Consider the following 54,690-nt stretch of genomic DNA (forward strand, 5'->3'; position numbering starts at 1 on the left):
GGGTCATGCGCGTGTAGAGGTCCTTCTGCTGGCGCGGGCCGTAAAAGGCATAGGCGCGCAGGCCACGCTGCGCGAGCGCGGCGATCATCGCGTCGAGCCAGGTCGTGTCCTCGCCGGTCACGGTGGCGGCATTGACCGCGATCGCCACGGTGCCGTTCGCGCCGGGCAACTGTTCGACCGCCTCGATGCTTGTTTCGATGCGCGGCCATCCCGGGTGATAGAAGCCCGCGAGCGGCGTCGCCACGGGTTCGGGCAGGCCCTCGGACACGCCGACCCTGGCGAGCGCCTGCATCGACGCCGAGAGGTTCGCGCTACCCGCGAAGCGCCAGTAGGCGCGCAGCCGCTGCGCCCAGGCCGCGTCGACGCCACGCTCGGCCGCGAGCGGCGGCGCGGCCGTGAGCTGGCCCCGGGCGACCAGCGCGAACTCGCCGACCAGCACATAGGGCGCCGCGCTGCGCGCGATCGCGTCGCCGAAGCGCGCCGCCGCGGCCTGCGCCACGCTCAGGTGCGGCGCGTCGATCACCAGCAGCCGCGCGCCCTCGAGCGCGGCCGACAGGGCCTCGGGCGAGTCCCGCGTGGCCGACAGCACCTGCAACGGCAGTCCGGCCTGCTGCGCCGCGGCCTGCAGCCGCGCCACGCGCGCGGGCGACACCAGCGAGGTCGCAAGCACCACCACCGGGCCGCTTGCTTGCTGCTGCGCCCAGGCCGGCAGCGCCGCCAGCCACGCCAGCAGCCACAGCGCGACCCAGCGCCGCAACAGGCTCACTTGTCGCCCTGCACCGGCACCGCGTCGGCCGGCACGTAGACCATGGTCCCGTCCTTGAGGCGCCAGGCCGTGCCCGCGCGCTCGCCGTCGCCCTCGCCGGTCGCGCCGCTGGCCTTGAAGCGCGTGATCTTGCGGCCCTCGCGCGTCACGATCTCCATGTTCGGCTGGCCCTCGTTGCGGATCACCGTGACCTTGTCCTGCGCGAAGGGGTTCATCGGGTTGTTGATGACCGCGATCATCAGCATGCCGATCACGACCATGAAGACGTCGATCAGGTTGATGGTCGAGAGCACCGGATCGTCGTCGTCGCCGTCCAGGCTGCTCAGGATGGAGAACTGCCGCTTGCTCATGAGAGCCGGTCCCGCGCGTCGAGCAGCATCACCAGCTCGCGCATCAGCCAGCGCCGGCGCACGGTGTAGACCACGAAGGCGATCGACGCCGAGGCCAGCGCGACGATCACGCTCGCGAAGGCCGGCGCGAGGCTCTGTGCCACGCCCTGCGATTCGCCCGAGGCCACGGCCACCAGCGCGGGGCCCATCGGGATCATGGTGGCGATCAGGCCCAGCATCGGTGCCACGCGGCTGCACAGCCGCACGCCCTCGAGCTCCTTGAGCACGGCCAGCTCCATCTGCTCCTGGCTGGCCTGCGCATGCCGCGCCAGCACCAGCGCGCGCGACGGGTCGCGCCGACGCTGCAGGTATTCGACGCCGAAGGCACCGAGGCACCACACGGCATAGACGAAGGACAGCAGCACGCCCAGCGTCACCGGCCAGAGGAACAGGCGCGCGAGCTCGAACAGCACGGTATCGAAGGCCAGCATCAGGCGGACTCCAGGTCAGGCGAAGAAGAAGGATCGGTATCGAACAGGTCCGAGCGCCGGCCCCAGGCCTCGTCGAACACCAGCGACGACAACGGCGCGCGCCGCGCCCAGCGTTCGCGCTGCAGCATCGGCTCCTCGTAGAAGCCGTGCACCGGACCGAGGCACAGCAGCGCGATGGTCTCGGCGCCGGCCGGCAGGCCCAGCAGCGCCGCCACCTCGGCCGGATCGAACAGCGAGACCCAGCCCATGCCCAGCCCCTCGGCGCGCGCGGCCAGCCAGAGGTTCTGGATCGCGCAGGCGGCCGAGGCCAGGTCCATCTGCGGCAGGGTGCGGCGGCCGAACACATGGTGCTCGCGGCCGTCGGCCAGCGTCACCGCGAGCAGCTCGGCCGCGTCGAGCAGGCCCTCGACCTTGAGCCGCATGAAGGCGTCCTCGCGTTCGCCGAGCGCGCGCGCCGTCAGCACGCGTTCGCGCTCGACCGCCGCATGCACACGCGTGCGCAGGGCCGGGTCGCGGATGCGGATGAAGCGCCAGGGCTGCATGAAGCCGACGCTGGGCGCATGGTGGGCCGCCTCGAGCAGCCGGCGCAGCAGCTCGGGCGCGACCTCGCCGCCCGCGAAATGCCGCATGTCGCGCCGCTCGTGGATGGCGCGGTAGACCGCCCTCGCCTCCTCGGCCGCGAACGCCTGGCTCATCCGGCTCAATCCTCGATGCCGCGCTGCGCCGGGATGCCGGCCTTGAACGCATGCTTGACCAGCGTCATCTCGGTCACGGTATCGGCGAGTTCGATGAGCTCGGGCGGGCAGCGGCGGCCCGTGAGCGCCACGTGCACATGTTTCGGCCGCGCGCGCAACGTCTCGAGCACGCCCTCGAGCGGCAGCCAGCCGTAGATCAGCGGATAGGTGATCTCGTCGAGCACCACGAGAAAGTATTCGCCCGAGAGGATCGCGGCCTTCGCCTTCTCCCAGCCGTCGCGCGCGAGCTGCCCCGAGCGCTCGAGGTCCTGGCTCTTCCAGCTGAAGCCGTCGCCCAGGCCCTCGATCGGGATGCCGATCTGCTCGAACATGCGGTGCTCGCCGAAACGCGCGCTAGGCACCTTCATGAACTGGTAGATCTTCACGGCCTTGCCGCGGCCATGCGCGCGCAGCGCCAGCCCGAAGGCGGCGGTGCTCTTGCCCTTGCCGTCGCCGGTGTTGACGATGACGATGCCGCGGCGCTCGCCTTCGGGCTTCTCGTAGGGCTTCTCGCTGGGAGGTGTTTCTATCTGCATGGGTGGGTCTCTTTCAAGGCTGTCGAAAGCGCATTCAGCGCGGCAGCGCAATCCACTGCTCGGCCACGCGGTGCACGCGGATCCGGTGATCGAACACCTGCTCGAGCGCCGCATGCGTCGCGGGATCGCTGCTGCCGCCGTGATGCACCACGCGGCCGCGGTCCATCACCACGAGTTCGTCGGCCGCCAGCGCCATGGGCAGTTCGTGCAGCACGCTGACCACGGTGCGGCCCGCGGCGACCAGCGCGCGCACGGTCTGCATCCAGTCGGCCTGGTGCGGTGGGTCGAGGTTGGCGAGCGGCTCGTCCATCAGCAGCAGCTCGGCCTCGACCGCGAGCGCGCGCGCCAGCAGCACACGCTGGCGCTCGCCGCCCGAGAGCTGGCCCAGCGAGCGCTCGCGCCAGTCCCAGGCCTGGGTGGCGCGCAGCGCGCGCTCCACGGCAGCGCGGTCGGCCGCGTCGGGCGCGGCCAGCCAGCGCTGGTGCGGCAGGCGGCCGAGCATCGCGACGTCGTAGACCAGCAGGTCGTCGGCCGCGCCCTCGCCCGCCACGCCCTGGCCCAGCCACGAGAGTCGCCGCGCACGCTGGCGCGCCGGCAGCTTCGCGGCGGGCTCGCCGAACAGGCGCAGCTCGCCGCGGTGCGCGAGCAGGCCCGCCAGCACCTTGAGCAGGGTCGACTTGCCGGCGCCGTTGGGGCCGACGATGCTGGTCCAGCGCGCGGCGCCGATCGCGAGGTCGATGCCGTGCAGCACCTCGGTGCCGCCGAGCGCCGCGCTCACGCCGCGCACCTCGAGCGCCTGTGCGACCGCGGCCGTCATGAGGCCGTGCCCCTCGCGGTGCGCCGGTGCATCAGCCACAGCAGGTAGCTGCCGCCGAGCACCGCCGTGAGCACGCCCACGGGCAGCTCCTGCGGCGCGATCAGCCAGCGCGCCAGCAAGTCGGCCGCCATCAGCAGCAGCCCGCCCATCGCGGCCGACAGCACGATCAGCCGCGCATGCGTGGTCTTGACCACCGAGCGCACCAGGTGCGGCGCGGCCAGGCCGACGAAGGCGATCAGGCCGGTCTGCGCCACCGCGGCGCCGGTGGCCAGCGCCAGCACCACCACCAGCGCGGCGCGCATCGCGCCCAGCGGCAGGCCCAGGCTGCGCGCGGTGGCCTCGCCCAGCGCCAGGCCGTCGAGCACCGGCGCCAGCGCCCAGGCCAGCAGCAGGCACAGCGCGCAGGCCAGCGCCATCACCGCGCAAGCGCTCCAGCCGACCAGGCCGGTGTTGCCGAGCGTGAAGCCCTGGATCGCCTGCAGGATGTCGGCCGAGGCGATGGTGATCAGGTCCTTCATCGCGCCCAGCACCACGCCCACGATCACGCCCGCGAGCAGCAGCCGCAGCGTCTGCTGCACGCCGCGCGCGAGCAGCAAGGTGAGCATCACGGCCGCCATCGAACCGAGGAAGGCCGCGCCCGTGAGGCCCAGCCGCACCACCCACTGCGCACTGGCGGCCGAGCCGCCGAAGAACAGCAGCGCCAGCGCCACGCCCAGCGAGGCGCCCGAGGCGCTGCCGAGCAGGAAGGGATCGGCCAGCGGATTGCGGAACAGCCCCTGCGCCACCGCGCCGGCCAGCCCGAGCAGCGCGCCCGCGAGCCAGGCGCCGAGGGTGCGCGGCAGCCGGATGTCCCAGACGATCTGCAGCGCGACCGGATCGTGGCGCGCCGACAGGAAGCTCTCGAAGCCGGTGCTGCCGATGCCGAGGCCGAGCAGCAGCAAGGCGGCGCCGAGCACCAGCAGCGCGAGGCCGAACAGCACCACGCGGCGCAGGTGGCCCGCGGGCATCAGCGCGCGCCTCCCTTGTCTGCCTTGTCGCCCAGGCATTGCGCCATCAGCCGCGCCGCCTCGTCCATGCGCGGGCCGGGGCGCACCAGCACGTCAGACTGCTCGGCCGTGAAGCGGCAGATGCGCCCCTCGCGCACGGCGCGCATGGTGCTCCAGCCCGGGCGCTGCTCGAGGCCCTGCGCGCTGCGCACGCTGACCATGATCAGGTCGGGATTGGCGCGCACCACGTATTCGGGGTTGAGCTTGGGAAAGGGGCCGAGCGCCGCCGGCACGATGTTCCTGGCACCCAGCCGCGTCAGCGTCTCGCCGATGAAGGAGGATTCGCCGGCCGCGTACGGGCCGCTGTTGACCTCGAAGTACACGCGCACGCCGCGCGCGGCGGCCGGCAGCGACTGCGCCGCGGCCGACACCGCGGCATCGATGGCGCGCCAGACGGCCGGCGCCTCGTGGGTGCCGAGCACCTGGTCGAGCTTGCCGAGCACGCGGCGCACGTCGGCATGGTTCTTCGGCTCGAGCACCAGCACCTTGAGGCCCAGCGCCTCGAGCCGCTCGGTCACGCGCGAGGACTTGGCGAGCAGCACCACGTCGGGCTTGAGCGCCACCACGGCCTCGACGTTGGGGTCGATGCCGCCACCGAGTTGCGGCAGGCCGCGCACCGGCGCCGGCGAATTCGAATAGCGGTCGACGCCCACCAGCCGCGCGCAGGCGCCGAGCGCGCAGACCGATTCGGTCAGCGAGGGCAGCAGCGTCACGATGCGCTGCGGCGGCTGCGGCAGCTCGACGCTCACGCCGCGTTCGTCGACCACCTCGAGCGCGCTCGCGGGCGGCGACCACAGGCCCGTGGCGAGTGCCAGTGCCGCCAGCGCGGCGGCGAGAAAGCCCTTCATCGGCCCGGCTCCTTCAGGGTCAGCGGCAGGCCCGCAGCCATCAAGGTGACGCGGTGGCAGACACCGGCCACGTCCTGGTTGAGCCGGCCCAGCGCATCGACGAAGGCGCGCGTCTCGCGGCCCAGCGGGATCACGCCCAGGCCGATCTCGTTGCCCACCAGCACGACGGGACCGCGCGCATCGCGCAGCGCGCCCAGCAGCAGGTTGATGTGCGCGGCGGGCGTGCGCGAGACCGGCCGCGCGCCCTCGCCGCGCAGCGGCATCAGCAGGTTGGTGAGCCACATCGTGAGGCAGTCGACCAGCACCAGCGACTCGGGCGCGCTCTGGGTCACGATGGCGCGCGCCAGCTCGACCGGTTCCTCGATGGTGCGCAGGCTCGGCACGCGCTCGGCGCGGTCGGCCTGGTGGCGCACGATGCGCTCGCGCATCTCGTCGTCGTAGGCCTGCGCGGTGGCGATCAGCACCGCGCGACGGTGCTTCGGCGCGGCCGCGAGCCAGTCGGCCGCGCGCTGCTCGGCGCGGCGCGACTTGCCGCTCTTCTGGCCGCCGAGGATGAATTCGTGTTCAGGCGTCAACGCGATGCTCCTGGGCAGCCGGTGCCCCGGTTTCGAGCGGCGCGGCATCGAACAGCCGCGCGGTGGCTTCGGGACTGGAGGCGAACCAGGCGTGGAAATAGCTCGCGCGCACGGGGCCGTGCACATAGAGCGCCTCGCCGCCGGCCGTGCCTTGCGGGCGGCGCGAATGGGCGGCCGGCACGAGCGGCGTCTCGCAGCGCGAGTAGTGGAAGGTATGGCCGCGCAGCGTGTGCGCGCCCAGCGCGAGCGCCTGCGGGCCGAGGCCGGCGAGCCGCTTCTGCAGCGTGACGCGGCCGGGCAGCAGGCTCCACAGCGCATGCACCTCGACGTCGCCTCCGTCTCCGGGCACCGCGATCTCGTCGAACAGCGCCATCATCCCGCCGCATTCGGCCCAGATCGGCCGGCCCGCGGCCGCATGGGCGGCGAGCGCGGCGCGCAGGTCCGAACGCCGCGCGAGCGTGGCGGCATGCAGCTCGGGATAGCCGCCAGGCAGCCACAGCGCATCGCAGTCGGGCAACGCCTCGCCGGCCAGCGGCGAGAAGAAGGCCAGCCTGGCGCCGAGCGCATTCAGCGTGTCGAGGTTGGCCGGGTAGATGAACGAGAAGGCCGCATCGCGCGCGATGGCGATGGTGCGGCCCGCGAGCAGCGGCGCGATCGGTGCGACCTCAACGGTGGAAGGTGGCTCGAAGCGCACCTGCGGCAGTTGCAGCGACCCCAGCGGCGTGCCGGCCAGCGTATCGGCCACGCGGTCGAGCCGCTCGGCCGCGTCGCCGAGTTCGTGCGCCGCCACCAGGCCCAGGTGGCGCTCGGGCAGCGAGAAGCCCGCGTCGCGCGGCAAGGCGCCGAGCCAGTCCGAGGGCTCGCGCAAGGCGCCGCGCAGCATGTCGGCATGGCGCTCGCCGGCCACGCGGTTGGCCAGCACGCCGGCCCAGGGCAGCCCGGGCCTGAAGCTCTGCAGCCCATGCGCCAGCGCACCGAAGGTGCCGGCCATCGCATGGGCGTCGATCACGGCCAGCACCGGCAGGCCGAAGCGCTGCGCCAGGTCGGCCGCGCTCGGCGTGCCGTCGAACAGGCCCATCACGCCCTCGACGATCAGCAGGTCCGACTCGGCCGCGGCCGCATGCAGCCGCGCGCGGCAGTCGGCCTCGCCGGTCATCCACAGGTCGAGCGAATGCACGGGCGCGCCGGTGGCGAGCCGCAGCCAGTGCGGGTCGAGGAAGTCGGGCCCGCACTTGAAGGCGCGCACGCGCCGGCCCTGGCGCGCATGCAGCCGCGCGAGCGCGGCGGCCACGGTGGTCTTGCCCTGCCCCGAGGCGGGCGCGGCCACGAGCACGGCGGCGCAGCTCGCCGCGCGATCAGGCAGGTGTTGGCTTACTGGGGCGTCCACTTCAATCCGACGTACGCGTTGCGGCCGTTGGTAGCGTAGCCGCGCGCGAGCGTGTAGTCCTTGTCGCCTGCATTGTCGATGCGCGCGACCAGGTCGACGTCGCGCACGATCTTCGTGCTGGCCACGAGGTTCAGCAGGGTGTAGCCGCCGAGCTTCAGGGTATTGGCCGCGTCGTCGTAGCGCTGGCTCGAGGTCTGCACCTCGGCGCCCAGCGTCCAGCCGCCGAGGCGCCAGTCGGCACCCAGCGTGGCATAGCGCTTGGCGCGTCGCGCGAGCAGCTTGTCGGTCGCGAGGTCGCGCGGGTCCTGGAAGTCGAGCGAGGCGCGCAGCGTCACGTCGCCGATGCGGTGGCCGGCCGAGAGCGTCACGCCCTCGTAGCGCGCCCGCGCGGTGCTGCCGTAGCAGCCGAAGGACGAGGCGCAGCCCTTGGCGGTCGAGTCGAACACGATCAGGTTGCGCACCTGGTTGCGGTAGACCACGATGCCCGCGTTGGTCGGGCCGTCGGTGTACTTGAGGCCGAGCTCGACGTTGCGGCTCGACTCGGGCTGCAGGTCGGGCTTGCCGTATTCGCTGAAGCGCTGGTAGAGCGTGGGGGCGCGGAAGGCGGTGCCGGCCGACGCGGTCACGCGCAGCTTCGGCGTGATCGCAAAGCCGTAGGCTGCGCTGCCGGTGGTCTTGCCGCCGAAATCGCTGTCCTTGTCGTGGCGCACGTTGAGCTGCAGCGAATGCGGGCCCTGCACGAAGCCATAGCCGAGCGCCACGGCATCCTGCGAGCGCTTGCCCACCAGCCCCTTGTCGGTAGCGCTGGTGGGCGCGTTTTCGAGCCGGTCCTCGCGGCGCTCGAGCGCGGCCGTCACCAGGTGCGCCCCGAAGCGCAGCTCGTTCTGGAACAGGTAGCCGCGCAGCCGGGTCTCGGTGCGGTAGTACGAAGGCATGGTGCTGTAGACCGACTGCGAATCGGTCACCTGCAGCCGCGTGCTGTAGACCTCGTTCCATTGCGCCGACCAGGTGAGGCCTCCCGTCAGCAACCGGTTGCGGCCCAAGTCGTCGAGGTAGTAGGCCGGCGGCTTCTTGGCGGTGACCCTGTTGTCGTAGCGCGCCTGCATGTCGTTCGCCAGCGCGGTGGCCTCGATGCGTTGGCCGGGCGCGATCTGCCAGCCCAGGCGCACATTGCCCGAAGTGGTGTTGTAGCCGTCGCGGTCGGGGCTGGTGAAGCCGTCCTTGAGCGGGGCACGCTTCTCGAGCGGCTGCACGTTGAAGCCCCGGCTTTCCTCGTGCGCCACGCCGAACGAATAGTCGAAGGCATTGGCCTTGCCGCTGATCGCGGCCTCGGTGCGGAACAGGCCATGGCTGCCGACGCCAATGCCGATCGAGGGCGACACGCCTTCTTCGCCGCGCTTGGTGAACAGCTGGATCACGCCGCCGATGGCGTCGGAGCCGTAGACCGCGGCGGCCGGGCCGCGCAGCACCTCGATGCGGTCGATCTGCGAGAGCGGAATGGTCTGCCAGTTCGCACCGCCCGTGGTTTGCGAATCGATGCGCACACCGTCGAGATAGACCGCGGTGAAGCGCGTTTCGGCGCCACGGATGAACAGGCTGGTGTTGTTGCCCACGCTGCCGTTGCTCACGATCTGGATACCGGCCTGGCGCGCGAGCACGTCGGCCACGCTTGCGGCCCCGCTGCGCTCGATGGTCTCGCGGTCGATCACCGAGACATCGGCCACCAGGTCCGACAGCGGCTGCGCGGTGCGATTGGCCGTGACCACCGTTTCGCCGAGCGCGCCGGGCTGAGTCTGCGCCGAGGCGGCCAGCGGCAGTTGGGCCAGCAGCAGGCCGCCGAAGGCCGGCACCAGGGCCAGCGGCAGGCCGGCCAGGCGCGCGCGCAAGGAGGACGCAGAAACGCGAGCGCGCGAACGGCGCGAGAAGGAAACGCAGGAAATCATGGAATGAGCGAACGAACGTCTATGCCCCTTGCCGGCCTCCCCGCCGGCGCCCGGGGCGCCATTGGCTCGTGCATGCATCGACGAAGCGAAGGGCATGCGCGAACCGCCTTGTTGGCCGGTATCCGGGCTGGCAGACCGGCCCTCGCCGCCTTCCCAGGCGCCTGTTTCAGGGCGCCCAGTGGCTCGTGTGGAGAGGGTGGCGCCTTGCGGCGCCGTCTGCTTGACCGTTGCGGGGGCAGCGCAGGCGGCTTAGGTGCCGGCGCGCGGCCGGTCCCTTCACTCCTGCTTCCCGTTGAACCGCGGCGCGTGAACCACGCCGCAGGCACCAACGGGCGAGATTCTAGGCGTTGCGCCGCGCGCTTTAAGTCGAAAGTTGCGTGCGCCCGACGCTCGCCGCGTCCCGCGCACTAACATCGACGGGCTATGGGACGTCATCACCACCACCCCGCATGACCCTGCGCTCCTCGCTGCTGCTGCGCCTGCGCTCCGCCCTGCAACGCCTGTTCGGCGTCTCGGGCTGGCAGTCGATGCTGCTGTGGTCCATCGTCGCGGGCCTGCTCGGCACGCTCGCGACCGAAGGCTTTCGCGCCGCGCTGCGCGGCTTCGAGCACCTGGTGCTCGGCCCCGGCGACAGCCTGGTCGCGATGGCGCGCGCGCTGCCGTGGTGGGCGCGCATCGCCTTCCCCGCCGCGGGCGGCCTCGTGGCTGGCGGCCTGCTCGTGCTCGCGAAGCGCGTCGCGGTGCGCAGCGCCACCTCCGACTACATGGAGGCGATCGTGCTCGGCGACGGCCGCATCCCGGTCACGCAGACGCTGGTGCGCAGCGCCTCCTCGCTCGTGAGCATCGGCACCGGCGGCTCGATCGGCCGCGAGGGCTCGATGGTGCAACTCGCCGCGCTGGCCGCCTCGCTGCTGGGCCGGGTGTTCCGCTTTCCGGTCGAGCGGCTGCGGCTGCTGGTGGCCTGCGGCGCGGCGGCCGGCCTCACGGCCGCGTACAACGCCCCGATCGCGGGCGCCTTCTTCGTTGCCGAGATCGTGCTCGGCTCGATCGTGATGGAGAGCGTGGGCCCGATCCTGATCGCGGCCGTGGTCGCCAACATCGTGATGCGCGCCCTGCCCGGCTACCAGCCGCCCTACCAGATGCCGGTGTTCCCCGAGCTGCATGGCGCCGAGATCCCGCTGTTCGCGCTGCTCGGCGTGCTGCTGGGCTTCGCGGCCGCGGGCTTCCTGCGCGCGCTGCAGGGCAGCCGGGCGCTGTTCGCGCGGCTGCCGTTCGCGCTGCCGTGGCGGCTCGCGCTCGGCGGGCTCGCGATGGGGCTGGTGTCGGTGCCTTGGCCCGAGGTCTGGGGCAATGGCTACAGCGTGGTCAACGCGGTGCTGCACACACCCTGGACCTGGACCCTGATCGCCATGGTGCTGGCGGCCAAGCTGGTCGCCACGCTGGCCACGGCCGGCTCGGGCGCGGTGGGCGGCGTGTTCACGCCCGCGTTGTTCTTCGGCTGCATGGTGGGCGCGCTGTTCGGCCATGCCGCGCAGGCGCTGTGGCCGCATGCGGTGTCGGCGCCCTCGGCCTACGCGGTGGTGGGCATGGGCGCCTTTCTCGCGGGTGCCACGCAGGCGCCGCTGATGGCGATCCTCATGATCTTCGAGATGACGCTCAACTACCAGGTGATGCTGCCGCTGATGCTGGCCGGCGTGATCGCCTATTTCGTCGCGCGCTCGGCCAATGCGGGCTCGATGTACGAGATCACGCTGCGCCGGCGCGAGCAGCAGGACGAGCAGCTGCGGCTGCGCGCGCTGCACATCCGCGACCTGGTGCAGCCGGCGCAGACGGTGGTGGGCCCCGAGGCCGATCGCGAGGCGATGAGCCGGCTGTTCCTCCAGCACCCGGTGAAGTACCTCTACGTGGTCGATGCGAACCAGCGCTACCTCGGCGTGGTACCGCTCTCGGCGCTCGGCACGGCCGCGGCCGAGGTGCGCGCGGCGGACCTGCTGTCGCAGGCCATCGCGCCGATCACCGCCGACACCAGCCTCGGCGAGGCGCTGCAGCGCTTCCTCGAGCACCTGGGCGAGCGACTGCCGGTGATCGAGAGCGCGGCGAACCCGGTGCTGCTGGGCGTGGCCGCCAAGAGCGCGTTGCTCGCCACCTACGTGCGGCTCAGCGAAGTTTGATGGCGCGGCGCGCAGGCCGCAGAATGCCGTGCCAGGCGCGGCGGGTGCCCCGGAGGACCGCCGCTTTCACGGGAAACTACAATCGCGCACCATGCCCGCCTCCAGCCCCATCGACCAGATCGCCGAGCGCGTGGAACGCCTGCTCTTGCGTCACGAAGAGGTGCAGCGCACGAATGCGCTGCTGCAGGAACAGGTCGATGCGCTGACGCGCGAGCGCGATGCGCTCAAGTCGCGGCTCGCGGCGGCGCGCACGCGGCTCGATGCGCTGCTCGAGCAGCTGCCGGCCGTACCTCCCTCCGAAGATTCCCCCGCATGAAGCAGATCGAAGTTCAGATCATGGGCCAGAGCTATCTGCTCGGCTGTCCCGATGGCGGCGAAGCGCAGTTGCGCGACGCGGTCGAACGCGTGGATGCGGCCATGTGCAAGATCCGCGACGCGGGCAAGGTCAAGGCGCGCGATCGCATCGCGGTGCTGGCCTCGCTGAACCTGGCCTTCGATCTCGCGGCGCAGGAAGCCACGGCGAAGGCCGCGCCGCCCGCCGAACCGACCACGGCCCCGGCCGCGGCACCCGCCGACGACGGCGCGGTCGATCCGAAGGCCACGCAACTGATCCACAAGCTCGACCAGGCACTGGCCGGCGACGGTCATCTGCTCTGAGCTGATCCGAGCATCAGCGCGCTTTCTTTCTCTCATTCGCAGAGATCGGCGCGCACTGCAAGAACTTCGATGCAAACCTGCCCGCGCCGCAGGGATTCCACCAAAAAAACCGGGAGCCGCCCCAGCGTGAAGGCGTAAAATCGTTCCTGTCTGCGGTGCGCGTTGGGCTTTATATGTCCTTGTTCCAATGCTCTACGGAGCCGGGCTTGGTATATCGCTCGACGGGTGTGATCATCTCGCGTCAGATGAACCCGAAGTCTTGCTGCCCTCGCCCACCTGAACCCCGGTTCAGGATGCGAGTCTGGCGCCCATTCGCAGACACCTATTCCTCTTCGTTGCGCTGAGTGCGCATCGAACATCGGCGATCCCCGGCATGGCGGGATCGCCCCCAAGAACCCACGCTGTATCCACATCGATACATCCGATCCTGGCTGCTGCGCGACCGTGCGCGCCGGGCCGCAGCTACGTTTCAGATAGCATTGCGGCCCACCCCCCTCCCTTTTTCCCTCGAACCGAGGCCCGTTGCCATCGTTGCACGGCGCCCTTGCCTTACCCGAAAGTCCGTGGCGTGAACGTGACCAGCCTGCTCGACCCCCTCCTGATCGCCGAACTGGTCGCCCTCGGCCTCGGCACCGGTTTTCTCGCGGGCCTGCTCGGCATCGGCGGCGGCATGGTGATGGTGCCGTTCATCACGATCATCATGGGCCACCGCGGCGTGCCGGCCGACCTCGCGGTGAAGATGGCGATCGCGACCTCGATGGCCACCATCATCTTCACCTCGGTGTCGAGCGTGCGCGCGCACCACAAGCGCGGCGCGGTGCGCTGGGACATCGTCAAGCGCCTCGCGCCCGGCATCGTGATCGGCAGCCTCGTGGGCAGCCTCGGCATCTTCGCGCTGCTCAAGGGCACGGCGCTGGCGATCGTGTTCGCACTGTTCGTGGGCTTCTCGGCCACGCAGATGTTCCTCGACCGCAAGCCCAAGCCCACGCGCCAGATGCCGGGCACCGCGGGCCAGCTCGGCGCGGGCGGCGCCATCGGCCTGGTCTCGGGCCTGGTCGGCGCGGGCGGCGGCTTCATCAGCGTGCCCTTCATGACCTGGTGCAACATCTCGATCCACAACGCGGTCGCCACCAGCGCCGCGCTGGGCTTCCCGATCGCGGTAGCCAACGTGGCCGGCTACGTGATCAGCGGCCAGACGGTGCAGGGCCTGCCGGCCGGCTCCTTCGGCTACATCTGGCTGCCCGCGCTCGCGGTGATCGCCGTGTGCAGCGTGCTGACCGCGCCGCTGGGCGCCAAGGCCGCGCACAACCTGCCGGTGAAGAAGCTCAAGCGCGTGTTCGCGAGCATCCTCTACCTGCTCGCGGCCTACATGCTCTGGAAGGGCCTGCGCGGCTGAGCGCGCGCGGCCCCCTTCCGACCTCTTCCGCCTCCCTTTTTCTCGATGCCACGATGCGCCCGGCCGGCGCGTCGTGCGCCCGCGCGCGCCGCAGTTTTTCTCAACCAGCGCCAGCAAATCTCGATGGTTCGCACCGGCCGAAAGCCGGACCATTCCGTTCACGCCAACCACACGAGGAACGGACATGAGCAAGAGACTTTCGGTCGCCATCATCGGCGCCGGCATGGGCGGCCTGGCCACGGCCGCGGCGCTTCGCCGCGTCGGCATCGACGTCATGGTCTACGAACAGGCCGAGAAATTCACCCGCCTGGGCGCGGGCATCCAGATCGGCTGCAACGCGATGCAGGTGCTGCGCGGCCTCGGCCTCGAGGCGCGCATGCGCGCCGAGGCCTTCTACCCGCGCTCGTGGAACAACAAGGACGCCTACACCGGCGAAGTGCGCTTCGACATGATCTTCGGCGAGACCGCCGAGCGGAAGTTCGGCGCGCCCTACCTGCTCGCGCACCGCGGCGACCTGCATGCCGCGCTGCACAGCGCGGTGCCCGACGAATTCATCCGCCGCGGCCACAAGCTCGCGGGCTTCTCGCAAGGCGACGGCGGCGTCGAGCTGCGCTTCGCCAACGGCGCCACCGTGCATGCCGACGCGGTGGTGGCGGCCGACGGCGTGCACTCGCTGGTGAAGGACCAGCTGTTCGGCAGGTCCGAACCCAACTTCACGGGCCGCATCGCCTACCGCACCACCTTCTCCGCGGCGCTGCTCGGCGGCCAGGAGATCGACCAGTGCACCAAGTGGTGGGGCAAGGACCGCCACATCGTCATCTACTACGTCAAGCCCGACCGCAGCGAGGTCTACTTCGTGACCAGCCAGCCCGAGCCCGGCTTCCGGCTCGAGTCGTGGTCGACCAAGGGCGACATCCATGCGCTGCGCGAGGCCTTCGCCGACTTCCATCCGCAGGTGCGCCACGTGCTGCAGTCCTGCCCCGAGGTCCACAAGTGGGCGCTGGTCGACCGCGACCCGCTGCCGCGCTGGAGCGAAGGCAACATCACGCTGCTCGGCGATGCCTGCCACCCGATGACGCCCTACATGGCGCAGGGCGCGGCGATGGCGATCGAGGATGCGGCGGTGCTCTCGCGCTGCCTCCAGGGCTGCGACCGCGACGGCGTGGCCGAGGCCTTCCAGCGCTTCGAGGCCACGCGCAAGCCGCGCACCTCGAAGGTCCAGCTGACCTCGCGCACCAACACCTGGCTGCGCGACCCGCAGGACTCCGACTGGGTCTATGCCTACGACGCCTGGAACGCGCCGCTGGCCGAGCCGGCCGTGGCCTGAAGGGAGCGACGACATGACGGACAAGACCCACACCTCGGCGAAGTTCCAGCGCGGGCTCGCCACGCGCAAGGCGGTGCTCGGCGCCGAATACGTCGAGAAGTCGATCGCCGAGGCCGACGACTTCAACTGGCCGATGCAGCAGCTCACCACCGAGTACTGCTGGGACGAGATCTGGAACCGGCCGGGCCTGGACCGGCGCAGCCGCAGCCTGCTGAACCTCGGCATGATCAGCGCGCTCAACCGGCCGCACGAGCTGCGCCTGCATGTGCGCGGCGCGATCAACAACGGCATCACGCCCGCCGAGCTGCAGGAAGTGTTCCTTCAGGTCGCCATCTACTGCGGCGTGCCCGCGGCGCTCGACAGCCTGCGCAACGCGCGCGAGGTGCTCAAGGAGATGAAGCTCGCCTGAAGCTTCGCCCTTTAAAAAAACATCGGAGACAACGCAATGGACAACCAGGCAATGCTGAGCCGCCGCGCGCTGCTCGCGCTCGCGGCCGCGTCGATGGGCACGCCGGCGCTCGCGCAGCCGGCCGCGTCACGCGGCAAGGTCACGAAGATCCTCGTGGGCTTTCCGCCGGGCCAGGCCACCGACATCGTGGCGCGGCTGATGGCCGAGAAGATGCAGGCCGTGACGGGCGAGAACTACATCGTCGACAACAAGCCCGGCCAGGGCGGCAGCATCGCGATGGGCCAGCTCGCGAAGTCGACCAATGACGGCTCGGTGATGATGCTCACGCACATGTCGGCCGTGGCCACCAACCCGCACCTCTACCGCAGCGTGCCCTACGACTCGCTCAAGGACTACGAGGCGGTGAGCCTGGTCGGCGACCTGCCCTTCGTGCTGGTGTGCCACCCCTCGCTGCCCTTCACCGACGCGCAGGGGCTGGTGGCCTATGCCAAGGCCAACCCGGGCAAGCTCACCAATGCCTCCTCGGGCAACGGCACGGTGTCGCACCTCGCGATGGAGGAGCTCAAGCGGCGCGCGGGCATCGACATCGTGCACGTGCCCTACAAGGGCAGCGCGCCGGGCCTGACCGACGTGGTCGCGGGCAATGTCTCGCTGGCGCTCGAGACCGCGGCCGGCGTGCAGGCCTTCGTGCAGGGCGGCAAGCTGCGCGCGCTGGGCGCGGCCACCGCGAGCCGGCTCGACGCGCCGCTGGCCGTGCCCACATTGATCGAGCAGGGCTTCGCCGACTTCCGCGCCTCGACCTGGCTGATGCTGCTCTACCCGGTCGGCACCTCGAAGGCGCTGGTGGCCTCGACCCACGAGGCGATCGGCAAGGCGATGCGCAAGCCCGAGGTGGAGCGGCGCATGCGCAGCATCGGCGCGCTGCCGCGCTACAGCGCCAGCCCCGAGGAAGCCGCGGCCTACGTCGCCAGCGAGTTCAGGAGCTGGGGCGAATTGGTGCGCCGCAGCGGCGTGCAGATGGACTGAGCGGCGCGCTCAGGACGCCGGGGCCTGCGAGCGCAGCCATTGCTGCATCGAGGCCTCGGTGTCGCTGCCCTCGCGCACCAGCCATTCGCAGAAGCTCTCGGTCACCGGGTCGGCATGGGCCGTGCTCGCGAAGTAGCGCCGCTGCTTGGCGGCCAGCACGCCGAAGGGCGCGCACAGCCGGCCCGCGATGATGTCGTCGAAGGCGAGGAACAGCGGCACCAGCGCGAGGCCCAGCCCGTCGATCGCGGCCTGCAGCGCGAAGTACATCTGCTCGAAGCGGATCGCGCCGCCGGGCTTGAGCCCGGCCACGCCGGCGGCCGCGAGCCAGTCCTCCCAGGCATAGGGCTCGGTGGCGAAGCTCACGAGCGTGTGCGCGGCCAGGTCGCGCGGCTCGCGCAGCCGGCCGCCGTCGAGCAGGTCGACATGGCACACCGGCAGGATCAGTTCGCTCATGAAGGGCCGCGACACGCAGTGCGGCGGCGGCTCGAGCGCGCCCGCGATGGCGATGTCGTAGCGGCCCTCGTCGAAGTTGACCGGCGCCAGCAGGGTGGTGAGCCGCAGGTCGACCTCGGGCCGCTTGCGCTGGAAAGCCGGCAGGCGCGAGAGCAGCCAGCGCATGGTGAAGGTCGGCGGCGCGTTGATGCGCAGCGCGGTCGGCACCGCCTGCTCGCGCAGCTGCATCGAGGCCACCGCCACGCGGTCGAGCGTGGCCGTCAGCTCGCCGAGGTAGAGGCGCCCGGCCTCGGTCAGCGCGAGCTGCGAGGAGGTGCGGCGGAACAGCGGCACGCCCAGCCATTCCTCGAGCAGCGCGACCTGGCGGCTGATGGCGCCGTTGGTCACGCTCAGTTCTTCCGCGGCGCGCGTGAAGCTCACGTGCCGGCCCGCGGCCTCGAAGGCGCGGATCGCGTTCAGGGGTGGAAGTTTTCTGGACATGGCGGGGCGACTGTAGGCCGCGATGGGTGCAAGCGGGTTGCGTTTTTCTCAACGGGCTTCAGTTTTACTCGGTGGCAGGGCCGGGGGAACGGGCCGAGACTGGCGTCCTCATGACCACCACCCAGCATCTCTTCCTGCCGAGCGCGGCCTGCCGTGTCGCGGTCCACATCGACGGCCCCGCGGACGGCTCCGTCGTGCTGCTCGCGCACGCGATCCTTTCATCCTCCGTTCTGTGGCGCCGCCAGGCCGAATGGCTGGCCGCCGAGGGCTGGCGCGTGCTGCGGCCCGACACGCGCGGCCATGGCCGGTCGGAGGCACCCTCACCGCCACCACTGCACTGGCGAATGGGCGACCTGGCGCGCGACGTGGCCGAAGTCCTCGATGCGCTCGACATCCGCGCGGTGCACTACGTCGGGCTCTCGCTCGGCGGCATGTGCGGCTTCGCGCTGGCCGAGTTGCATCCCGAGCGCCTGGCCAGCCTGTGCCTGTGCGACTGCCGCGCCGACGCGCCCGCAGCCTTCGCGCGGCCCTGGGACGAACGCATCGCGCTCGTCGAGGCCCAGGGCTGCGAAGCGCTCGCGGGCCCGACCATCGAGCGCTGGCTGGGCCGCGATTTCATCGGCGCCCATCCGGCCGAGGCGCAGGCGCTGCATGCGGCCGCGGCCGGCACCTCGCGCGCGGGCATGGTCGGCTGCGCGCGCGCGATCCAGCAACTCGACCACCGCGCGGCCGCGCGCGCCATCCGCGTGCCCACGACCCTGGTCGTCGGCGCCAACGATGCCGCGCTGCCCGATGCGATGCGCGAGCTGCGGGCCGAGATTCCCGGCGCGCACCTGGAGATCGTTCCCGACGCGGGCCATCTGCCGAACATCGACCAGCCCGAGCGCTTCGACGCCGCGCTGCGCGCCCACCTGCGGCGCGCGCGGCAGGCGGCCTGAGCCGCAAGCACCCGCAAACGGTGTTGACTTCGTTGCGGCGGCCCGGTGCGGGTCCTATAACGGACGCATGAAAATCCTCATCGCCGCCGACGGCAGCGCCTTCACCCAGAAGGCCCTCGCCTACCTGCTCGCCCACCGCAACATGTTCGTGGATGGCCACGAGCTCGTGGTGGTCCATGTCTGCACCGGCATCTCGGCCAACGTGGCGCGCCACCTCAGCAAGGAGGCGGTCGCCGACTACTACGCCGAGGAAAGCGCCAAGGTGGTCGACCCGGTGAAGCAATACTTCGCCGACAACGGCGTGTCGAACTTCCGCATCGACGCGCGCCACGGCCACGTGGCCGAGGAAATCCTCAAGGCGGCCGCTGCCGCGCAGGCCGAGCTGATCGTGCTCGGCACGCACGGCCATGGCCTGTTCGGCCGCGCGCTGATGGGTTCGGTGGCGACCAAGGTGGTGGCCGAGACCGACATCTCGGTGCTGCTGGTCCAGCAGTAGGGTCTACTGCACGCGCTGCTGCCGCCACTCGCGCGGCGAGCAGCCGAAGCGCTCCTTGAACGCGCGGCTGAAATGCGCCGCGTCGTTGAAGCCGCGGCCATAGGCGATCTCGGCCACGGGCCGGCCCGCGAGGCGCGGCTCGAGCAGGTCGCGGCTGCAGGCCTCGAGCCGGCGCTCCCAGATGTACTGCGCGGGCGTCAGCGGCTCGCTCTTGAAGACGCGGTGGATCTGGCTGGCCGACACGCCGAGCTCGGCCGCGAGGCTGCCCACCGACAGCGCGGGATCGCCGAGCTGTTCCTCGATGCGCCGCTTCACGCGCGCGAGGTGGTAGGCCGTGAGGCTGCTGAGCGAAGGCGCGCTGGCGGCCGGCAGGGTCTGCAGCCCCGCCACCAGGATGTTCTGCACGCCGTTGGCCACCGCCAGCGCCGAGGCCGGCTGCAGCGTCTCGATGTCCTCGCGCAGGGTGCGGATCATGCCCAGCAGCAGGTGGCCCGCGCCCTGGCGGCCTGACACGGTGGTGGCCGTCAGCGCCTGCGTCTCGCGCAGCTCGCTGCGCAGCCGGTCGCCGGGCAGCTTGAGCACGATCTGCTCGAAGCGGTCGTCGAACAGCAGCTGGTAGGGCCGCGTGCTGTCGTAGAGCGCGAAGTCGCCGGCCTCGAGCACCGCATCGCGCCCGTCCTGGCGCACCACGCCGCGGCCCTGGGCCTGGATGCTCACGAGGAAGTAGTCGTCGCCCGAGCGCGCGATGTGGCCCGAGGTGCGCAGCACCTTCTGCGGGCCCGAGCGCACCACCGACACGTCGAGCCCGGGCAGCGTGTGCTGGCGGATGCTGCCCTCGAAATCCTCGGACTCGTCGGGCCGCACCGGATCGCAACCGAGCTGCACATAGACGTTGCAGATCATGTCGGTCCAGTAGGCCAGCCGCTGCGAGCGCGCAACGGCATCGGTGCTGAGCAGCGTGTTCATCGGTGGGACCTCGAGGGAGGGGAACGGCGGGGCATGCGACACAGGAACAAGAACGGTGCAAGTTGCGGTCAAGGCGTTCGCAGGCGGCGAATTTACGCTTCAAGCAACCCGCATGCCACCGCGCAAACCCGCGCCACGGCCCCGCGGCGAATCCACGTTCTCCACCGAAAGGCCCCGCCATGCCCACCACCGTTCATCCCAAGCTCCGCGTCGCCGCCGTGCAGGCCGCGCCCGTGTTCCTCGACCTCGACGGCACCATCGACAAGACCATCGCCCTGATGGCGCGGGCCGCTGCGCAGGGCGTGAAGCTGATCGCCTTTCCCGAAACCTGGATCCCCGGCTACCCCTGGTGGATCTGGCTCGACTCGCCGGCCTGGGGCATGCAGTTCGTGCAGCGCTACCACGACAACTCGCTGGTGATCGGCTCGGTGGAGTTCGAGCGCCTGCAGGCGGCCGCGCGCCAGCATTCGATCTGGCTCTCGTTCGGCTTCAGCGAGAAGGCCGCGGGCAGCCTCTACATCGCGCAGGCGCTGATCGACGACCAGGGCCAGGTGGCGCAGACGCGCCGCAAGCTCAAGCCCACGCACGTGGAGCGCACCGTGTTCGGCGAAGGCGACGGCGCCGACCTGCACGTGGTGCCCACCGCCATCGGCAACATCGGCTCGCTGTGCTGCTGGGAACACCTGCAGCCGCTGAGCAAGTACGCGATGTATTCGCAGAACGAGCAGATCCACTGCGCCGCGTGGCCCAGCTTCTCGCTCTACCGCGGCGCGGCCAATGCGCTGGGCGCCGAGGTCAACAATGCCGCGAGCCAGGTCTATGCGGTCGAGGGCGGCTGCTTCGTGCTCGCGCCCTGCGCCACGGTCTCGAAGGCGATGAGCGAGCTGATGTGCACCGATGCCGGCAAGCAGCAGATGCTGGGCGTGGGCGGCGGCCATGCGCGCATCTACGGGCCCGACGGCTCAGCGCTCGGCACGCCGCTGCCCGAGACCGAGGAAGGCCTGGTGATCGCCGACATCGACCTCGGAATGATCTCGCTCGCGAAGGCCGCGGCCGATCCGAGTGGCCACTACTCGCGGCCCGACGTCACGCAGCTGCTGCTCAACAAGACGCGCCGCGAGCCCGTGGTGGTGCAGCTCACGCCCGTGCCCGAGGGTAACGCGGCCGAGCCGGTCGAGGCCTGAGCGCGCACGCAGGAGCCGCGCCATGGAATCCGCCATCGACGAGCACCTGAGGTGCCCGCGCACGCGCACCCGCCGCGTGGAGGACGACTACGCACCGCCCTACCCCGTCTGGTCGGCCCGCGCCGACCGCGCGGTCACGCAGGTGGTGATGGGCTACTTCGGCGTGCAGTCGCTCGGCGCCGCGCAGCAGGGCCGCGCCTGCGCCGCGCTGATGCGCATCGCGCGCGACTTCGCGCGGCCCGACGGCCCGCTGCACCACGACCTCACGCACTATGTCGATGCCGAGGGCCACGACAACATGATCGCGATCGCCTACTGGACCGACCCGGCGGCCTTCGCGCGCTGGAGCGCGACGCCCGAGATCGACGGCTGGTGGCAGTCGGACGAGCGGCTGCACGAGGGCCTGGGCTATTTCCGCGAGATCGTGTCGCCGCGCGTGCAGCACTTCGAGACCATGTTCAACACGCCCGACCGGCTCGAGGGCATCGGCGTGGCCATGGGCGGCGTGAGCGGCGAGCTGCAGGAGCATGGCTACTGGGGATCGATGCGCGACCGCATTCCGCTGTCGCAGACCGATCCGATGTCGCCCTCGGGCACGCGCGCGGCGATCGGCGACGCGCCCGCGCCGGGCCGGCGCGTGCGCATCGCGGGCCATGAACACGTCGCGATGATCCGCTCGGGCCAGGAATGGACCGACACCACTGGCCAGGAGCGCACGCTCTACCTCGAGGAGATGGAGCCGGTGCTGCGCGAGGGCATGGACTTCCTGCGCGATCAGGGCCTGGCGATCGGCTGCTACAGCAACCGCTACATGCAGCATCTCGATGCGCAGGGCGCGCCGCTGCAGAAGTCCTTCGGCCTGAGCTTCTGGCGCTCGCTGGCCGACATGGAACGCTGGGCCGAATCGCATCCGACCCACGTGGCGATCTTCGGCAGCTTCATGCGTTACGTGCAGGCGCTGAACTTCCAGCTGCAGCTGCGCGTGTACCACGAGGTGTCGGTGCTCAAGGCCGACGAGCAGCGCTACGAATACGTCAACTGCCATGCGCGCACGGGACTGATGAACGGCATGGGTTGAGAGCGCCGCATGACGGATGCCTTAGGATTCGCGCCCCGAACCCTAGGACCCCGATCATGTGGCGCGAACTCGAAAGCCTCGTCGAAAGCTCGATGAAGGAATGGAAGATCCCGGGGCTCGCGCTCGCGGTGATCGAAGATGGCGAGGTCTCGCTGCTGAAGGGCTATGGCGTGCGCGACCTGCGCGGCAACGAGCCCGTGACCGCCGACACGCAGTTCCTGCTGTGCTCGATCACCAAGTCCTTCACCGCGGCCGGGCTCGGCCTGCTGGTCGACGAGGGCCGGCTCGCCTGGAGCCGGCCGGTGCGCGAAGTCATTCCAGAGTTCCGGCTGCACGATGCGGTGGCGACCGCGCAGCTCACCGTGCGCGACCTTTTGAGCCACCTCAGCGGCCTGCCGCGCCACGACTGGCTGCACATGCCGGCCGACCTGACGAGCGCGCAGATGCTGCCGCTGCTGCGCCACCTGGTGCCGAGCCGCGAACTGCGCGAGGCCTTCCAGTACTCGAACCTCGGCTACATGGTCGCGGGCATCGTGATCGAGCGCCTCAGCGGACAGGGCTGGCAGGACTTCGTGACCGAGCGGCTGCTCAAACCGCTGGGCTTCACGCATTACGGCTTCGGCATCGACGCGCTGGTGGCGGCCGCCGATGCGGCCCGCCCGCACACCATGGTCGAGAACGATCCCGTCCCCGCGCAGCTGTGGCCGGTGCCGACGGCCGCGGGCGGCGGGCTCAATGCGAGCGCCGCCGATCTCGCGAAGTGGATGCGCTGCCTGCTCGACGAAGGCCGCGTGGGCGACACGCCGCTGCTGTCGGCCAGGACGGTGCGCGAGATGGGCATGCCACGCGCCTGGATGTCACGCTCCGAGCATGCGGAGATCGGCGATTCGCACTACGGACTGGGCCTGTTCTGCGAGAACTACCGCGGCGAGCGCACGCTCGCGCATTCGGGCTCGTGGTTCGGCTGGGCCACGCTGATGACCGTGGTGCCCTCGCGCCGCGCGGGCGTGGCGGTGCTGACCAACCGCGCGCCGGGCGCCGTGACCTCGATCCTCACCTTCGCGGCGCTCGATCGCATCGCGGGCCGCGAGCCGGTCGACTGGTTCCAGCGGCTGCTCACGAAGCGCCGCGCCGACCTGGTGCAGCAGCGGGTCGACGACAAGGCGCGCACGGACCGGCGCCGCAACGGCACGCAGCCCAGCCATGCGCTCGAGGAATATGCGGGCCGCTACGAGCATCCGGCCTACGGCTGCATCGAGATCGCGCACGAAAGCGACCACCTCGCCTGGCACTGGCGGGGCGCCGCCGGCGCGCTCACGCACTGGCACTACGACATGTTCGTCACGCCGGACCGGCCGACGGTGTTCCACCCCGACAACCTCGCGCTGAGCTTTCTCTACGACCGCGCAGGCCGCATCGACCGCATCGCGGTGCCCTTCGAGCCGATGGTGGAGGACATCGTGTTCAGGCGCGCGAAGGACGCGCCCGAGGCCTAGAAGAACTAGGCGAACAAGCCCTTGTGCTCGCCGCGCAGCAGCGCCTTCTGCACCTTGCCCATGGTGTTGCGTGGCAGCTCCGGCACGATGAAGCAGCGCTTCGGGATCTTGAAGTTCGCGAGCCTGGCCTTGAGCTCGGCCACGATCGCGTCGCCGTCGAGCGTGGCGCCGGGCTTGGCGATGACGATCGCCACGCCGACCTCGCCGAAGTCGGGGTGCGGCACGCCGACCACCGCGCTCTCGGCCACGCCGGCCATCTCGTTGATGTAGCCCTCGATCTCGGCCGGATAGACGTTGTAGCCGCCGCTGATGATCAGGTCCTTGCTGCGCCCGACGATGGTGATGTAGCCGCGGCCGTCGATCTTGCCCACGTCGCCGGTCTTGAAGAAGCCGTCGGCCGTGAACTCCTCCTTGGTCTTCTCGGGCATGCGCCAGTAGCCCGCGAACACGTTGGGACCGCTGACCTCGATGCCGCCGATCTCGTCGGTGGTGCAGTCGCGGCCCTGGTCGTCGCGCACGCGCAGCTGCACGCCCGGCAGCGCGAAGCCGACGGTGCCGCCGCGGCGCTCGCCCTGCTCGGGGCGGTAGGGGTTCGAGGTCAGCATGATGGTCTCGCTCATGCCGTAGCGCTCGAGGATGGTGTGGCCGGTGCGCTCGCGCCATTCGTCGAAGGTCTCGATCAGCAGCGGCGCCGAACCCGCGACGAACAGCCGCATGTTGCGCACCGCCTCGCGCGTGAGGCCGGGCTCGGCCAGCAGGCGCACGTAGAGCGTGGGCACGCCCATGAACACGGTGGCCTCGGGCAGCTTCGCGGCGATGCGCTTGGGATCGAACTTCGAGAACCAGAGGATCTTGCTGCCGTTGAGCAGCGCGCCGTGCAGCGCCACGAACAGGCCGTGCACGTGGAAGATCGGCAGCGCGTGGATCAGCACGTCGCCCTCGGTCCAGCCCCAGTAGTCCTTGAGCACCTCGGCATTCGACAGCAGGTTGCCGTGCGTGAGCATCGCGCCCTTGCTGCGACCGGTGGTGCCGCTGGTGTAGAGGATCGCGGCCAGGTCGTCGGCCGACTTCACGGCCGCCTTGTGCACGTCGCTGCAGCTGGCCGCGACCTCGAGCAGGGTGCCGCTGCGGTCGTCGTCGAGCGTGAACACGTGGCGGGTGCCGGCGGCCGTGGCCAGCGGCGCCACCCAGGCCGCGTTGCGGCTCGTGCAGACCACCACGGCGGGCTCGGCGTTGCCGATGAAGTACTCGATCTCGGCGCTCTGGTAGGCGGTGTTGAGCGGCAGGAACACATAGCCCGCGCGCAAGGTGGCGAGGTACAGCAGCATCGCCTCGACCGACTTCTCGACCTGCACCGCGATGCGCGCGCCCTTCTCGAGCTTCAGCGCGTCGAGCAGGTTGGCGATCATCGCGCTCGCGCGGTCGAGGTCGCGCCACGAGTACGCGAGGCCGTTGTCGGTCTCGACCGCGATGGCATCGAGGTCGGCGGGAAAGGCCGCGCGCAGGGCGGCGAACAGGTTGGCGTTGGCGGTCTTCTTCATCGGTCGGACTTCACAGGAGGCGGAAAACGAAAGGCGGGTCAGAAATCGGGCGCGCGCTTGGCGAGGAAGGCGGCGATGCCTTCGCGGTGCTCGGCCGAGTCGGCGTAGTCGTAGGCGGTGGCGACCAGCGCGGCGACCGGCTCCACCTCGGGCGGCGCGGTGTTGGCGCCGGTCACGGCATGGTGCAGCACGGCGAAGGTGCGCTTGTGCATGCGCGCGGTCTGCGGCGCAAGCCGCGCGATGCGCGCCGCATGCGCCTCGGCCGCGGCGGCCACCTCGGCATCGGGCAGCACCGACAGCAGGAAGCCCGCGTGGTAGAGCCGCGTGGCGTCGTGCACGCCGGCGGCCAGCAGCATGTCGCGCGCCAGCGTGTCACCGATGGCGCCATGCACCAGCGCGGCCTCGCGCGGCGCCATCGGAAAGCCGAGCTTCGCGATCGGCGCGCCGAACTTCGACGACGCGCCCGCGAGGCGGATGTCGCAGCAGCTCGCGATCTCGATGCCGGCGCCCATGCAGGCGCCCTCGATCTGCGCGACCAGCGGCAGCGGGCAGTCGAGCAGCGCCTGCAGCGCGGCCCAGACCTCGTTCTCGTGGAATTCGCGCAGGCTCGCGGCCTCGAAGCGGAACGACGGGTACTCGGAGATGTCGCCGCCCGCGCAGAAGGCGCCGCCCTCCCCGCGCACGATCACGCAGCGCAGCGCCGGGTCGGCGCCGAGGCCGGCCACCAGCGCGCGCAGCTCGCGCCACATCGCGCGCGTCATCGCGTTCAGGCGCGCCGGGTTCGACAACGTGAGGAACGCGAGCGCGCCCTCGCGGCGCAGGCTGACGCTGCCCGCGCTCATTCGAGCTTGGCGCCCGAGGCCTTGACCACGGCGGCCCAGCGCTTGATCTCCGAATTGACGAAGCCGCCGTACGCGGCCATGGTCAGGTTCGGGATCTCGGAGCCGTTCTGCGCCCAGATGGCCTTGAGCTCGTCGCTCGCGAGCGATTTCTTCATGTCCTCGACCACCTTGGCCTGCACGTCGGCCGGCGTGCCCTTGGGCGTCCAGAGGCCGTACCAGGTGGTCACGGTGTAGTCGGGCAGGCCCACCTCCGCCGCGCAGGGCACGTCGGGGAAGGCCGGGTTGCGCTTGGCGCCCGCGACCATCAGCGCCTTGATGCGGCCGCTCTTGATGTGCTGCGCCGAGGAGCCGAGGCCGTCGAACATCAGGTCGACGTTGCCCGAGATCAGGTCGGCCAGCGCCGGGCCCGCGCCGCGGTACGGAATGTGGGTGATGAAGGTGCCGGTCTGGATCTTGAACAGCTCGCCCGCCAGGTGGTGCGAGGTGCCCGCGCCGGCCGAACCGTAGTTGAACTTGCCGGGGCTGCGCTTCACCAGCGCGATGAATTCCTGGATGGTCGCGGCGGGCACGCGCTTGGGATTGACCACCACCACCTGCGGCACGTTGGCCAGCAGCATCAGCGGCACGAAATCCTTCTCGATGTCGTAGTCGAGCTTGGGATAGATCGAGGGCGCGATCGCGTGGTGCACCGCGCCCATGAACAGCGTGTAGCCGTCGGCCGGCGCCTTGGAGGCGATGCTCGCGCCCAGGGTGCCGCCCGCGCCGCCGCGGTTGTCGATCACCAGGGTCTGGCTCGTGAGCTTGGCGAACTGGCCCGACAGCGGACGCGCGAAGGCGTCGGTGCCGCCGCCGGCCGGGAACGGCACGATCATGTTGACCGGCTTGGTCGGCCAGTTGCTCTGCGCGGTCGCGGCGCCGCCGCAAAGAACCGCCGCGCCCGCAGCCGCCAGGCGCAACACGTCGCGCCGCTGAAAACTCTGGTTCATCTGTCTCATCTCCTGTCGTTGTGGATCGCCGCGGATGCGACGGCCGGCGCTGTGTGCGCCGGGCTTGGGGCCCGGTCAGGCCTTCTTGAAAAACAGACTGTCGACGTCCCCCGACACGGCCACCTTGCCTTGCGCGAGCCAGTCGCGGTGCCGGTCGAGACGCTTGAGATCGTATAGGTAGTTCACCATGAGGCCATAGGACTGCTTCTGTCCCTTGGGCGACGGATCGCCAGCCCAGTTGAGGCGCTCGACGCGCGCGCCGTTGCCCAGGTGGAAGCGCGCGACCGGATCGGCCGGCGTGCCGTCGACCAGCGAACGGCCCAGGTACTCGGCCGCGCACTGCAGCAGCCACTGGCGCAGCGGCGACTTGGCGTCCAGGCTCGCGGCGGCATCGACCGCGGCCAGCAGCCGGTCGGCCGTGGGCGGCAGCGAGCCCACGAGCCGGCCGACCTCGGCGGCGCGCTTCTCGTCGAGGCGCGCGACCATGTCGGGCGCGTTCTTCGCGAGCCAGGTGCGAAAGCCCGGGATCGGCGACAGCGTGGCGAAGGTCTTGAGCCGCGGCAGCTCGTCCTGCAGGGTCTCGACCACGCGCTTGATCAGCGAGTCGCCGAAGCTCACGCCGCGCAGGCCGTTCTGCGTGTTGCTGATCGAATAGAAGATCGCGGTGGTGGCGCGCGCCGGCGGCACCGGAACCGCGGCCTCGTCGAGCAGCGGCGTGATGCCGTCGCTCACGCGGTCGACCAGCGCCACCTCGACGAAGATCAGCGGCTCGTTCGGCAGCCGCGGATGGAAGAAGCCGTAGCAGCGGCGGTCGCTGTCGTCGAGCCGGTTCTTCACGTCGTTCCAGCTCTTGATGTCGTGCACCGCCTCGTAGCGGATCAGCTTCTCGATCAGCGAGGCCGGCGAGTTCCAGTCGATGCGGCGCAGCTCGAGGAAGGCGACGTCGAACCAGGTCGAGAACAGCTGCTCGAGCTCGGCGTCGAGCGCGAGCAGGCGGCGGTCGCCCTTGAGGCCGGGCAGCAGCTCGGCGCGCAGGTCGACCAAGAAGCGCATGCCCGCGGGCTCGACCGCGAAGCGCTGCAGGAGGCGCATGCGCGGCGACACCAGCGCGCGGCGCAGCTTGAGCTCGGCCTGGCCCTCGTCGGGCGTGCCGACGGCGGCTTGGTGCTGGTCGCGCGCGGTCTTGAGCTTCTGTGCGTCGGCGGCGAAATGCTCGCTCATCAGCGCCCAGAAATCGCGCCGCTCCTCGGGCGTGGCTGCCGCGTATTCGACCGCGATGGCATGGGCGCGGCGGCCGCCCTCGACCTCGCTCACGCGCGGGTCGATCACCGACTGCATGGCGGCCAGCACGCGGCGCAGCGCGCGCGGCGACAGCGCCTCGTCGGCCTTGCGCAGGGTGGCCTCGAGCCGCTCGGCGGTGGTGCGGGCGCTGGGCTTTGGGGCCGACTTGGCGGCGCCCTTGGCTGGCGCGTCGGAGGCCACCGGCACCTTGCGTTCGTTCTTGTCGCCCGTGCGCAATCGCGCCTGGAACCATTCGGTCGCACTCATCGTGGATGCACTCCCATGCAGAAAGAAAAAGACGAAGAAGAGATGGCGGACGCGGACATGACGGCCCCGCGCTTCATGGCATGACCCGCGATTTCTGCTGGTTGCGCATCACTTCGCGCAGCGCCTCGCGCTGGCGCGTCATGTGGGTGCGCATCGCGGCATCGGCGCCTTCGCTGTCGCGCGCCTTGAGCGCCGCGAACACCGCGAGATGCTCCGACAGGCTCTGCTCGAGCCGTCCCGGCGCATGCAGCTGCTGCTGGCGCGCGAGCTTGAGGATCTTGCGCAGGTCGCCGATCACCTGGGCCAGCCACTTGTTGTCGGCCAGCTGGATGATGGCCTCGTGGATCAGGTGGTTGGTGGCGTAGTAGTCGTTGATGCGCTTGGCCTTGGCGTGGCGCACCAGCCGCTCGTGCAGGGCGTCGAGCTCGTGCAGCTCGGCATCGCTGGCGTTGCGCGCCGCCTCGAAGGCGCAGCGGCCCTCGAGCAGCGCGATGACCGGGAAGATCTCGTCGAGGTCGCGCTCGGTCACCTCGCGCACGAAGCAGCCGCGGCGCGGCTCGTGGCGCAGCAGGCCTTCGGCCGTGAGCACCTTGAGCGCCTCGCGCAGCGGCGTGCGCGAGATCGACAGCCGCTCGCACAGCGCGATCTCGTCGACGAAGCTGCCGGGCGCCAGGGTGCCGTCGAAGATCTGCTCGCGCAGCGTGGTGGCGACTTCGTCGTGCAGGGAGTTGTGGACCAGGCGCATGGCGGGTTCGATCGCGTAATTTCCTGTAATTACGCGTAATTCTGAGCCTGGACGCGAAGCAGCGCAAGGGCCGCGCGCGAAACGCGGGGCTCCGGACTTACCCTGGTCAGACGATAGGTTGCGTGGCCGGCGGTGCGGCACGCAGGGGGAGCAGCGAGTGCGGGATGGGGCGGTGCCCCGCCCTCCCCGGCTCCCGGTGCGGCGTCAGGCCTTGCTGGCGACCGGCACCGCCTGCTCGCGGCGCGAGGCCCAGACCCACAGCGCGATGCCGCCCAGGATCATCGGCACGCAGAGCCACTGGCCCTGGCTCAGGTCGAGGGCGCGCAGGCCCAGCTCGTTGCCCGGGTGGGCAAAGATCTTGTCGGGCTCGCGGAAGAACTCGGCGATGAAACGGAAGATGCCGTAGCCGACCAGGAAGGCGGCCGACACCTGGGCCTGCTTGCGCGGCTTGCGCGCGTAGAGCCACAGCAGCACGAACAGCAGCAGCCCCTCGAGCAGGAACTGGTAGACCTGCGAGGGATGGCGCGGCAGCATCGAACCGCTCTGCGGGAACACCATGCCCCAGGGCAGGTCGGGGCTGCTGAAGCGGCCCCAGAGTTCGCCGTTGATGAAGTTGCCCACGCGCCCCGCCGCGAGGCCGGTGGGCACGCAGGGCGCGACGAAGTCCATCACCTGCCAGAACGGCCGCGCGCGCGAACGCGCGAACCAGACCATGGCCGCGATCACGCCGAGCATGCCGCCGTGGAAGCTCATGCCGCCTTCCCAGACCTTGAAGATCTCGAGCGGGTTGAACAGGTAGAACTCGGGCCGGTAGAACAGGCAGTAGCCGAGCCGCCCGCCGACGATGACGCCGACCACGCCGAGGAACAGGATGTCCTCGATGTCCTTGCGCTGCCAGGCCCCGGCGCCCACCAGGCTGCGGTAGGGCTCGTGCTTGAGCCGCAGCGTGCCGAGGAAGTAGAACAGCGCGAAGGCCGCCAGGTAGGTCAGGCCGTACCAGTGGATGGCGATCGGCCCGAGCTGCAGGGCGATGGGATTGATCTGCGGATACATGAGCATCCGCGGATTGTGCCCGCGCCGCATGACGCGGCCGGGGGCGTGGGGGCATCCGGGCACGCGGCCCGGCGCCCCGCCCCCTCAGGCGCTCAGCGCCCGAATTTCCACCACACCAGGCCGGCCACCGCGGCCGGCACGGCGAACACCAGCAGGAAGATCGGCAGCTCCTCGGCCACGCTGTAGCCGGCCTCGATCACCCCCACCGCCATGTTGATGCCGGCGCCGATGAACCAGGCCGGCACGAACCACATCGCGGCCGTGCTCAGGGCCGCGTCGCCGCTGCCGCCCAGCACGCGGCCGGCCAGCAGGAAAAGGGCCAGCAGCACGAAGCCGCTGCCCATCACGATGAGCGTATGCATCGCTTGTCCGGTGCGATGCGTCAGCGCGTGGTGTAGCCGCCGTTGGCGAAGATGGTCTGGCCGGTGATCCACCAGCCCTCGGTGACCAGGAAGCGCACGATGGGCGCGATGTCCTCGATGTCGGTCAGGCCCTTCTTCGAGAACTTGCTGAGCGCGGCGGCGCTGCTGTGGTAGTCCACCGCCTCCTTGCTCTCCTGGCCGTAGAAGAAGGGCGTGTCCATCGGGCCGGGGCCGATCGCGTTGACCGAGATGCCGCGGTCGCCGAACTCCTTGGAGGCGGCGCGCGTATAGTGCTCCACCGCGGCCTTCGAGCCCGGATAGATCGCATAGAACGGCGTGTAGGCCGCGAGCAGCGAGCTCACGATCGTGACGATGCTGCCGCCCTCGGCCAGCGTGCGGCCGGCCTGCTGGATGAAGAAGAAGGCGGCCTTGGCATTGGCGTCGAAGCTCTTGTCGTAGTCGGCTTCGGTGACGTCGAGGATCGGCTTCTTGATGACCACGCCCGCGGTGTTGATCGCGATGTCGACCTGGCCGAACTGCTTGACGGCCTGGTCGAACAGCTTGACGTTGTTCTCGACCACCGCGAGGTCGCCCTGCACCAGCAGGGTGTCGGCGCCCTTGGCCTTGAGGGCGGCGGCGGTCTTCTCGGCATCGGCGCGCGAGCTGTCGCTGTTGTAGTGGATGGCGACGCCGCGCACGCCCCCATCGACCAGCTGTTCGGCGACGAGCGCGCCGAGGTTCTTGCCGCCGCCGGCGATGACGGCGACCTTTTTCTTCAATGTGCGTGCGGACATGGAAATCTCCTGGGTTGAAAGCCATTGATGTGTGACACGAGGCGCAGTGTATTGATCGCCAGACGGCCGATAAATAGGCAATTCGAGGCTAGACTGTTTGGAAATCCCCGAACAATCGGCCGCTCTCGCGCCAGACGCCGACCCTTTTCATGGACCGCATCGACCTCCTCCAGGTCTTCCTGCGCGTGGCCGAATCCGGCAGCTTCACGCGCGCCGCCGACCGGCTCGGCCTGCCGCGCGCCACCATCTCGACGGCGGTGCAGCAGCTCGAGGCGCGGCTGGGCTCGCGGCTGCTCCACCGCACCACGCGGCGCGTGGGCCTCACGCCCGACGGCGAGGTACTGCTCGAGCGCGCCCGCGCGCTGGTGGCCGACATGGACGACCTGGAGCAGCAGTTCCTGCCCACGCACGGCAGCGTGGGCGGGCGGCTCAAGGTCGACGTGCCCAGCCGCATCGCGCGGCTGCTGATCGCGCCCGCGCTGCCGGACTTCTTTGCGCGCTATCCGGCGCTCGAGCTCGAACTCGGCTCGAGCGACCGCGCGGTCGACCTGGTGCACGAGGGCGTGGACTGCGCACTGCGCGTGGGGCCGCTGGCCAGCAGCAGCCTGGTGGCGCGGCCGCTCGGGCACTTCACGCTGGTCAACTGCGCGAGCCCGGCCTACCTGGCGCGGCACGGCACGCCGCGCACGCCGGCCGACTTGCCGCAGCACCTGGCGGTGAACTACGCCTCGCCGACCAGCGGCCGCGCGGCGCCCTGGGAATGGCAGCGCGACGGCGAGACCGCCTCGCTGCGCATGCGCAGCCAGGTGACGGCCAACAACGCCGAGACCTACATCGCCTGCGCGCTCGCGGGCCTGGGGCTGATCCAGATCCCGCTGTACGACGTGCGCACGCAGCTCGCGGCCGGCGAGCTGGTCGAGCTGATGCCCGACGCGCGCGCCGAGCCGCTGCCGGTGCACCTGGTGTATCCGCACCGGCGCAACCTGTCGCGGCGCATGCAGGCCTTCGCGGGCTGGCTCGAGACGCTGCTGGCCTCGGCCCTCGACGGACCGCCGCCCGCTCCCGCCGCTATTTCGCGCCGCGCGCGGCCGCCGGCTGGCGCTCCTGCACGAACGCGATGAAGCGCTCGAGCGCCGGGTTGGCGGCCGCGGCCGGCCACACCAGGCTGGTTTCGCAGCGCGGCAGCACCGGCATGGCGCGGCGCCGGCCCGCGGGCGCGAACTCGTCGGCGCCGCGGTAGACCACGCCCGCGCGGCGGAACTGCGTGACGCTCTCGGGCACCCAGGCCACGCCGATGCCGCCCGAAACCAGGTTGACGATGGTCTGCATCTGGATCGCCTCCTGCGCCAGCTGCGGCGCGCGCCCGGCCGCGTGGTAGAGCGCGAAGACCGCGTCGTGCAGCGAAGGCACGATGCGGCGCGGGAAGATCACCAGCGGCTCGGCCAGCACCTCGGCCAGCGGCAGCGTCCGGGCGCTCGCGAGCGCATGCCGCTGCGGCAGCGCCAGCACCAGCGGCTCCTGCGACACCGCCAGCCGCGCCAGCCCCGGCGGCGCGGCGCCCGGCGAATGCAGCATCAGGCCGGCATCGATCTCGCCGCGCGCGAAGGCCTCGAGCTGCACGTCGCCCGTGGCCTCGACCAGCTCGAGCGCCACCTCGGGACAGAGCACGCGGAACTCGCGCACCCAGTCGGGCAGCTGCTCGAAGCCCACGGTCGAGACGAAGGCGATGCGCACCCGCCCCACCTGCCCGGCCGCGGCCGCGCGGGCGCGCGCCGGCAGGGCCTGGGCGCGCGCCAGCAGCTCGCGCACGTCGGGCAGCAGCGCCTCGCCGGCCGGCGTGAGCGCCACCCGGCGCCGCGTGCGGTCGAACAGCACCACGCCCAGGGTCTTCTCGAGCTGGGCGATGGCCTGCGTGACCGGCGGCTGGGTCATGTGCAGGCGCTGCGCGGCGCGGCCGAAATGCAGTTCCTCGGCCACGGCCACGAACTGGCGCCAGGCCCGCAGGTCGATCAGGCTTTCATTCATATGCCAAGCATATCAATCGGCCTCTCAAAATGGATTGGAAGCAATCAATCAGAAGTCCGATACTTGGCGCTCCCCGGTTTTCCCTCCCCACGATCGAAGAGACACCCACCATGGACACCAAGCCAATCCAGATCAATCGCCGCAGCGCCAACATCGTCGAAGGCAAGAGCCGCGCGCCCAACCGCTCGATGTTCTACGCGATGGGCTACGAGGAAGGCGACTTCAAGAAGCCGATGGTCGGCGTCGCCAACGGCCACAGCACCATCACGCCCTGCAACTCGGGCCTGCAGAAGCTGGCCGACGCGGCCATCGCGGGCATCGAGGAAGCCGGCGGCAACGCGCAGGTGTTCGGCACCCCCACCATCTCCGACGGCATGGCGATGGGCACCGAAGGCATGAAGTACTCGCTGGTGAGCCGCGAGGTCATCTCCGACTGCATCGAGACCTGCGTCGGCGGCCAGTGGATGGACGGCGTGCTGGTGGTCGGCGGCTGCGACAAGAACATGCCCGGCGGCCTGATGGGCATGCTGCGCGCCAACGTGCCCGCCATCTACGTCTACGGCGGCACCATCCTGCCGGGCCGCTACAAGGGCCAGGACCTGAACATCGTCAGCGTGTTCGAGGCCGTGGGCCAGAACGCCGCCGGCAACATGAGCGACGAGGACCTGCACGAGATCGAGAAGCGCGCCATCCCCGGCACCGGCTCCTGCGGCGGCATGTACACGGCCAACACCATGTCGAGCGCCTTCGAGGCCCTCGGCATCTCGCTGCCCTACTCGTCGACCATGGCGAACCCGCACGACGAGAAGGCCAACTCGGCCAAGGAATCGGCCAAGGTGCTGATCGAGGCGATCAAGAAGGACCTGAAGCCGCGCGACATCGTGACCAAGAAGGCGATCGAGAACGCGGTGGCCGTGATCATGGCCACGGGCGGCTCGACCAACGCGGTGCTGCACTTCCTCGCGATCGCGCACGCGGCCGAGGTGGAATGGACCATCGACGACTTCGAGCGCATGCGCAAGAAGGTGCCGGTGATCTGCGACCTGAAGCCCTCGGGCAAGTACCTCGCGGTCGACCTGCACCAGGCCGGCGGCATTCCGCAGGTCATGAAGGTGCTGCTCAACGCCGGCCTGCTGCATGGCGACTGCGTCACCATCAGCGGCCAGACGATTGCCGAAGTGCTCAAGGACGTGCCCGACGTGCCGCGCGCCGACCAGGACGTGATCCGCCCGATCGACAAGCCGATGTACGACGAAGGCCACCTGGCCATCCTCAAGGGCAACCTGTCGCCCGAAGGCGCGGTCGCCAAGATCACCGGCCTCAAGAACCCGGTCATCACCGGCCCGGCGCGCGTGTTCGACGACGAGCAGTCGGCGCTCAAGGCCATCCTCGACGGCAAGATCGTGGCCGGCGACGTGATGGTGCTGCGCTACCTCGGCCCCAAGGGCGGCCCGGGCATGCCCGAGATGCTGGCGCCCACGGGCGCGCTGATCGGCGCGGGCCTCGGCGAGAGCGTGGGCCTGATCACCGATGGCCGCTTCTCGGGCGGCACCTGGGGCATGGTGGTGGGCCACGTGGCGCCCGAAGCGGCGGCCGGCGGCACCATCGCCTTCGTCCACGAGGGCGACTCGATCACCATCGACGCGCATGCGCTCAAGCTCGAACTCAACGTGCCCGAGGCCGAGATCGCCAAGCGCCGCGAAGGCTGGAAGGCCCCGGCCCCGCGCTACACGCGCGGCGTGCAGGCCAAGTTCGCGTTCAATGCCTCGAGCGCGAGCTCGGGCGCGGTGCTCGACAAGTTCTGAAGCCCGGCGTTCAGGCCGTGGCGGCCGGTGGCTGCCACGGTTTCGCCACGTCCTCGTAGCCGATGGACTTAGGGCGCAGGCGCGGCAACAGGTCGTCGAAGCTCTCGAAACGCAGCACTTCGCGCGGCGGACCGCGGTCCAGGTCGTCCACGACCAGCACGGCCGGGGCCTTCGCGGTGCTGTCGCGGTAGTCGAGCATGACCACCCTGCCGTGGTCGGCCTCGAGCACCACGAGGCGCTGCGGCGCGTCGAAGCCTTGCTTCCACGGCGTTTCGCCCGGCGGGAACACGATGCGGTCCGACAGCTCGGCCAGCGTCGCGAGGTATTCCATCGGCATCAGGTAGCGCAGGGCTTCGCTGTACGGCTGGGCCTCGCCGTCGGCGATGTCGACCCAGCGGCACGAGACGCCGCCGCCGTTCTTCACGCGCCACAGCGCCACGAGCGCGCCCGGCAGCCGCAGGCCCAGCCGCGCCTCGGTCTGCGCGACCAGCGCATCGTCGGCCGTCAGTTGCGGCTCGGAACCGTCCTTGCGCTGCGCAGCGTTGAGGTAGAAGAAATGAGGCTGCGCCTCGCCCCAGAACATCGAGGCACGCCATTGCTCCGGTGCCTCGCCCAGCGTCGGGCCCAGGTCGCGCGCGACCGTTCGCGCCACGCCGCGCTCCGGGCGCACGCGCCGCAGCGCCGCGAGGAAATCGTCGAAGTTCTCGAAGGCGATGTCGACCGGCTCCACGCCGGGCTGGCGGTCGAAGTCCGCGATCAGCACCCGCGCCTGCGGCCCGCGCGTGTAGTCGAGCAGGGTCATGTCGCCATAGCGGGCCTGCAGCACCACCAGCTTGTCGGCGCCAGCCGGCACGTCCTCGGGCTCGTGCGTGAAGTCTTCGTAGTGCTCGGCGACGGTGCGCAGCTCGGCCAGCGGCGCGAGGCTCGAATAGTCGATGGAGAAAGCGCCGCGCCAGTCGTCGTAGAACGGGCCGGCATCGCGCTTGAGCGGCACGTAGAGCCAGCCCACGTAGCCGCCGTTCATCCGGCCATAGAGCTCGCGCAGCGTGTCGGGCAGGCGAAAACCGAGCCGCGCTTCGGTGGCCGCGATCATGGCCTCGCTGGCCGCGAACGGCGGCTTCTCGACCGGCGTGCCGCGCTGCGCGAGCGCTTCGCGCGCGGCGTTCTTGCGCCAGTAGCCAGGGGAATCGAAGAAGGTGTCGTGATTCAGCGGCGTCGGGTCGATGTCGAGTTCGGGCTCGGTCTCCGCTGCGGGTGATACGGGCGATGGCGTGGCAGCCACGGGCTCGGGCGCCGCGGCCTCGAGCCGGATGATCGCCGCGCTCACCACGACCGCCAGCACGAACAGCGCCGCGGCCCACTGCACGTCGGCGCCCGAGAACGCGGCGATAGTCGCGGCCGGCGCCAGCAGCATGCTCAGGCCCAGCTCGAGCAGGTAGAACACGCCCGCGAGCACCGCCTGGATCGGCAGCGTCACGAGCGCCGACAGCGCGATCCGTTTCGCGCCGCCGAGCCGCCAGGCCAAGGTCCAGGCATTCCACTTGCCGAGCGCATAGAGCACGGTGAACAGCGGCGTCGCCAGCAGCACGATCCATGGCGAGCGATGCAGCCAGCCGGCCGCGCCCATGGCCAGCACGATCAGCAAGCCCATGGCGATCCGCAGCACGGGCGCGAGCCCGCTCGACGGCATGCGTGTGGTCATTTCGATCCTCCCGGGTGAAGCGCCGCGATGCATGCGGCGCGCCGGAAGAGTTTCACATGCGGACCACGGCGGGCCCGTCAGCGCAGAGGAGTCAGCGGCGTGGGCGCGATCCGCTGCCGGTCTTCAGGCCCATGTTGGTCTTCTGCCGGTCGATGCGCGCCTGGCGGCGCGCATCCTCGCGCTCGACCACCTTGCGCTTGGTGTAGCCCGAGGCATCGGCCCAGGCCCACCAGGCCATGGCGAGCGCGAAGGGAATCAGCACGATCCACCAGCTCCAGGTGGCGACCGGGCCGACTTCGAAGTATTTGAGGGCCACGCCCAGGATGCCGAGCACCAGAAACCACATCGCGAATCCCTTCGGGTCGTGTCGCGCGATGCGGTCGCACGCCGGTGGTCGGTGCTCCCTACAATCATCGCGTTGAGCCGTCGAATGTAACTCAGCCCTTACATAAACAGAGAATCCGATCCCCATGAAAAGAGCCCTGCTGTTCGCGACCCTGGCCCTCGGCCTGGCAGCCCCCGCCTTCGCCGACCTGGCGCTGGCCACCTCGAAGAACTGCATGAGCTGTCATGCGGTCGAGCGCAAGGTGCTCGGCCCCTCGTTCAAGGACGTGGCGGCCAAATACAAGGACAACGCGGGCGCGGCCGACATGCTGGCCGGCAAGATCATCAAGGGCGGTTCGGGCGTCTGGGGCCCGGTGCCGATGCCGGCCAACAACCAGGTCAGCGAAGCCGACGCGAAGAAGCTCGCGGCCTGGATCCTGTCGACGAAGTAAAGCCGGTCCTCAGACCCGCGGATCGAGTTCCACGGGCAGCGAAGGCCGGCGCTCGATGCGGTCCTCGAGCTGGCCGATGTGCGCGGCCAGCGTGTTGTCGGACTGGTCCGAACGCAGCCGCACCGCGGCCTCGAGCTGGTCGATGCGCGCCAGCAGGGCCGTCTGGCGATCGGCGTTCTGCGCCATGTGCTGGTTCTCCTGCGCCTGCAGGAAGTTGCGCAGTTCGGTGAAGCGCGAGGCCTCGGCCTTGTCGGCCAGGTCGCGCTGCACCTGCATCTCCTTGGTATGGCGCTTGGTGTCGAGCAGCACCGAACTGTGCAGGTACAGCACGTAGACCAGGAAGAAGGCCGCCAGCACCACGGTGAGCCCCAGCATGATCAGGCCAAGCGGCGCCGAGACGGTCATGAAGCCCAGCCACACATCGGTGGGCGTGGACAGCGTGCCCCAGTTGAGCGCGGCCAGCGCCGCGATCAGCAGCACGATGACGAACAGGAAAGCGGATCTCACGCCCATGGGGGCCTCCTTCGGAAAGATCGAACACGTTGGGAACCCGTGCGCTTCGAGGCGCGCGGTGGTGCCAGCGGTTTTACCTCAGCGAAGGGGCCTGCCCGGCCCTCGGCCCGGCACAGACGCCCCTGTCCTACAGCAGGAATGCCGCGTCGCTCAGTTCGTCTGCGACAACTGATCGAGGATCGCCGGGTTCTCGAGCGTCGACGTGTCCTGCGTGATCGCCTCGCCCTTGGCGATGCTGCGCAGCAGCCGCCGCATGATCTTGCCGCTGCGCGTCTTGGGCAGGTTGTCGCCGAAGCGGATGTCCTTGGGCTTGGCGATCGGACCGATCTCCTTGGCCACCCAGTTGCGCAACTCGGTGGCGATCTGCTTGGCCTCCTCGCCGGTCGGCCGCGCGCGCTTGAGCACCACGAAGGCGCAGATCGCCTCGCCCGTCAGGTCGTCGGGGCGCCCCACCACCGCGGCCTCGGCCACGAGGTCGGTCTTGGACACCAGCGCCGATTCGATCTCCATCGTGCCCAGGCGATGGCCCGACACATTGAGCACATCGTCGATGCGGCCCGTGATGCGGAAGTAGCCGCGGTCCGCGCTGCGCACGGCGCCGTCGCCCGCCAGATAGATCGTGCCGCCCATCTCCTCGGGGAAGTAGCTCTTCTTGAAGCGCTCGGGGTCGTTCCAGATGGTGCGGATCATCGAGGGCCAGGGCCGCTTGATCACCAGCATGCCGCCCGCGCCGTTGGGCAGGTCCTTGCCGGTCTCGTCCACGATCGCGGCCATGATGCCCGGCAGCGGCAAGGTGCACGAGCCCGGCACCAGCGGCGTGGCGCCCGGCAGCGGCGTGATCACGTGGCCGCCGGTCTCGGTCTGCCAGAAGGTGTCGACGATCGGGCAGCGCTCGCCGCCGATGTTCCGGTGGTACCACATCCACGCCTCGGGATTGATCGGCTCGCCCACCGAGCCGAGGATGCGCAGGCTCGTGAGGTCCCAGTTCTTCGGATGCACCTTCTCGTCGCCCTCGGCCGCCTTGATCAGCGAGCGGATCGCGGTCGGCGCGGTGTAGAACACGCTGACCTTGTGCTTCTCGATCATCTGCCAGAAGCGCCCCGCGTGCGGGAAGGTGGGGATGCCCTCGAACACCACCTGCGTGGCGCCGGCCGCGAGCGGGCCGTAGGCGACGTAGGTATGGCCCGTGATCCAGCCGATGTCGGCGGTGCACCAGAACACGTCCTCGGGGCGGATGTCGAAGGTCCAGTCCATCGTCATCTTGGCCCACAGCAGGTAGCCGCCGGTGGCGTGCTGCACGCCCTTGGGCTTGCCGGTGGAGCCCGAGGTGTAGAGGATGAACAGCGGATGCTCGGCATTCACCGGCTCGGGCGCGCACTCGGTGCTCTGGCCGGCCAGCGCCTCGGCGAAGGTCTTGTCGCGGCCCTCGACGCGGTGCCAGGCCGAGGCCGTGCGCTCGAACACGAACACGGTCTTGATCGACTCGCAGCCGCCGAGCGCGATGCCGTCGTCGACGATGGCCTTGAGCGGCAGCTCCTTGCCGCCGCGCAGCTGGAAGTTGGCGGTGATGACCGCGACCGCGCCGGCGTCGATGATGCGTTCCTGCAGCGCCTTGGCCGAGAAGCCGCCGAACACCACGCTGTGGGTGGCGCCGATGCGCGCGCAGGCCTGCATCGCGATCACGCCCTCGACCGTCATCGGCATGTAGACGATGACGCGGTCGCCCTTCTTGATGCCCTGCGCCTTGAGCGCATTGGCGAACTGGCTCACGCGCGCGAGCAGTTCCTTGTAGGTGACCTTCGTGACGGTGCCGTCATCGGCTTCGAAGACGATGGCGGTCTTGTTCTCCACCGGGGTGCCGATATGGCGATCGAGGCAGTTGGCGCTGGCGTTGAGTTCGCCGTCGCCGAACCATTGGTAGAACGGCGCGTTCGATTCGTCGAGGATCCTGCTGAAGGGCTTGGTCCACTGCAGGTGGGTGGTGGCCTGGCGGCTCCAGAAGCCTTCGAAGTCCTGTTCCGCTTCCTTGCACAGGGCCTCGTAGGCGGCCATGCCGGAAATGCGGGCGCCTTGCGTGGCGCGGGCATCGGGCGGGAACACGCGGTTCTCGACCAGGACGGATTCAATGTTCTTCGATGCGCTGCTCATGTCTCGTGTCTCCTGGATGAATTGCGGCCGTAATGTCGGCGCGACCACTTACGGGCCACTGACGCCGAACCGGCGTGCTGCTGACGGACCCCCGATGTTAGAGCGGGGGGTTATCACGAGTGCGTCACCGGGACACCCCTAGAATCCGCGCTCCCCGTCACACACGCCTCCCCGATGTCCTCCCCCGACCCCTTCGATCCCCGGAACATGCCCGTTCATGCCCGCACCTCTCCGTTGCGCCCGCTGCCACGGCTGATCTTCGCGAGCCGCTGGCTCCAGCTGCCGCTGTACCTGGGACTGATCGTGGCGCAGGCGGTCTACGTGGTGCATTTCCTGGTCGAGCTGCTGCACCTGGTCGAGGCTGCGTTCGGCAGCCAGACCGCGCTGCAGGCGCTGATCAACAGCATCGGCTACAAGACCACCGCGCCGGTGGCCGCGCTCAACGAGACGGTGATCATGCTGGTGGTGCTGGCGCTGATCGACGTGGTGATGATCTCGAACCTGCTGATCATGGTGATCGTGGGCGGCTACGAGACCTTCGTGAGCCGCATGGACCTCGAAGGCCACCGCGACCAGCCCGAGTGGCTGAGCCACGTGAACGCCTCGGTGCTCAAGGTCAAGCTGGCCACCGCCATCATCGGCATCAGCTCGATCCACCTGCTCAAGACCTTCATCAACGCCGACAACTACACCGACAAGGTGCTGATCGCGCAGACGGTGATCCACGTCGCCTTCCTGCTCTCGGCCATGGCCATCGCCTTCACCGACCGGCTGATGGCGCATCCCCCGGCCGACCACTGAGCGTCGTTCAGGCCGCCAGCGGCAGGTCCCAGGCCGGCACTTCGGTGAAGCGCTGCGCCAGGAAATCGAGCATGGTGCGCAAGGTGGCCGGCATGTGCTTGCGCGAGGTGTAGACCGCGTACATGCCCACCACCTGCGGCTCGAAATCGGGGAACAGCGGCACCAGCTCCCCGCCGTGCACGAGCTGCGCCGTCAGGTAGGTCGGCAGCATCGCGATGCCCGCGCCCGCGCGCGCCAGGCACATCAGGCTGGCCGCATCGTTGGCCGACACGTTGCCGTCCACGGCCACCGACACCGGCGCGCCGTCGCTCTTGCGCGTGAAGCTCCAGAGGCTGTGGCCGAAGTAGGAATGCGTGAGGCAGTTGCGCTGCGCGAGTTCGTCCACGCGCTGCGGCGTGCCGTGCTCGGCCAGGTAGGCCGGCGAGGCGCAGACCACCGAGCGGCAGTCCGTGAGCCGGCGCGCGATCAGGTTGGGATCGATCTCGGCCGCGGTGCGGATCGCGAGGTCGATGCGCTCGTCGACCAGGTTCACGGTGCGGTCGAGCAGCACCAGGTCGACCATCACGCCCGGATAGAGCCGCACGTAGTCGGCGATCGCGTCGGCCAGTTGCGCCTGCGCGAACGAGGTGCCGGTGGTGATGCGCAACTGCCCGCGCGGCGCCTCGGCCGGATGGCGCACCGCGGCCTGCATGTCGCCCGCGAGCTCCAGCACCTGGCGGCAGCGCGGCAGCAGTTCCTCGCCCGCGGCCGTGAGGCTCAGACGCCGGGTGGTGCGATGCAGCAGCCGCGCGCCGGTCCATTGCTCGAGCTCGGCGATGTAGCGCGTGACCACGGGGCGCGACATGTCGAGCTTGTCGGCGGCGGCCGAGAGGCTGCCCGCGTCGACCACGGTCACGAAGACGCGCATTGCGTTGAGACGGTCCATTCGAACGATTTTAGGAATAAATAAGCGCGAATTTCGAGGTATTTCTTTCGAAATGAGAAACCTAAGATGAGCCTCATCGCCCTCTTCCCATCGTTCGTTCCAAGGAGTCCTCCATGAGCCACATCGCCATCATCGGCGCCACCGGTCGCGCCGGCGGCCGCCTCCTCGAAGAAGCACTGCGCCGCGGCCACACGGTCACGGCCATCGCGCGCCATGCCAGCGCCAAGCTTTCCGACCGCGCCAACGTCAAGGCCGTCGACCTCGACGTGCTCGACGGCGCCGCGCTCGAGAAGGCCCTGGCCGGCCACGACGCCGTGTTCAGCGCCGCCCATTTCGCGACCGTGCCGCCCGCGGCCATCATCGAACCCGCCAGGCGCGCGGGCGTGAAGCGCCTGCTGGTGGTCGGCGGCGCCGGCAGCCTGTTCGCGGCACCGGGCCTCAAGGTCATCGAGACGCCGAACTTCCCCGAGGCCTACAAGGCCGAGGCTTCGGCCGGCGGCGTGTTCCTCGAGGCGCTGCGCGCCGAGAAGGAACTCGACTGGACCTTCCTCTCGCCCTCGGCCGAATTCGTCGAAGGCGAACGCACCGGCAAGTTCCGCCTCGGCCAGAACGACCTGCTGGTCAGCGCCGAGGGCCGCAGCTGGATCACGTTCGAGGACTACGCGATCGCCTTCATCGACGAGCTCGAGAAGCCGGCGCACTCGCGCCAGCGCTACACGATCGGGTACTGAACCCACCCGTCGCCCAACGAAAAAAGGACCCTCGCGGGTCCTTTTTGCATGGGGCAGGCTCGACTCAGCGGCCGGTCATGTTCTCGGGCACCACCCACTGGTCGAACTGCTCGGCCGTGAGGTGGCCCGAGGCGATCGCGGCCTCGCGCAGGCTGGTGCCTTCCTTGTGCGCCTTCTTCGCGATGTAGGCCGACTTGTCGTAGCCGATGTGCGTGTTGAGCGCGGTCACCAGCATCAGCGAACGCTGCACCAGCTCGGTGATGCGCTCGCGGTTCGGCTCGATGCCCACGGCGCAGTGGTCGTTGAAGCTCACCATGCCGTCGGCCAGCAGGCGCACGCTCTGCAGGAAGTTGTGGGCCACCATCGGGCGGAACACGTTGAGCTCGAAGTTGCCCGAGGCGCCGCCGATGTTGATGGCGACGTCGTTGCCGAACACCTGCGCGGCCAGCATCGTGACGGCCTCGCTCTGGGTCGGGTTGACCTTGCCCGGCATGATCGACGAGCCCGGTTCGTTCTCGGGAATGCTGAGTTCGCCGATGCCGCTGCGCGGGCCGCTCGCGAGCCAGCGCACGTCGTTGGCGATCTTGTTCATGCTGGCGGCCAGGGTCTTGAGCGCGCCGTGGGCATGCACCAGCGCATCGACGCTGGCCATCGCCTCGAACTTGCTCGGCGCGGTCACGAACGGCAGGCCGGTGAGCTTCGCGAGCTCGGCCGCCACCTGTTCGGCATAGCCCTTGGGTGCGTTGAGGCCGGTGCCCACGGCCGTGCCGCCCAGCGCCAGTTCGCTCAGGTGCGGCAGCGCGGCGCGCACGTGCGCCTCGCCATGCGCGAGTTGCGCCACGTAACCCGAGAACTCCTGGCCCAAGGTGAGCGGCGTGGCGTCCTGCAGGTGGGTGCGGCCGATCTTCACGATGTCGGCGAAGTCCTTCGACTTCTGCTCGAGCGTGCCGCGCAGCTTGGCGATGGCCGGCAGCAGCTTGTGCGTGATGGCCTCGACGGCCGCCACGTGCATCGCGGTCGGGAACACGTCGTTGCTCGACTGGCTGCGGTTCACGTCGTCGTTGGGATGCACCAGGCGGCCCTCGCCGCGCTCGCCGCCCAGCAGTTCGCTCGCGCGGTTGGCCAGCACCTCGTTGACGTTCATGTTGGTCTGCGTGCCCGAACCGGTCTGCCAGACCACCAGCGGGAACTCACCCGGGTGCTTGCCGGCGATGACCTCGTCGGCCGCGGCGACGATCGCATTGGTCTTCTTCTCGTCCTGCAGACCCAGCGCGTGGTTGACCACGGCCGATGCGCGCTTGACCTGGGCCAGGGCCTTGATGATCTCGCGCGGCTGCTGCTCGCCCGAGATGTCGAAGTTCTGCAGCGAGCGCTGCGTTTGCGCGCCCCACAGCTTGTCGGCCGGCACGTCGATCGGTCCGAAGGTGTCGCGCTCGGCACGGGTCTTGGGGGAAGTCGTCATGAGAAAAGCTCCGCAGTCTTGAAAAGGGGTGCGCCCGCTCGCCGGACGCGGCCCCGAGTATCGCCCGATAAGAATGGCTCTCATCTGACGCGGCCATTGCGTTCCAGACTACAGCTGTTCGCAGGCGGCGGATTGACATGCTTCATGTCAAAAAGTTATAATCATCGTCTTTCGCGGACCTGCAAGTCATTTACAAATCCCGTTGCGGGATGACGCTGCAGCTCCCACCGGCACTACTCGCGGATCTTCGAATCCCGTCGCGGTGCAGGTTCTCCCGCCGGGCCCAGCCCGGCACACCGGCCGGATAGTTCCGGCCCCACTGCCACGTCACGCTTCTCCAGGCGGCGCCCCTCGACCAGGCCCGTTGCCCGCGAGCGAAGCATCCGGCGGGCACTGGTTTCGTCGCCACGTCGTCCTCAGTGCCTTCCGGCAGCCATCGGCTGATGGCGTGGCCGCTGCCGTCCCGCTTCCAGGCGGAACGGCACCCGTCCAACCTTCGCACAAGGAGCCCGGCATATGGCCAAAGGAATTCTCATCGACCACGTCTTCAAGGTCTTCGGCGACGCACCCGAGGACGCGCTGGCGCTGGTGCGCCAAGGTCTGTCGAAGAAGGAGATCCTCGCGAAGACCGGCCAGTCGATCGGCGTGTTCGATGCCACCTTCGAGATCCAGGCCGGCGAGATCTTCGTGATCATGGGCCTCTCGGGCTCGGGCAAGTCGACGCTGGTGCGGCTGCTGAACCGGCTGATCGAGCCGACCGCGGGCCGCATCGTGATCGACGGCGCCGACATCAACGAACACTCCGACGCCAGGCTGCGCGCGCTGCGCCGCAAGGACATCAGCATGGTGTTCCAGTCCTTCGCGCTGATGCCGCACATGACGGTGCGCGAGAACACGGCCTTCGGGCTCGAGCTGTCGGGCACCGGCAAGAAGGAGCGCCTGGCGCAGGCCGACCTCGCGCTCGCGCAGGTGGGACTGGCCGGCTGGGGCGACAGCTATCCCGACGAGCTCTCGGGCGGCATGCAGCAGCGCGTGGGCCTGGCGCGCGCGCTGGCCTCCGATCCCTCGATCCTGCTGATGGACGAGGCCTTCTCGGCGCTCGACCCGATCATCCGCACCGAGATGCAGTCCGAGCTGCTGCGGCTGCAACAGCAGCAGCGCCGCACCATCGTCTTCATCTCGCACGACCTCGACGAGGCGATGCGCATCGGCGACCGCATCGCGATCATGAAGGACGGCCAGGTGATCCAGGTCGGCACGCCCGACGAGATCCTGCGCTGCCCGGCCAACGACTACGTGCGCAGCTTCGTGCGCGGCGTGGACGCGGCGGCCGTGTTCAAGGCCGCCGACATCGCGCGCAAGCCGCTGACCGTGGTCTGCGAGCATCCCGAGCGCGGCGCCCGCGCGGCGCTCAAGCTGCTCGAGGACCAGGACCGCGACTTCGCCTACGTGACCAGCCCCGACCGGCGCTACCTCGGCACGGTCTCGGCCGACACGCTGCGCGCCGCGCTCGACGGCCATTCGGGACCGCTGGGCCTGCGCCATGCGTTCCTCGCCGACCTCGGCACCATCGAGGCCGACGCGCCCGTGGCCGGACTGATCGGCCAGGTCGGCCAGGCGCCCTGCGCGGTGCCGGTGGTGGCGGCCGACGGCCGCTTCTGCGGCGCGATCAGCAAGACCACGCTGCTGAAGTTCCTCGACCGCGACACACCGCCGATCGATCCCGCGCTGCCGCCCGCGCCCGCCGCGAGCGCTGCCCCGGCCCATGTCCTGGCCTGAACCCGATTTCGAAGGAACCGCCGAGAAGATGAACGACACCACCCTGCCCTCCGACCTCGCCACCGCCACCGCCACCGCCAACGATGCCGCCGCCGCGCTGGCGCAACAGCCCGCGCCGGCGCCCGTCGCGCTCGATCCCTGGGAAGCCCTGTCGGCCGCGCCCGATCCCGCGGCCACCAGCGCCTGGCTCGACGCGCCCGTGCCGTCCGACGCCGCGCACCAGCTCGCCGGCCAGGCCGATGCCGCCGGCTTCCAACTGCACCGCCTCTGGGACGGCTCGCTGCCGGTCGAGTCCTGGATCAACCAGGGCCTGGGCTGGGTGGTCGAGCATTTCCGCCCCTTCTTCCAGACCGTGCGGCTGCCGATCGACAGCACCCTGAACTCGGTGCAGAGCCTGCTGACCGGGTTGCCGACGCTCGCGATGATCGCGCTGATCGGCCTGCTGGCCTGGCAGTTCGCGGGCCGCGCGCTGGCCATCGGCAGCACCGTCGCGCTGCTGCTGGTCGCGATGCTGGGCATCTGGCCCGAGGCCATGGTCACGCTGTCGCTGGTGCTGACCTCGCTGGTGTTCTGCATGGTGATCGGCCTGCCGCTGGGCGTGCTGCTGGCCAGCAGCGACCGGGCCCAGCGCGTGATGCGCCCGGTGCTCGACGCGATGCAGACCACGCCGGCCTTCGTCTACCTGGTGCCGGTGGTGATGCTGTTCGGCATCGGCAACGTGCCGGGCGTGATCGTGACCATCGTGTTCGCGCTGGCGCCGCTGGTGCGCCTGACCAACCTGGGCCTGCGCCAGGTGCGACCCGACCTGATCGAGGCCGCGCGCGCCTACGGCGCCTCGCCCTGGCAGATGCTGGTGAAGGTGAAGCTGCCGCTGGCCATGCCCTCGATCATGGCCGGCATCAACCAGGCGCTGATGCTGTCGCTGTCGATGGTGGTGATTGCCTCGATGATCGCCGTGGGCGGCCTGGGCCAGATGGTGCTGCGCGGCATCGGCCGGCTCGACATGGGCCTGGCCACGGTGGGTGGCCTGGGCATCGTGCTGCTCGCGATCTCGCTCGACCGGCTGACGCAGGCCATGGGCCGGCCGCGCCGCGGCGGCCAGCGCTGGTGGCATGGCGGGCCCGTGGGCCTGGCGCTGCGCACGCTGCAGCGCGCGCTGGCGCCGTCCGCATCGCGCGGCACGGAAGAAGCCGTGCCTACGCTCTCGACCCAGGCCCGCTGAAGTACAGGAGGAACACGACGCATGAAGACATCGATGAATCCCTTCGCACGCAGCCTCGGCCTGCTGGCCCTGGCCTTCGCGGCCGCGACGACCTTCACCCTGCCGGCGCACGCCGCCACCGACCTGCCCGGCCAGGGCATCGTCGTCAAGCCGCTCAAGAGTTCGCTGGCCGAAGAGGCCTTCCAGACCTTGCTCGTGATGCGCGCGCTCGAGAAGCTCGGCTACACGGTCGAGCCGATGAAGGACCTGGAGCCCGCGACCGAGCACCTGGCGATCGCCAACGGCGACGCCACCTTCATGGCCAACCACTGGAGCCTGCTGCACGCCGACTTCTACAAGAACAGCGGCGGCGACGCGAAGCTGTGGCGCCAGGGCGTGTACGCCGACGGCGCGGTGCAGGGCTACCTGATCGACCGCAAGACCGCCGAGCAGTACCACATCACCAACATCGCGCAGCTCAAGGAGCCGGCGATCGCGAAGCTGTTCGACACCGACGGCGACGGCAAGGCCGACCTCACGGGCTGCAACCCCGGCTGGGGCTGCGAGCTCGCGATCGAGAACCACCTGGGCGCCTACGGCCTGCGCGACACCGTGACGCACCGCCAGGGCAGCTATGCCGCGCTGATGGCCGACACCATCGCGCGCTTCAAGCAGGACAAGCCGATCCTCTACTACACCTGGACGCCCTACTGGGTCAGCGCCGTGCTGCGCCCAGGCGCCGACGTGGTGTGGCTGCAGGTGCCGTTCTCGGCCTCGCAGGGTGGCGAGAACCTGGACACGCGCCAGCCGAACGGCAAGAACTACGGCTTCCTCGCCAACCAGGAACGCATCGTCGCCAACCGCGAATTCGCCGAGAAGAACCCGGCCGCGGCGAAGCTGTTCGAGGTCATGAACGTGCCGATCGGCGACATCAACGCGCAGAACCTGCGCATGAGCGAAGGCGCCAACAGCCAGCAGGACGTGGAGCGGCATGCCGACGGCTGGATCCGCGCGCACCAATCGCTGTTCGACGGCTGGATCGCGCAGGCACGCGCCGCGGCGCAGTAAGCGTCGGCCGCGGCCGGGATCAGAAAGCGACCCGGTCCGCGCCCTTGAGCGCCAGCATGGCGCGCGCCTCGTCGGGCGTGGCGATCTCGTAGCCCAGTTCCTCCAGCAGGCGGCGCACCTTCGCGACCTGCTGCGCGTTCGACGTCGCCAGCTCGCCGCGCGCGATCTGCAGCGAATCCTCCAGGCCCACCCGCACGTGGCCGCCCAGTGTCGCGGCGGCCACGGCCAGCTGCATCTGGCTCGCGCCCGCGCCCAGCACCGACCATTGGTAGCCGGTGCCGAAGAGCTTGTCGGCGGTGCGCTTCATGAAGACCAGGTTCTCGAGGTCCGCGCCGATGCCGCCGAGGATGCCGAGCACGAACTGGATGAAGACCGGCGCCTCGAACAGGCCGCTGTCCATGCAGAACTTCAGGTTGTAGAGCTGGCCCACGTCGTAGCACTCGTGCTCGAACTTGATGCCGTGCGTTGCCAGCGCACGGGCCGCCATGCCGATGTCGCGGAAGGTGTTGCGGAAGATGTAGCCGTCGGACTCGCGCAGGTAGGGCTCCTCCCAGTCGAACTTCCATTCCTTGTAGCGCTGCGCGAGCGGATGCATGGAGAAGTTCATGCTCCCCATGTTGAGCGAGCACATCTCCGGCGAGAAGCGCAGCGCCGGCGCGATGCGTTCGGCCACCGTGTGGTTGAGGCTGCCGCCGGTCGACAGGTTGACCACCGCGCCGGTCGCGGCCCGGATGGCGGGCAGGAAGGCCTGGAAGCGTTCCGGCTCGATGGAGACCGCGCCCGTCTCCGGATGCCGCGCATGCAGGTGCAGCACCGCGGCGCCGGCCTCGGCCGCCTCGATGGCCTACCGGGCGATGTCCTCGGGTCGGTAGGGCAGCGCGTCCGACATGGTGGGCGTGTGGATGGCGCCGGTCACGGCGCAGGTGATGATGACTTTTCGGGAAGGCTTGGTCATGGCGTGGCCGATGGGGTGGGTGTTCGAAGGGGTTCGGGCATGGCATCCAGCCCGATGGGGGCGCGCTGCCAGACCAGCTTCAGGACGGTCTCGACACCCGCCTGCGGCTGCGGCGCGGTGCGCAGTTCGACCGTGTCGCCGGCCAGCCGCACCTCGCGGCGCAGGCGGGTCCCGACCCAGTTCGGGTAGCTCGAGATGTCGACGTGGTGCACGATCCAGTCGCCCTCGCAGACGTAGCGCCCGGCATAGCCGATCGACGAGCGATACGCCGCTGCGCTCTCGGCGTCGGTGGCGTCCTGCCGGTCCGAGCCCGAAAGGCGCGCGCGGCCGTCGTGCGTGATGAGCGCCGTCATCCGGCCATCGGCGCCGTAGTGGATGACGCCCGAGGGCCGGGCGCCGTAGACGTCGAACAGACGTTGGCCACGGGGGTCCACGGCATAGGCCTCGCGCAGGTACCAGGTACCCAGCAAGGTGTCGTCCGGTGCACCGCTCATGGCAGCACCGCCACGGCCCGCACCCAGCCGGCCGAGGCCTTGTGGATCTTCACGGGGAAGCAGATGACGTGGAAGCCGCTGGCGGGCAGGAGATCGAGGTTGGTCAGTTTTTCCATCTGGTAGTAGCCCGTGGTGCGGCCGGCCTTGTGCCCCTCCCAGATCAGGGAGGCGTCTCCGGTGGCGGCGTAGCGCCGGGCGGTGTGCGAGAAAGGGGCGTCCCAGGACCAGGCGTCGGTGCCCACCACGCGCACGCCCTGCTGCGTCAGCCAGAGCGTGGCTTCGCGGCCCAGGCCGCAGCCGCTGTCGAGGTAGTCGGGTTGGCCGTAGCGCGCGGCGGCGGCCGTGTTCACCAGCACGATGTCCAGCGGCTGCAGCACGTGGCCGATGCGCTTCAGCTCCGCGCCCAGGTCATCGACCGTGGCGACGTGGCCGTGCGGCAGGTGGCGCAGGTCCAGCTTCACGCCGGGGCGATGGCACCAGTCCAGCGGCACCTCGTCGATGGTGGCGGCGGGCCGGCCGCCGTCCATGGTCGAGGCGTAGTGCCACGGCGCGTCCATGTGGGTGCCGTTGTGGGTGGACAGGTCGATGCGCTCCACCGCCCAGGCCTCGCCATCGGGCAGGTCCTCGGGCCGCAGGCCGGCGAAGGGCCCGGCCAGGGCCGCGAAGGTTTCGCGGTGGTGCTGGTAGCGGATGCGCGGCCCGTTGCCCGGGCGGTCCACCGGCAGGTCGTTCTCGATGGCGACGGACAGGTCGATCAACTGCATGGATGCCCCCGCCTCACTGCTGCGCCAGGCCGATGGACTTCACCAGTCCGGGCCAGCGCTGCGTTTCGGTCCTCAGGTGCGCGGCGGCCGCCTCCACCGTGCCGCCCACGGGCTCGTTGGCGAACTCGCGGAACTTCGCGGCCACCTCGGGCTGCGCGAGGATCGCGTTCGCCTCGCGATTGAGGCGCGCTACCACGTCGGCGGGCGTGCCGGCCGGCGCCACCAGCATGAACCACAGGGAGAAGTCGATGCCCGGCAGGCCGGCCTCGGCGAAGGTGGGCACCTCGGGCAGCAGGCTGGTGCGGGCGCGGGTGGAAACGGCCAGCGGCCGCACCTTGCGCGACTCGATGAAGGGCCGGATCGTGCCCACGTTGTCGCACAGCGCCTGCACGCTGCCGCCCAGCAGGTCGGTGATGGCGGGGGCGGCGCCCTTGTACGGCACATGGGTCACGCTGGCACCGGCCTCGCGGGCGAACAGCCCGGCGCAGATGTGGTGCGGCGAGCCCTCGCCGGCGTTGGCCAGGGTCAGTTGGCCCGGATGCTGGCGCGCGAAGGCGATCAGCTGGCGCAGGTCGCCCGCGGGGGCGCCCGGGCCCGCCACCAGCACCAGCGGCGCCGACGAGACCTGCACGACGGGCGCGAACGCACGTGCCGGGTCGTAGGGCATGCGTGCGTACAGCCCCGGGTTCACGGCCAGCGGGCCCAGGCCCGCGAGCAGCAGCGTGTAGCCGTCGGGCCGGGCCTTGGCCACCGCGTCGGCGCCGATGTTGCCGTTGGCGCCGCCCCGGTTGTCGACCACGAAGGGCTGGCCCAGGCGCTGCGAGAGCTTGTCCGCGAGCAGGCGGGCGATGTTGTCGGTGCCGCCGCCCGCGGGGTAAGGCACGACCAGGCGAACGCTGCGCTCGGGGTACTGGGACCAGGCCGGCGCGGCGGCGAGCACGGCCAGGGACAAGGCGGCGGCAGCGCCGCGCAAGAGGGTGAACAGGGTCATCGGGTCTCCACCGGCGGTTCATCCGCCTGGCTTATTAGTTAGTCGATCGACTAATAATAGCCGCGGAATCGGACCCTCGGCAAGGCCAGTTACCATCGGTCCCCTCCCCCGCAGCCCGCGCGATCGCGATCCCCGATGCCCGCCACTCCCAAAGCCTCCACGGCCGAAACGCCCGCGCCCAAGGCCCCTCGAACACCTCGCAAGACCGATGGCCGCGAAGCCATCCTGCGCGCGGCCGAGCGGCTGTTCGCGGAGCACGGATTCGAGGGCTGCTCGCTGCGCGCGGTGGCCGACCTGGCCAAGGTCAACCAGGGGATGATTCATTACTTCTTCAAGTCGAAGGACGCCCTCTTCCTCGAGGCCTACATGCGCGGCGGCCAGCCGCTGGTGGACGAGCGCATGCGGCTGCTCGATGCCGAAGAGGCGCTGCAGGACGGCGGTCCCATCGGGCTCGAGCGCCTGATCGAGATCTTCCTGACGCCGGCCGTGGCGCTCGCGCTCAGCGGCGCGCGGGGCCGCAACTTCCTGCGCATGCAGGCCCATCTGCAACTCGACGGCACGCGCTTCGGCAGCAAGCTGCGCAGCTCACTCTACGACGACTCCTCGCGTCGCTTCGTGCGCGCCTTCGCGCGCAGCCTGCCCGGGCTCTCGCAGGAACAGGTGGCCTGGCGCTTCATCTTCGTGCTGGGCACCTACCAGTACGTGCTGGCCGACACCGGCCGGCTCGAAGTGATCTCCGACGGCGCGAGCAATGGCCGCGAATTCGACAAGGCACTGCGCGAGATGATCCCGTTCCTGGCGGCGGGCATGCGCGCGGCGGGGCCCGCCTGACAAGGTGTGAATAAACCTACTGCGCGCCCCGATCTCGCACCTGCGGTCCTCACCGTACAAAGTACGGCTCCGGTCCTCGGCGCGACCTCGGGGCGCTCGCTACGGTTTCTTCACACCTTGTGAGCGCCCCAGCCGGCGAAACCCGGCGCTGAGATAATCGGGGGGCGTTTCCACACCCTAAAAAAGCTCCCCCACCATGACGACCACGATCCAGCAGGCCGACCTGATCGAATCGATCAGCGCCGCGCTGCAGTACATCAGCTACTACCACCCCGCCGACTACATCGCCCACCTGGCCAAGGCCTACGAGCGCGAGCAGAGCCCCGCCGCCAAGGACGCGATGGCGCAGATCCTCACCAACAGCAAGATGAGCGCGACCGGCCAGCGCCCGATCTGCCAGGACACCGGCATCGTCAACGTGTTCCTCAAGGTGGGCATGGACGTGCGCTGGGGCGGTTTCACCGGCAGCCTCGACGACGCCATCAACGAAGGCGTGCGCCGCGGCTACAACCACCCCGACAACACGCTGCGCGCCTCGGTCGTGGCCGATCCGCAGTTCGACCGCAAGAACACCAAGGACAACACGCCCGCGGTGATCTTCACCGAGATCGTGCCCGGCGACAAAGTCGAGGTCACGGTGGCCGCCAAGGGCGGCGGCAGCGAGAACAAGAGCAAGCTGGTGATGCTGAACCCCGGCGACAGCGTGGTCGACTGGGTGCTCAAGACCGTGCCGACCATGGGCGCCGGCTGGTGCCCGCCGGGCATGCTGGGCATCGGCATCGGCGGCACGGCCGAGAAGGCCGCGCTGCTGGCCAAGGAAAGCCTGATGGACGACCTCGACATGCACGAGCTGCAGGCCAAGGCCCAACTCGCCAAGGAAGGCAAGGAAGAGCTCACCAAGGTCGAGGCCCTGCGCCTCGAGCTGTTCGAGAAGGTCAACGCCCTGGGCATCGGCGCGCAGGGCCTGGGCGGCCTCGCGACCGTGCTCGACGTCAAGATCAAGATGTACCCGACGCACGCGGCCAGCAAGCCGGTGGCGATGATCCCGAACTGCGCAGCCACGCGCCATGCGCACTTCGTGATGGACGGCAGCGGCCCGGTCTACCTCGAGGCGCCCTCGCTCGACCTGTGGCCCAAGATCGACTGGGCACCCGACGAGAAGAAGAGCAAGCGCGTCGACCTCGACAAGCTCACGCCCGCCGAAGTCGCGAGCTGGAAGCCCGGCGACACGCTGCTGCTCAACGGCAAGATGCTCACCGGCCGCGACGCCGCGCACAAGCGCATCCAGGACATGCTGGCCAAGGGCGAGAAGCTGCCGGTGGACTTCACCAACCGCGTCATCTACTACGTGGGCCCGGTCGACCCGGTGAAGGGCGAGGCCGTGGGCCCGGCCGGCCCGACCACCGCCACGCGCATGGACGGCTTCACCGAGATGATGCTGGCCCAGACCGGCCTGATCGCGATGATCGGCAAGGCCGAGCGCGGCCCGGTCGCGATCGAGGCGATCAAGAAGCACAAGAGCGCCTACCTGATGGCCGTGGGCGGCGCCGCCTACCTCGTGAGCAAGGCGATCAAGACCGCCAAGGTGGTGGGCTTCGAGGACCTGGGCATGGAAGCCATCTACGAATTCGACGTGGTCGACATGCCGGTGACGGTGGCGGTCGATGCGGGCGGCACCAGCGCGCACATCACCGGCCCGGCCGAGTGGCAGAAGCGCATCGCCAGCGGCGAATTCAAGACCATCACGCTGGAACCCGCTTGAGCCTCGCCGCGCGTCCGCAGCCGTCCGCTTCCATTTGGCCCGTCGGCGTGTTCGACAGCGGCGTGGGCGGGCTGAGCGTGCTGGGCGCGCTGCGCGCCGAGCTGCCGCGCGAGCGCTTCGTCTACTTCGCCGACACCGCGCATGCGCCCTACGGCGAGCGCGGCGACGCCTACGTGACCGAGCATTCGCGGCGCGTGGTCCAGACGCTGGTGCGCGAGCACGGCATCAAGGCGCTGGTGGTGGCCTGCAACACCGCCACCACGGCCGCGATCCACGTGCTGCGCGCCGAGAACCCCGAGCTGCCGATCGTCGGCCTCGAGCCCGCGATCAAGCCCGCGGTGGCGGGCAGCGCCACCGGCCACGTGTCGGTGCTGGCCACGCGCGGCACGCTGGCGAGCGCCAAGTACGCGGCGCTGCGCCATACCTTTTCCCATCCCGAGCGCATCCGCTCGGTGCCCTGCGACGGGCTGGTGGCGGCGATCGAGCGGCTCGACGAGCTCGCCATCGACCAGCTCTGCGCCCACTACATGGCGCTGG

General features: G+C 70.1%; 54 protein-coding genes, 1 pseudogene and 1 riboswitch (2 of these 56 only partly in view). Of the genes and pseudogenes, 23 read left to right on the forward strand and 32 right to left on the reverse strand.

Annotated features, from left to right (window positions below; genetic code table 11):
* The 11 genes in view from cobN to AC07RM_RS16050 are tightly spaced (at most 34 nt apart) and all read right to left on the reverse strand, a layout consistent with a single transcriptional unit that may run on beyond the window.
* Positions 1-766, reverse strand: partial view of a cobaltochelatase subunit CobN gene (gene cobN, locus AC07RM_RS16000; protein ID WP_495335160.1) — the 5' portion only. 3,269 nt of this gene lie to the left of the window's left edge; the window shows 766 of its 4,035 coding nt (coding positions 1-766); it begins with the start codon at positions 764-766; its stop codon lies off the left edge, out of view.
* Entirely contained in the window at positions 763-1,116 is a 354-nt protein-coding gene (locus AC07RM_RS16005) for a DUF2149 domain-containing protein (protein WP_495335161.1), read from the reverse strand. The genes cobN and AC07RM_RS16005 overlap by 4 nt, the downstream gene beginning before the upstream one ends.
* Complete coding sequence (locus AC07RM_RS16010; RefSeq protein WP_093342339.1) at positions 1,113-1,586, reverse strand: MotA/TolQ/ExbB proton channel family protein; 474 nt, start codon at positions 1,584-1,586, stop codon at positions 1,113-1,115. The genes AC07RM_RS16005 and AC07RM_RS16010 overlap by 4 nt, the downstream gene beginning before the upstream one ends.
* Entirely contained in the window at positions 1,586-2,281 is a 696-nt protein-coding gene (gene bluB / locus AC07RM_RS16015) for a 5,6-dimethylbenzimidazole synthase (RefSeq protein WP_495335162.1), read from the reverse strand. Before bluB ends, AC07RM_RS16010 begins: the two co-directional genes overlap by 1 nt.
* Before the next feature lie 5 nt (positions 2,282-2,286).
* The gene (gene cobO / locus AC07RM_RS16020; protein WP_296742543.1) at positions 2,287-2,856 is read right to left on the reverse strand and encodes a cob(I)yrinic acid a,c-diamide adenosyltransferase; all 570 of its coding nucleotides are present in this window, start codon (positions 2,854-2,856) and stop codon (positions 2,287-2,289) included.
* Between the two features lie 34 nt (positions 2,857-2,890).
* Positions 2,891-3,673, reverse strand: coding sequence for an ABC transporter ATP-binding protein (locus AC07RM_RS16025; RefSeq protein ID WP_495335163.1), 783 nt, complete (start codon positions 3,671-3,673; stop codon positions 2,891-2,893).
* Complete coding sequence (locus AC07RM_RS16030) at positions 3,670-4,680, reverse strand: FecCD family ABC transporter permease (RefSeq protein ID WP_296742538.1); 1,011 nt, start codon at positions 4,678-4,680, stop codon at positions 3,670-3,672. The genes AC07RM_RS16025 and AC07RM_RS16030 overlap by 4 nt, the downstream gene beginning before the upstream one ends.
* A complete protein-coding gene (locus AC07RM_RS16035; RefSeq protein ID WP_495317954.1) occupies positions 4,680-5,567 on the reverse strand; it encodes an ABC transporter substrate-binding protein in 888 nt (295 codons plus the stop codon). The genes AC07RM_RS16030 and AC07RM_RS16035 overlap by 1 nt, the downstream gene beginning before the upstream one ends.
* Entirely contained in the window at positions 5,564-6,190 is a 627-nt protein-coding gene (locus tag AC07RM_RS16040; RefSeq protein WP_495335164.1) for a bifunctional adenosylcobinamide kinase/adenosylcobinamide-phosphate guanylyltransferase, read from the reverse strand. Before AC07RM_RS16040 ends, AC07RM_RS16035 begins: the two co-directional genes overlap by 4 nt.
* Positions 6,132-7,529 (reverse strand): cobyrinic acid a,c-diamide synthase CobB, encoded by a 1,398-nt coding sequence (locus AC07RM_RS16045; RefSeq protein ID WP_495335165.1) that lies wholly within the window; start codon positions 7,527-7,529, stop codon positions 6,132-6,134. The genes AC07RM_RS16040 and AC07RM_RS16045 overlap by 59 nt, the downstream gene beginning before the upstream one ends.
* Positions 7,514-9,472, reverse strand: a complete 1,959-nt coding sequence (locus AC07RM_RS16050; RefSeq protein ID WP_495335166.1) for a TonB-dependent receptor domain-containing protein — start codon at positions 9,470-9,472, stop codon at positions 7,514-7,516. Before AC07RM_RS16050 ends, AC07RM_RS16045 begins: the two co-directional genes overlap by 16 nt.
* 96 nt (positions 9,473-9,568) lie before the next feature.
* Positions 9,569-9,816, reverse strand: a riboswitch (cobalamin riboswitch).
* A gap of 105 nt (positions 9,817-9,921) precedes the next feature.
* Between AC07RM_RS16050 and AC07RM_RS16055 the strand changes: the two genes are divergently transcribed.
* The 7 genes from AC07RM_RS16055 to AC07RM_RS16085 all read left to right on the forward strand — a co-directional run bounded on the left by AC07RM_RS16055 (position 9,922) and on the right by AC07RM_RS16085 (position 16,458).
* Positions 9,922-11,643, forward strand: a complete 1,722-nt coding sequence (locus tag AC07RM_RS16055) for a ClcB-like voltage-gated chloride channel protein (RefSeq protein ID WP_495335167.1) — start codon at positions 9,922-9,924, stop codon at positions 11,641-11,643.
* A 91-nt stretch (positions 11,644-11,734) separates the two neighbouring features.
* Positions 11,735-11,959 (forward strand): hypothetical protein, encoded by a 225-nt coding sequence (locus AC07RM_RS16060; RefSeq protein WP_057594567.1) that lies wholly within the window; start codon positions 11,735-11,737, stop codon positions 11,957-11,959.
* On the forward strand, positions 11,956-12,300 hold the full coding sequence (locus AC07RM_RS16065) for a cell division protein ZapA (RefSeq protein ID WP_093342354.1): 345 nt from the start codon (positions 11,956-11,958) through the stop codon (positions 12,298-12,300). The genes AC07RM_RS16060 and AC07RM_RS16065 overlap by 4 nt, the downstream gene beginning before the upstream one ends.
* Before the next feature lie 574 nt (positions 12,301-12,874).
* Entirely contained in the window at positions 12,875-13,696 is an 822-nt protein-coding gene (locus tag AC07RM_RS16070; RefSeq protein WP_495335244.1) for a sulfite exporter TauE/SafE family protein, read from the forward strand.
* A gap of 184 nt (positions 13,697-13,880) precedes the next feature.
* On the forward strand, positions 13,881-15,023 hold the full coding sequence (locus AC07RM_RS16075; protein ID WP_495335168.1) for an FAD-dependent monooxygenase: 1,143 nt from the start codon (positions 13,881-13,883) through the stop codon (positions 15,021-15,023).
* Positions 15,024-15,036: 13 nt separating this feature from the next.
* A complete protein-coding gene (locus AC07RM_RS16080) occupies positions 15,037-15,432 on the forward strand; it encodes a carboxymuconolactone decarboxylase family protein (RefSeq protein ID WP_261210631.1) in 396 nt (131 codons plus the stop codon).
* Positions 15,433-15,468: 36 nt separating this feature from the next.
* Positions 15,469-16,458 carry a Bug family tripartite tricarboxylate transporter substrate binding protein gene (locus AC07RM_RS16085; RefSeq protein WP_495335169.1) on the forward strand — a complete coding sequence of 330 codons (990 nt, stop codon included), beginning with the start codon at positions 15,469-15,471 and terminating at the stop codon, positions 16,456-16,458.
* A gap of 9 nt (positions 16,459-16,467) precedes the next feature.
* Here AC07RM_RS16085 and AC07RM_RS16090 read toward each other — a convergent pair whose 3' ends face one another.
* Positions 16,468-17,391: a LysR substrate-binding domain-containing protein gene (locus AC07RM_RS16090; protein ID WP_208509269.1), complete on the reverse strand. Its 924-nt coding sequence runs from the start codon at positions 17,389-17,391 to the stop codon at positions 16,468-16,470.
* Between the two features lie 110 nt (positions 17,392-17,501).
* On the opposite strand from AC07RM_RS16090, the gene AC07RM_RS16095 reads away from it, so the two are divergent.
* Complete coding sequence (locus AC07RM_RS16095; protein WP_495335170.1) at positions 17,502-18,329, forward strand: alpha/beta fold hydrolase; 828 nt, start codon at positions 17,502-17,504, stop codon at positions 18,327-18,329.
* Positions 18,330-18,396: 67 nt separating this feature from the next.
* A complete protein-coding gene (locus tag AC07RM_RS16100) occupies positions 18,397-18,825 on the forward strand; it encodes a universal stress protein (protein ID WP_208509271.1) in 429 nt (142 codons plus the stop codon).
* A gap of 3 nt (positions 18,826-18,828) precedes the next feature.
* Here AC07RM_RS16100 and AC07RM_RS16105 read toward each other — a convergent pair whose 3' ends face one another.
* Positions 18,829-19,791 carry an AraC-like ligand-binding domain-containing protein gene (locus AC07RM_RS16105; RefSeq protein WP_093342364.1) on the reverse strand — a complete coding sequence of 321 codons (963 nt, stop codon included), beginning with the start codon at positions 19,789-19,791 and terminating at the stop codon, positions 18,829-18,831.
* A gap of 179 nt (positions 19,792-19,970) precedes the next feature.
* Here AC07RM_RS16105 and AC07RM_RS16110 point away from each other — a divergent pair, with 179 nt between their 5' ends.
* From AC07RM_RS16110 to AC07RM_RS16120, 3 genes are read left to right on the forward strand one after another with little or no spacing between them, the layout of a single operon-like run.
* Entirely contained in the window at positions 19,971-20,975 is a 1,005-nt protein-coding gene (locus AC07RM_RS16110; RefSeq protein ID WP_495335171.1) for a carbon-nitrogen hydrolase family protein, read from the forward strand.
* A 22-nt stretch (positions 20,976-20,997) separates the two neighbouring features.
* Positions 20,998-22,053 (forward strand): phenylacetaldoxime dehydratase family protein, encoded by a 1,056-nt coding sequence (locus tag AC07RM_RS16115; protein ID WP_495335172.1) that lies wholly within the window; start codon positions 20,998-21,000, stop codon positions 22,051-22,053.
* Between the two features lie 56 nt (positions 22,054-22,109).
* On the forward strand, positions 22,110-23,549 hold the full coding sequence (locus AC07RM_RS16120) for a serine hydrolase (protein WP_495335173.1): 1,440 nt from the start codon (positions 22,110-22,112) through the stop codon (positions 23,547-23,549).
* Between the two features lie 5 nt (positions 23,550-23,554).
* On the opposite strand, the gene AC07RM_RS16125 is transcribed toward AC07RM_RS16120, so the two are convergent.
* The 8 genes from AC07RM_RS16125 to AC07RM_RS16160 all read right to left on the reverse strand — a co-directional run bounded on the left by AC07RM_RS16125 (position 23,555) and on the right by AC07RM_RS16160 (position 31,420).
* Positions 23,555-25,090, reverse strand: a complete 1,536-nt coding sequence (locus AC07RM_RS16125) for a malonate--CoA ligase (RefSeq protein ID WP_495335174.1) — start codon at positions 25,088-25,090, stop codon at positions 23,555-23,557.
* A gap of 38 nt (positions 25,091-25,128) precedes the next feature.
* Positions 25,129-25,932, reverse strand: coding sequence for an enoyl-CoA hydratase/isomerase family protein (locus tag AC07RM_RS16130; protein ID WP_261210626.1), 804 nt, complete (start codon positions 25,930-25,932; stop codon positions 25,129-25,131).
* Positions 25,929-26,918, reverse strand: a complete 990-nt coding sequence (locus AC07RM_RS16135; protein WP_495335175.1) for a Bug family tripartite tricarboxylate transporter substrate binding protein — start codon at positions 26,916-26,918, stop codon at positions 25,929-25,931. Before AC07RM_RS16135 ends, AC07RM_RS16130 begins: the two co-directional genes overlap by 4 nt.
* A gap of 75 nt (positions 26,919-26,993) precedes the next feature.
* Entirely contained in the window at positions 26,994-28,466 is a 1,473-nt protein-coding gene (locus AC07RM_RS16140; protein ID WP_495335176.1) for a malonyl-CoA decarboxylase, read from the reverse strand.
* A 73-nt stretch (positions 28,467-28,539) separates the two neighbouring features.
* A complete protein-coding gene (locus AC07RM_RS16145; RefSeq protein WP_057594552.1) occupies positions 28,540-29,211 on the reverse strand; it encodes a GntR family transcriptional regulator in 672 nt (223 codons plus the stop codon).
* Between the two features lie 204 nt (positions 29,212-29,415).
* A complete protein-coding gene (gene lgt / locus AC07RM_RS16150) occupies positions 29,416-30,270 on the reverse strand; it encodes a prolipoprotein diacylglyceryl transferase (protein ID WP_203201273.1) in 855 nt (284 codons plus the stop codon).
* A gap of 86 nt (positions 30,271-30,356) precedes the next feature.
* Positions 30,357-30,626 carry a hypothetical protein gene (locus AC07RM_RS16155; protein ID WP_208513143.1) on the reverse strand — a complete coding sequence of 90 codons (270 nt, stop codon included), beginning with the start codon at positions 30,624-30,626 and terminating at the stop codon, positions 30,357-30,359.
* 20 nt (positions 30,627-30,646) lie between these two features.
* A complete protein-coding gene (locus AC07RM_RS16160; RefSeq protein ID WP_495335177.1) occupies positions 30,647-31,420 on the reverse strand; it encodes an SDR family oxidoreductase in 774 nt (257 codons plus the stop codon).
* A gap of 149 nt (positions 31,421-31,569) precedes the next feature.
* Here AC07RM_RS16160 and AC07RM_RS16165 point away from each other — a divergent pair, with 149 nt between their 5' ends.
* Positions 31,570-32,541 (forward strand): LysR family transcriptional regulator, encoded by a 972-nt coding sequence (locus tag AC07RM_RS16165; protein WP_296794711.1) that lies wholly within the window; start codon positions 31,570-31,572, stop codon positions 32,539-32,541.
* Here AC07RM_RS16165 and AC07RM_RS16170 read toward each other — a convergent pair.
* Positions 32,489-33,445 carry a LysR family transcriptional regulator gene (locus AC07RM_RS16170; RefSeq protein ID WP_495335178.1) on the reverse strand — a complete coding sequence of 319 codons (957 nt, stop codon included), beginning with the start codon at positions 33,443-33,445 and terminating at the stop codon, positions 32,489-32,491. The two genes, AC07RM_RS16165 and AC07RM_RS16170, sit on opposite strands and share 53 nt — an antisense overlap.
* Positions 33,446-33,555: 110 nt before the next feature.
* Here AC07RM_RS16170 and ilvD point away from each other — a divergent pair, with 110 nt between their 5' ends.
* A complete protein-coding gene (gene ilvD, locus AC07RM_RS16175; protein WP_296776758.1) occupies positions 33,556-35,250 on the forward strand; it encodes a dihydroxy-acid dehydratase in 1,695 nt (564 codons plus the stop codon).
* Positions 35,251-35,260: 10 nt separating this feature from the next.
* On the opposite strand, the gene AC07RM_RS16180 is transcribed toward ilvD, so the two are convergent.
* On the reverse strand, positions 35,261-36,952 hold the full coding sequence (locus tag AC07RM_RS16180; RefSeq protein WP_495335179.1) for an SMI1/KNR4 family protein: 1,692 nt from the start codon (positions 36,950-36,952) through the stop codon (positions 35,261-35,263).
* Between the two features lie 91 nt (positions 36,953-37,043).
* On the reverse strand, positions 37,044-37,298 hold the full coding sequence (locus AC07RM_RS16185; protein WP_093342394.1) for a TIGR04438 family Trp-rich protein: 255 nt from the start codon (positions 37,296-37,298) through the stop codon (positions 37,044-37,046).
* A 124-nt stretch (positions 37,299-37,422) separates the two neighbouring features.
* On the opposite strand from AC07RM_RS16185, the gene AC07RM_RS16190 reads away from it, so the two are divergent.
* On the forward strand, positions 37,423-37,728 hold the full coding sequence (locus tag AC07RM_RS16190; RefSeq protein WP_057594543.1) for a c-type cytochrome: 306 nt from the start codon (positions 37,423-37,425) through the stop codon (positions 37,726-37,728).
* A gap of 9 nt (positions 37,729-37,737) precedes the next feature.
* Here the strand turns inward: AC07RM_RS16190 and AC07RM_RS16195 are convergent, their stop codons facing one another.
* The gene (locus AC07RM_RS16195) at positions 37,738-38,241 is read right to left on the reverse strand and encodes a LapA family protein (protein ID WP_208513145.1); all 504 of its coding nucleotides are present in this window, start codon (positions 38,239-38,241) and stop codon (positions 37,738-37,740) included.
* Positions 38,242-38,391: 150 nt separating this feature from the next.
* A complete protein-coding gene (gene acs / locus AC07RM_RS16200; RefSeq protein ID WP_495335180.1) occupies positions 38,392-40,389 on the reverse strand; it encodes an acetate--CoA ligase in 1,998 nt (665 codons plus the stop codon).
* 174 nt (positions 40,390-40,563) lie between these two features.
* On the opposite strand from acs, the gene AC07RM_RS16205 reads away from it, so the two are divergent.
* A complete protein-coding gene (locus AC07RM_RS16205; protein WP_093344195.1) occupies positions 40,564-41,190 on the forward strand; it encodes a YqhA family protein in 627 nt (208 codons plus the stop codon).
* Between the two features lie 7 nt (positions 41,191-41,197).
* Here AC07RM_RS16205 and AC07RM_RS16210 read toward each other — a convergent pair whose 3' ends face one another.
* Entirely contained in the window at positions 41,198-42,115 is a 918-nt protein-coding gene (locus tag AC07RM_RS16210; protein ID WP_495335181.1) for a LysR family transcriptional regulator, read from the reverse strand.
* A gap of 113 nt (positions 42,116-42,228) precedes the next feature.
* Between AC07RM_RS16210 and AC07RM_RS16215 the strand changes: the two genes are divergently transcribed.
* The gene (locus AC07RM_RS16215; protein WP_495335182.1) at positions 42,229-42,846 is read left to right on the forward strand and encodes an NAD(P)-dependent oxidoreductase; all 618 of its coding nucleotides are present in this window, start codon (positions 42,229-42,231) and stop codon (positions 42,844-42,846) included.
* A gap of 64 nt (positions 42,847-42,910) precedes the next feature.
* Here the strand turns inward: AC07RM_RS16215 and fumC are convergent, their stop codons facing one another.
* Positions 42,911-44,308 carry a class II fumarate hydratase gene (fumC, locus tag AC07RM_RS16220; protein ID WP_495335183.1) on the reverse strand — a complete coding sequence of 466 codons (1,398 nt, stop codon included), beginning with the start codon at positions 44,306-44,308 and terminating at the stop codon, positions 42,911-42,913.
* A 516-nt stretch (positions 44,309-44,824) separates the two neighbouring features.
* Here fumC and proV point away from each other — a divergent pair.
* The 3 genes from proV to proX are packed head-to-tail and all read left to right on the forward strand — an operon-like array spanning position 44,825 to position 48,356.
* Complete coding sequence (gene proV / locus AC07RM_RS16225) at positions 44,825-46,087, forward strand: glycine betaine/L-proline ABC transporter ATP-binding protein ProV (protein ID WP_208511360.1); 1,263 nt, start codon at positions 44,825-44,827, stop codon at positions 46,085-46,087.
* A 28-nt stretch (positions 46,088-46,115) separates the two neighbouring features.
* Positions 46,116-47,309: a glycine betaine/L-proline ABC transporter permease ProW gene (proW, locus tag AC07RM_RS16230; RefSeq protein ID WP_495335184.1), complete on the forward strand. Its 1,194-nt coding sequence runs from the start codon at positions 46,116-46,118 to the stop codon at positions 47,307-47,309.
* Positions 47,310-47,330: 21 nt separating this feature from the next.
* Positions 47,331-48,356, forward strand: coding sequence for a glycine betaine/L-proline ABC transporter substrate-binding protein ProX (proX, locus tag AC07RM_RS16235; RefSeq protein ID WP_495335185.1), 1,026 nt, complete (start codon positions 47,331-47,333; stop codon positions 48,354-48,356).
* 19 nt (positions 48,357-48,375) lie between these two features.
* Here the strand turns inward: proX and kce are convergent.
* The 4 genes and pseudogenes from kce to AC07RM_RS16255 form a co-directional block, all read right to left on the reverse strand.
* A pseudogene (gene kce / locus AC07RM_RS16240) lies at positions 48,376-49,311 on the reverse strand (3,5-dioxohexanoate:acetyl-CoA acetone transferase).
* Positions 49,308-49,805, reverse strand: coding sequence for a lipocalin-like domain-containing protein (locus AC07RM_RS16245; RefSeq protein ID WP_495335186.1), 498 nt, complete (start codon positions 49,803-49,805; stop codon positions 49,308-49,310). The pseudogene kce and the gene AC07RM_RS16245 overlap by 4 nt, the downstream one beginning before the upstream one ends.
* Positions 49,802-50,569, reverse strand: coding sequence for a cyclase family protein (locus AC07RM_RS16250; RefSeq protein WP_495335187.1), 768 nt, complete (start codon positions 50,567-50,569; stop codon positions 49,802-49,804). The genes AC07RM_RS16245 and AC07RM_RS16250 overlap by 4 nt, the downstream gene beginning before the upstream one ends.
* A gap of 13 nt (positions 50,570-50,582) precedes the next feature.
* Positions 50,583-51,560 carry a Bug family tripartite tricarboxylate transporter substrate binding protein gene (locus AC07RM_RS16255; protein ID WP_495335188.1) on the reverse strand — a complete coding sequence of 326 codons (978 nt, stop codon included), beginning with the start codon at positions 51,558-51,560 and terminating at the stop codon, positions 50,583-50,585.
* Positions 51,561-51,695: 135 nt separating this feature from the next.
* On the opposite strand from AC07RM_RS16255, the gene AC07RM_RS16260 reads away from it, so the two are divergent.
* From AC07RM_RS16260 to murI, 3 genes are all read left to right on the forward strand, one after another.
* Positions 51,696-52,391: a TetR/AcrR family transcriptional regulator gene (locus AC07RM_RS16260; RefSeq protein ID WP_495335189.1), complete on the forward strand. Its 696-nt coding sequence runs from the start codon at positions 51,696-51,698 to the stop codon at positions 52,389-52,391.
* A 196-nt stretch (positions 52,392-52,587) separates the two neighbouring features.
* Entirely contained in the window at positions 52,588-54,153 is a 1,566-nt protein-coding gene (locus AC07RM_RS16265; RefSeq protein ID WP_203201291.1) for a fumarate hydratase, read from the forward strand.
* Positions 54,150-54,690, forward strand: the 5' portion of a protein-coding gene (gene murI, locus AC07RM_RS16270; RefSeq protein ID WP_495335190.1) for a glutamate racemase. 323 nt of this gene lie beyond the right edge of the window; 541 of the gene's 864 nt are visible here — the first part of the coding sequence; its start codon is at positions 54,150-54,152; its stop codon lies off the right edge, out of view. Before AC07RM_RS16265 ends, murI begins: the two co-directional genes overlap by 4 nt.

The sequence above is a fragment of the Variovorax sp. GW821-FHT09B05 genome, assembly GCF_059418265.1.

Bases quoted from the DNA above. Each gene is read 5' to 3' on its own strand.
- bluB (WP_495335162.1), bottom strand. From the start codon at position 2,281: ATGAGCCAGGCGTTCGCGGCCGAGGAGGCGAGGGCGGTCTACCGCGCC.
- AC07RM_RS16170 (WP_495335178.1), bottom strand. From the start codon at position 33,445: ATGAATGAAAGCCTGATCGACCTGCGGGCCTGGCGCCAGTTCGTGGCC.
- acs (WP_495335180.1), bottom strand. From the start codon at position 40,389: ATGAGCAGCGCATCGAAGAACATTGAATCCGTCCTGGTCGAGAACCGC.
- AC07RM_RS16145 (WP_057594552.1), bottom strand. From the start codon at position 29,211: ATGCGCCTGGTCCACAACTCCCTGCACGACGAAGTCGCCACCACGCTG.
- AC07RM_RS16050 (WP_495335166.1), bottom strand. From the start codon at position 9,472: ATGATTTCCTGCGTTTCCTTCTCGCGCCGTTCGCGCGCTCGCGTTTCT.
- ilvD (WP_296776758.1), top strand. From the start codon at position 33,556: ATGGACACCAAGCCAATCCAGATCAATCGCCGCAGCGCCAACATCGTC.
- AC07RM_RS16105 (WP_093342364.1), bottom strand. From the start codon at position 19,791: ATGAACACGCTGCTCAGCACCGATGCCGTTGCGCGCTCGCAGCGGCTG.
- AC07RM_RS16215 (WP_495335182.1), top strand. From the start codon at position 42,229: ATGAGCCACATCGCCATCATCGGCGCCACCGGTCGCGCCGGCGGCCGC.
- AC07RM_RS16140 (WP_495335176.1), bottom strand. From the start codon at position 28,466: ATGAGTGCGACCGAATGGTTCCAGGCGCGATTGCGCACGGGCGACAAG.
- AC07RM_RS16010 (WP_093342339.1), bottom strand. From the start codon at position 1,586: ATGCTGGCCTTCGATACCGTGCTGTTCGAGCTCGCGCGCCTGTTCCTC.
- AC07RM_RS16255 (WP_495335188.1), bottom strand. From the start codon at position 51,560: ATGACCCTGTTCACCCTCTTGCGCGGCGCTGCCGCCGCCTTGTCCCTG.
- AC07RM_RS16245 (WP_495335186.1), bottom strand. From the start codon at position 49,805: ATGAGCGGTGCACCGGACGACACCTTGCTGGGTACCTGGTACCTGCGC.
- AC07RM_RS16025 (WP_495335163.1), bottom strand. From the start codon at position 3,673: ATGACGGCCGCGGTCGCACAGGCGCTCGAGGTGCGCGGCGTGAGCGCG.
- AC07RM_RS16185 (WP_093342394.1), bottom strand. From the start codon at position 37,298: ATGTGGTTTCTGGTGCTCGGCATCCTGGGCGTGGCCCTCAAATACTTC.
- AC07RM_RS16120 (WP_495335173.1), top strand. From the start codon at position 22,110: ATGTGGCGCGAACTCGAAAGCCTCGTCGAAAGCTCGATGAAGGAATGG.
- AC07RM_RS16030 (WP_296742538.1), bottom strand. From the start codon at position 4,680: ATGCCCGCGGGCCACCTGCGCCGCGTGGTGCTGTTCGGCCTCGCGCTG.
- lgt (WP_203201273.1), bottom strand. From the start codon at position 30,270: ATGCTCATGTATCCGCAGATCAATCCCATCGCCCTGCAGCTCGGGCCG.
- fumC (WP_495335183.1), bottom strand. From the start codon at position 44,308: ATGACGACTTCCCCCAAGACCCGTGCCGAGCGCGACACCTTCGGACCG.
- AC07RM_RS16265 (WP_203201291.1), top strand. From the start codon at position 52,588: ATGACGACCACGATCCAGCAGGCCGACCTGATCGAATCGATCAGCGCC.
- AC07RM_RS16055 (WP_495335167.1), top strand. From the start codon at position 9,922: ATGACCCTGCGCTCCTCGCTGCTGCTGCGCCTGCGCTCCGCCCTGCAA.
- AC07RM_RS16260 (WP_495335189.1), top strand. From the start codon at position 51,696: ATGCCCGCCACTCCCAAAGCCTCCACGGCCGAAACGCCCGCGCCCAAG.
- cobO (WP_296742543.1), bottom strand. From the start codon at position 2,856: ATGCAGATAGAAACACCTCCCAGCGAGAAGCCCTACGAGAAGCCCGAA.
- AC07RM_RS16090 (WP_208509269.1), bottom strand. From the start codon at position 17,391: ATGTCCAGAAAACTTCCACCCCTGAACGCGATCCGCGCCTTCGAGGCC.
- AC07RM_RS16080 (WP_261210631.1), top strand. From the start codon at position 15,037: ATGACGGACAAGACCCACACCTCGGCGAAGTTCCAGCGCGGGCTCGCC.
- AC07RM_RS16065 (WP_093342354.1), top strand. From the start codon at position 11,956: ATGAAGCAGATCGAAGTTCAGATCATGGGCCAGAGCTATCTGCTCGGC.
- AC07RM_RS16100 (WP_208509271.1), top strand. From the start codon at position 18,397: ATGAAAATCCTCATCGCCGCCGACGGCAGCGCCTTCACCCAGAAGGCC.
- AC07RM_RS16190 (WP_057594543.1), top strand. From the start codon at position 37,423: ATGAAAAGAGCCCTGCTGTTCGCGACCCTGGCCCTCGGCCTGGCAGCC.
- AC07RM_RS16250 (WP_495335187.1), bottom strand. From the start codon at position 50,569: ATGCAGTTGATCGACCTGTCCGTCGCCATCGAGAACGACCTGCCGGTG.
- AC07RM_RS16135 (WP_495335175.1), bottom strand. From the start codon at position 26,918: ATGAACCAGAGTTTTCAGCGGCGCGACGTGTTGCGCCTGGCGGCTGCG.
- AC07RM_RS16060 (WP_057594567.1), top strand. From the start codon at position 11,735: ATGCCCGCCTCCAGCCCCATCGACCAGATCGCCGAGCGCGTGGAACGC.
- AC07RM_RS16165 (WP_296794711.1), top strand. From the start codon at position 31,570: ATGGACCGCATCGACCTCCTCCAGGTCTTCCTGCGCGTGGCCGAATCC.
- AC07RM_RS16085 (WP_495335169.1), top strand. From the start codon at position 15,469: ATGGACAACCAGGCAATGCTGAGCCGCCGCGCGCTGCTCGCGCTCGCG.
- AC07RM_RS16005 (WP_495335161.1), bottom strand. From the start codon at position 1,116: ATGAGCAAGCGGCAGTTCTCCATCCTGAGCAGCCTGGACGGCGACGAC.
- AC07RM_RS16160 (WP_495335177.1), bottom strand. From the start codon at position 31,420: ATGTCCGCACGCACATTGAAGAAAAAGGTCGCCGTCATCGCCGGCGGC.
- AC07RM_RS16125 (WP_495335174.1), bottom strand. From the start codon at position 25,090: ATGAAGAAGACCGCCAACGCCAACCTGTTCGCCGCCCTGCGCGCGGCC.
- AC07RM_RS16095 (WP_495335170.1), top strand. From the start codon at position 17,502: ATGACCACCACCCAGCATCTCTTCCTGCCGAGCGCGGCCTGCCGTGTC.
- proV (WP_208511360.1), top strand. From the start codon at position 44,825: ATGGCCAAAGGAATTCTCATCGACCACGTCTTCAAGGTCTTCGGCGAC.
- AC07RM_RS16075 (WP_495335168.1), top strand. From the start codon at position 13,881: ATGAGCAAGAGACTTTCGGTCGCCATCATCGGCGCCGGCATGGGCGGC.
- AC07RM_RS16130 (WP_261210626.1), bottom strand. From the start codon at position 25,932: ATGAGCGCGGGCAGCGTCAGCCTGCGCCGCGAGGGCGCGCTCGCGTTC.
- AC07RM_RS16040 (WP_495335164.1), bottom strand. From the start codon at position 6,190: ATGCCGCGCCGCTCGAAACCGGGGCACCGGCTGCCCAGGAGCATCGCG.
- AC07RM_RS16035 (WP_495317954.1), bottom strand. From the start codon at position 5,567: ATGAAGGGCTTTCTCGCCGCCGCGCTGGCGGCACTGGCACTCGCCACG.
- AC07RM_RS16155 (WP_208513143.1), bottom strand. From the start codon at position 30,626: ATGCATACGCTCATCGTGATGGGCAGCGGCTTCGTGCTGCTGGCCCTT.
- AC07RM_RS16110 (WP_495335171.1), top strand. From the start codon at position 19,971: ATGCCCACCACCGTTCATCCCAAGCTCCGCGTCGCCGCCGTGCAGGCC.
- proX (WP_495335185.1), top strand. From the start codon at position 47,331: ATGAAGACATCGATGAATCCCTTCGCACGCAGCCTCGGCCTGCTGGCC.
- AC07RM_RS16205 (WP_093344195.1), top strand. From the start codon at position 40,564: ATGTCCTCCCCCGACCCCTTCGATCCCCGGAACATGCCCGTTCATGCC.
- proW (WP_495335184.1), top strand. From the start codon at position 46,116: ATGAACGACACCACCCTGCCCTCCGACCTCGCCACCGCCACCGCCACC.
- AC07RM_RS16210 (WP_495335181.1), bottom strand. From the start codon at position 42,115: ATGGACCGTCTCAACGCAATGCGCGTCTTCGTGACCGTGGTCGACGCG.
- AC07RM_RS16195 (WP_208513145.1), bottom strand. From the start codon at position 38,241: ATGGGCGTGAGATCCGCTTTCCTGTTCGTCATCGTGCTGCTGATCGCG.
- AC07RM_RS16180 (WP_495335179.1), bottom strand. From the start codon at position 36,952: ATGACCACACGCATGCCGTCGAGCGGGCTCGCGCCCGTGCTGCGGATC.
- AC07RM_RS16115 (WP_495335172.1), top strand. From the start codon at position 20,998: ATGGAATCCGCCATCGACGAGCACCTGAGGTGCCCGCGCACGCGCACC.